The sequence below is a fragment of the Vibrio sp. Y42_MX_L11 genome (assembly GCF_024181785.1).
Taxonomy (GTDB): domain Bacteria; phylum Pseudomonadota; class Gammaproteobacteria; order Enterobacterales; family Vibrionaceae; genus Vibrio; species Vibrio diabolicus.
Map to the genome: position 1 here is coordinate 230,687 of NZ_JAMZAP010000004.1, position 57,223 is coordinate 287,909.

The window sequence follows — 57,223 nt, forward strand, 5'->3', positions numbered from 1 at the left end:
CCTGCGGTCGCAGGCGAGCTCAACGAAGCGAATGGTCACTATGTACTAAAAACGCTAGAAAGAGCTGCTTTAGGCTGTATGAATGATGAATTTGATGCTATTGTCACCGGCCCTGTTCATAAGGGGGTGATTAATCGCGCAGGTGTTGCATTCAGTGGTCATACTGAGTTTTTCGCCGAGAAGTCAAAAACGCCGCTAGTCGTCATGATGCTAGCAACGGAAGGACTACGCGTGGCGCTAGTCACAACACATATTCCTTTAGCGTATGTGTCCAAAGCGGTCACCGAAGAGCGATTAGAAAAAATCATCGATATTCTTCATAAAGACCTTGTAGAAAAGTTTGCTATCGCACAACCAAACATCTACGTTTGCGGGCTTAACCCTCATGCTGGCGAAGATGGCTGCTTAGGTCATGAAGAGATCGAAACCATCACTCCGACACTGGAAAAGATTCGACAAGAAAAAGGTATCAACCTGATCGGCCCCTTGCCGGCAGATACCATTTTCAATGAAAAATATTTAAATGATGCTGATGCTGTTTTAGGCATGTACCACGACCAAGTGTTGCCAGTATTAAAATACAAAGGCTTTGGTCGTTCAGTAAACATTACTCTTGGTCTACCTTTTATTAGAACATCGGTGGATCACGGTACTGCATTAGATCTGGCAGGGACAGGTCAAGCGGATACAGGGAGTTTCCGAACAGCGCTCACGCATGCGATAGATTTGGTAGAGAAGAAACAATGAGAAATGATGTCCATTTAGGACACAAAGCGCGTAAACGTTTTGGTCAAAACTTCCTGAACGATCCATACATTATTGATGGAATCGTATCAGCGATTAACCCAAAACCAGGTCAAAACCTGGTTGAAATCGGTCCTGGTCTTGGTGCAATCACTGAGCCGGTAGGTCGTGAAGTGGATAAGTTCACAGTTATCGAATTAGACCGCGATCTGGCAGAACGCCTACGTACTCACCCTGACCTGGCGGATAAGTTGACCATCCATGAGGGTGACGCTATGCGTTTTGACTTCACTCAATTAGTGAAGCCAAACAACAAGCTACGCATTTTCGGTAACTTGCCGTACAACATCTCTACACCATTGATGTTCCACCTTTTTGAATTCCATAAAGACATTCAAGACATGCACTTTATGCTGCAAAAAGAAGTGGTAAACCGCCTAGCCGCCGGCCCTGGCAGCAAAGCTTACGGCCGTTTAACGGTAATGGCTCAGTACTACTGTAAAGTGGTACCAGTACTGGAAGTACCGCCAACGGCATTCGTTCCACCACCGAAAGTGGACTCTGCCGTTGTTCGTTTAGTGCCATATGAAGAGCTGCCATGCCCTGCGAAAGATCTGCGTTTGCTGGATCGCGTTTGTCGTGAAGGCTTTAACCAACGTCGTAAAACAGTTCGTAACTGCTACAAATCGTTGTTAAGCACAGAAGTACTAGAAGAGCTAGGTGTTAATCCAAGCATGCGTCCAGAGAACCTGACGCTAGAACAATTCGTCGCGATGGCGAACTGGCTTGCGGATAACCCGCAGCACTAAGAACTCAAACGATAAGCCAAACCCTTGCCGGTTTGGCTTATCATTATTGGGATATTACGTTTCTGAGGAGTGCACATGGACGTCATTCAACCTTGCATCAAAATTCAAGTTCACACCAAATACATCGAAGAACAGTCCAATCCTGAGCTACAACGCTACGTTTTCGCCTATATCATCACCATCAAAAACCTTAGCCAACAAACCGTGCAGTTAGTGAGCCGTCGCTGGTTAATCACAGACTCGAATGGCAAGCAAATGACGGTTGAAGGTGATGGTGTGGTGGGTCAACAACCTTTTATTCCAAGCAATGATGAATACACGTACAGTAGCGGAACCGCGTTAGAAACCCCTGTCGGCGTTATGCAAGGGCACTACAAAATGCTGGATGAAAAAGGACAGGAGTTCATCACCGAAATTGAACCATTTCGTCTTGCTGTTCCAAATGTTTTAAATTAGTAAATTGGAGATTCAGTGGCTACTTATATTGTTGGTGATATTCAAGGCTGTTTTGATGAATTGCAGCGACTACTAGAACAAGTCTCTTTCTCTGCGAAAAAAGACCAACTTTGGCTCGCTGGTGATTTGGTCGCCAGAGGGCCTAAATCACTAGAAACGTTACGCTTTGTGAAGTCGCTTGGCAAAAGCGCAACCGTGGTGCTTGGTAATCACGACCTTCACCTGCTCGCCGTTGCTCACGGGATAAAAAAGGTCAAAGACAAAGATAAAACCGCACCTATTTTCACGGCACCCGATAAAGAAGATCTATTGGCATGGCTAGCTCAGCAACCTCTTATGGCCGAGCATGACGAGTTCGTGATGTGTCACGCTGGGATATCACCGCAGTGGAATCTAAAAACCGCAAGAAAATGTGCCCGCGAAGTTGAACGCATCATCCAAAGTGAAGAGCTGCCTTGGCTCTTAAAAAACATGTACAGTAATCAACCTGATTCCTGGCATGACTCTCTACAGGGTTTGGACCGATACCGTTATATTATCAATGCTTTTACGCGGATGCGCTTTTGCTTCCCCGATGGTCGTTTGGATATGGATTGTAAACTACCACCACAACAAGTTTCCGGTAACGAACTTATTCCATGGTTTGATGTACCTCAGCGCGTTCACCTCAATAAAACGGTGTTATTTGGTCACTGGGCTGCACTACAAGGCCATGTAGACGAAGAGATCATCGGTCTGGATACTGGCTGTGTTTGGGGCGGAAGCCTAACCATGATCCGTTGGGACGATAAGAAAATCTTTACTCAGGATGCGTTAAGTTAAACACTGAATAATAGTCGATAGTCCATCGTAGGGAGAATGCCTGTCACCTAACATCTCCTGTAGAGTCATTCCAGCGAGTCTTAGCGAGACTAGGAATCTAATATCCGTACGCTGCGGGTAGATAGAGATACCTTTGACAACAAAGTACTCGTATAGAAGATCCTGAATCACGCTCCTCCGTCGCTTTCAGGATGATGGCAGGCCGGGATGGCCGCTCGCTGTTATACGAACGGCATTACCGTATTAACTACGCTGTTTTAATCTCGAATTACTTTTCTAACACAGTAAAGCGCATGTTGTAGGCGTTCTTCTCATCCGCTTGATACGTTTCTGAGTAGGTTTCCTTAAATTGATCTCCCCAGTCTGGGAACTGAGTATCACCATCAATCGCGGCTTCAATGTGTGTTACATACAGTTTATTGGCCATCGGCAGACAAGCTGCGTAAATCGCACCACCACCAATGATCATCACTTCTTCCGCGTCACCAGTCACGTCCAAAGCTTGCTCAATCGATGTTACGGTAGTGACGCCTTCGATCTTTAGTGTCTCATCACGGCTGATAACAATATTCAAGCGACCAGGTAAAGGGCGACCAATAGACTCATAGGTTTTGCGTCCCATCACAACAGGCTTGCCCATAGTGCAGCGCTTAAACCAAGCGAAATCGGCGGGAAGATGCCAAGGCATTTGATTGTCTTTGCCAATGATGCGATTGTCGGCCATCGCGGCAATCATACTAATGATCATGTTAGGTCCTTATACAATTGGTCTGCGGCGATAGAATAACAGCCCTGGAACAGCAAGACCAACAGCTAAGCCTGCAATAATAAACATGGCCTTAAGAAAGTTCTCCATACAAGTTGCAACGAGCTCAGGTGAATAACCAATATGGTTGATCTCAACCATGGCTATCATTGCTTTGTAAGCAAACACGCCAGGTACCATCGGGATCAAAGCTGCCACAGTGAACACTTTTGGGTGCGCGAGAAAGCGGCGAGACCAGTATACCCCGATCATCCCAACTAGCGTCGCGGCAAAAAAGGTCGCCCATTCAATGGGAATACCAAACTGCATCATCAAATAACGGCTGCCGTGTCCAATCGCGCCGCCAACAGCGCAATACACTAAAGCTCTTTGTGGCACGTTAAAAACCAGTGCAAATCCAACTGCGGGAATCGCAGCGAAAAACATGTCATTCAGCAGTCCAAGCATCAAATCAAACAAACTCATTAGATTGCCCACCCCCAAATTCCAGTAACGCTCATCGCAGCAACGATGCCCAAACACGTCGCCAACGTCAGTAAGCTGGCCATCACAAACCGGGCAATACCCATGTTAATGTGCCCTTTCAGCATGTCTGCCACCGAGTTAATCAACGGGAAACCCGGTACGAGCATTAATACCGACGATGCCATTGCAACAGTGGGCAGATTGCCGATTTGGTAAATTTCCGCTTGCGCAGAAATTAAGGTCGTGACAAAGGCGGTCGCTGCAAAGTTCAGTAAAGGATTAAAGTGACGATGACCAATTTCTTGGCGAACGATCATGCCACCAGCTGATGCTAAAAAGGTCATAACAAATACCCCCCAATCGCCACCAGCCAGATGACTGAATGCCGCACATGACAAGCCAATCATAAACACCACCAGCCAGCGGTTATAACGCTCTGGACTGATGGCGTTCAGCTTTTTCTGCGCCATGGCTGCATCGAGCAGCCCACGCTCCATCATGATGCAGATACGTTGAATTTGCGTAATAACGCGCATATTAATGCCACGATCGGCACAACTTCGGGTGGTGGTGATGCAGTGTCCATCCATTACCGTCGTTACAACCAGTGCATTGGCAGATAGGGCAACCGCAACTTCATTAACCCCACAAGCAAGGCCAATACGGCGCATAATATCGCTCACCAGAGTACTTTCAGCACCATGAGCGAGTAGCATTTGCCCGGCTTGGGCAACAAGGCGAGAAATAGATCGTTGAGTGGATACCGCCAACTCTCCAGACGGTATGGTTTCTAGAGTCATAAATAAGTCTAATTCCTTTTAGGGTGTTGCTCATTCATACGTGAGAGGTCCAAACTAGCCCTCAAAAATCACGACGTATCGGCTATTGTGCCGTAAATCACACCATCTAAATATGATTTAGATACAAAAAAAGCCGCAATAAATAATTGCGGCTTAATGAATTATAGGCAAACAGGCATTGTTTGACGGTTCTGATTAGTCACGAACGTAGACAACGTGACCGTCATCTTCTTCATCGTCCCAGTCATCCCAATCGTCGTCATCATCTTCAGTGATAACGTCTTTACCCGCCATCGCATCTTTATGGTAGTCATCCCACATGAAGTTAACTTTATCTTCTTCAGCCACTTCTTCCTCTTCGCGAGGTAGATTATCCATAAAGTCAGCCAGTTTGTAACAAAGCTCTTTAGTGCCGTTGCGGTTGATCGCCGAGATCTTAAAGTACTCGTCTTCCCAGCCTAGTGCGTCTAAGATTTCTTGGATCTTCTCATTCGCTTCTTCTTCAGGCATTAAATCAACTTTGTTGAATACTAACCAGCGTGGCTTGCTTGCCAGTTTTTCACTGTATTGCTCTAGCTCATCAATGATCGTTAGTGCATTTTGCACCGGATCAGACTGATCAATTGGCATAATATCGATCATGTGCAGCAACACTCGGCAACGTTCTAAGTGCTTCAAGAATCGAATACCAAGACCAGCGCCATCTGCTGCACCTTCGATAAGACCTGGAATGTCTGCAACAACAAAGCTTTTCTCTGGTACGACACTCACTACGCCCAAGCTTGGGATCAACGTCGTGAATGGGTAATCAGCGACTTTTGGTTTTGCTGCTGAGACTGCGCGGATAAAGGTTGATTTACCTGCATTAGGTAGACCAAGCATACCAACGTCAGCAAGAAGCAATAGCTCAAGGCGAATTTCACGTACTTCACCTTTTGTGCCTAATGTTCTTTGACGAGGCGCGCGGTTTACTGAAGATTTGAAACGCGTGTTACCTAGACCGTGCCAACCGCCTTTTGCGATCATCACTTTCTTACCGTGTTCAGCAACTTCTGCCACGATTTCATTTGTATGGATATCCACTGCGCGCGTACCTACAGGTACACGAAGAACAATGTCTTTACCACGTTTACCAGTACAGTTACCGCCGCGGCCATTCTCACCACGCTCCGCTTCGTAGAAGCGCTGGAAACGATAATCAATCAGAGTGTTAAGGTTTTCATCGGCTTGGATATAAACATCACCACCGTCGCCACCATCACCGCCATCAGGGCCACCTTTAGTGATGAACTTTTCACGCCAGAAACTCACAACGCCGCTACCGCCGTCGCCAGCCTGAACTTTTACTACCGCTTCATCTACGAACTTCATCTTTTACTCCGACTACTTCGTGCGTGGATTAAATCTACTTTGTCATCTGACAATTTTAGCAGATGACAGATCTAAGCTCCCAGCCCACAAATAAGGTGGAAACGAGAAACTTCGATATGTCGACTGCCATAAATAAAAAACCCCGCCGATTCGGCAGGGCTTTTGAATTCAGCTTAAAGCTATTAAGTAACTTGGTAAAAACCTAATTACTCAGCTTCGATGCTTACAAACTTACGGTTCTTAGGACCTTTCACTTCGAACTTCACTTTACCTTCAGTAAGAGCGAATAGAGTGTGGTCTTTACCGATACCTACGTTGTTACCAGCGTGGAACTTAGTACCACGTTGACGAACGATGATGTTACCTGCAAGTACAGATTCACCACCGAAACGCTTAACACCTAGACGTTTGCTTTCTGAATCGCGGCCGTTACGAGTAGAACCACCAGCTTTTTTGTGTGCCATTGTTAAACTCTCCTAATAGATTAAGCGTTGATACCAGTGATCTTCACTTCAGTGAACCACTGACGGTGACCCTGTTGCTTACGAGAGTGCTTACGACGACGGAACTTAACGATTTTAACTTTATCGCCACGACCGTGTTGTACAACTTCAGCAACAATTTTGCCGCCCTCTACAAGAGGAGCACCAACTTTGATGTCTTCGCCGTTAGCAACAAGAAGAACTTTATCAAATTCTACAGTTGCACCAGTTTCAACGTCTAATTTCTCTAAACGAAGAGTTTGACCTTCGCTTACACGGTGTTGTTTACCACCAGATTGGAAAACAGCGTACATATTTTACTCCGCTTTTTCCGCACAGCCTTTCTTGAGGGTGTGCGCTAAACTAATCATCAATAGGGCGCAGATTCTACAGAATAGATGCTCCTATGACAAGCCATATTTTGAAAAAATTGGCGAAAAGCTAATCGCCAAAGAAAAGTGCGGCAATCATGCCCTTTAGTAATGTATTAATCAACGTTTTTTAGTGTATTATTCGACAATTATATAAATCGAATAAGCCTTGCAGGGTCTAACTTCAGCCGGATATACGATGGATTTTAAAACTATCCAAGCGCTTACTGCCGATGACATGGCAAAAGTGAATGAAACAATTCAAGCCCAACTTAATTCTGATGTCTCTTTAATCAACCAGCTCGGTTTTTATATCGTGAGTGGTGGAGGCAAACGTCTGAGACCGCTTTTAGCGATACTGTCAGCCCGCGCACTTGGTTACCAAGGCAACGGTCATACAATGGCAGCTGCGTTTATTGAGTTCATCCATACAGCGACTTTGCTGCATGATGACGTGGTCGACGAATCAGACATGCGCCGCGGTAAAGCAACTGCGAATGCTGCATTTGGCAATGCTGCTAGCGTGTTAGTTGGGGACTTTATCTATACTCGCTCATTCCAAATGATGACGGAGCTAGGATCCATGAAGATCCTTAAGCTAATGAGCAACGCCGTAAACGTGATCGCCGAAGGTGAAGTTCAGCAGTTGATGAACTGTAACGATCCTGACACGACAGAAGAAAGCTACATGCAAGTCATCTACTCTAAGACGGCACGCTTATTTGAGTCTGCAACTCAAATTGGCGCAATCTTAAACGATGCTCCTGAGCATGTTGAAATCGCAATGCAAAATTACGGTAAGTATTTGGGTACTGCGTTTCAGCTTATTGATGACGTCATGGATTACACCTCTGATGGCGAAGACATGGGTAAAAATGTGGGGGATGATTTGGCTGAAGGCAAGCCAACTTTGCCTCTACTTCACGCTATGCGTAATACCACGCCAGACAATGCCCTCATGATTCGCGAAGCAATTGAGAAGGCCAATGGCATGGATCGCTTAGAAGAAATTCTCGCGGTGATGAAAGAGGCCGGATCTCTGGAATACACGACGCAAAAAGCACTAGAAGAAGCAGACAAAGCAATCGAAGAACTATCAGTATTGCCGGAATCTGAATACAAGCAAGCGCTTATTACTCTGGCTCATGTCGCGGTACAACGCACGAAGTAATCATAGCAACCCATAACGCAAGACTTACAACAAAAAGGAAGAGCGTGCTCTTCCTTTTTTGTATCTGATACCTAATGCCGTGATAGGCGCTAGTAATATCTGTCACTACCGCCATGCAGTTGTGGGTCATCTTCTATTTCATCAAAGCTAACCGCAATCTGCTGATCAGAGCCTTGTTTCGACAACAGTACCGTCTCTGCTTCACGGTCGACCACCAATATCGTACCTACGCCCTGCTGGCATTCAACAACCATGCCTTTACGGATTCGACTTGCTTCCATCATCTTCTCCTTCACCACGTTGTTTTGATCAAGTAGTATTACGAAGCAGAGAAGCCAAAGATCAAAAAAGCCGATCATTTTGATCGGCTTTCTTCTTATTCGAGCTTTCTAGATTACTTTGCGAATTCAACACCAATGTTGATGTCGCCATTTAGTGTTTCTAGCATACCGTCTAGTGCAGACTTTTCGTAGTCGCTGAGTTTGCCGTAGCTTAGTACTTCTTCTACGCCTTCTTTACCCAGTTTCACAGGCTGTGCGAAGTAAGTCGCGTGCTCACCGTCGCCTTCAACGTATGCACATTCAACTACGCCTTCTTCACCTTGAAGAGCACGAACTAGAGACAGACCAAAGCGACATGCAGCTTGGCCCATTGATAGTGTTGCACTACCACCACCCGCTTTCGCTTCTACAACTTCGGTACCTGCGTTTTGAATACGTTTCGTTAATGCTTCTACTTCTTCAGCTGTAAACTCAACGCCTTCCACTTGAGACAGTAGAGGTAAGATCGTTACGCCAGAGTGACCACCGATAACAGGTACGCGAATGTCACCTGGATCTTTGTCTTTTAGCTCTGCAACGAATGTTTCTGAACGGATAACATCCAGTGTTGTTACACCGAACAAGCGACGCTTATCGTAAACACCCGCTTTTTTAAGTACTTCAGCGGCAATTGGCACTGTTGTATTTACCGGGTTTGTGATAATACCAACACAAGCTTTCGGACAAACAACCGCAATCTTCTCCGCTAGCGACTTAACGATACCAGCATTTACATTGAATAGATCCGCGCGATCCATACCAGGCTTACGAGCAACACCTGCAGAAATCAGCACAACATCCGCACCTTCTAGTGCTGGAGTAGGATCTTCACCCGCGTAACCTTTGATAGAAACTGGCGTCGGGATGTGGCTAAGATCAGCAGCCACACCAGGAGTTACTGGAGCAATATCGTATAGGGCTAAATCAGAACCAGCAGGAAGACGGTTCTTAAGTAGAAGGGCCAGGGCTTGACCGATGCCACCAGCGGCACCAATAACGGCTACTTTCATGTAGTTCTCCTTGAGAGTATTTCTCTTATAAACGTATTCGTAGGGTAGTTTGTAACCAACTTAAATAAAGCTATCGGAATCACAACTTGATTACAATCAATTAACGCTAGCTTTGCGACCTCGCGCAACTCGCTGTTACCGTGCTACAAATGGGGCTTGGATTATTCTTTTATTCTGTTGAAATGACAAGGAATTCAAGAAAACAAAAACAGCCCTACTTCATATAGTTAAAGAATTCCATGTGGTATATAGTTTACAGTGACGTAACTAACATAATACTGGGACTCTTTGGCACCGCATGAATATATATGCGAGAATATGCAAAATTGCTGACCCGTAATAAGAGATTCGTAATGACTATGCGCAATTCAGAAAAACAAGACAACTTAGTCCGCGCCTTTAAAGCCCTATTAAAAGAAGAGAGCTTTGGCTCACAGGGTGAGATTGTTGATGCACTCAAACAACAAGGATTTGAAAGCATTAACCAATCGAAAGTATCACGCATGCTGACTAAATTTGGCGCCGTCCGCACACGCAATGCAAAAATGGAAATGGTTTACTGCCTTCCTGCTGAGCTAGGCGTACCGACTGTAAGCAGCTCTTTGCGTGAACTGGTGCTAGACATTGACCATAACGCGGCATTAGTTGTTATCCATACTGGCCCTGGTGCTGCGCAGTTGATTGCTCGCTTGCTTGACTCACTGGGTAAATCCGAAGGTATTCTTGGTGTTGTTGCAGGTGATGACACTATCTTTATCACTCCAACGATGGCGATTACGACTGAACAGTTGTTCAAATCAGTGTGTGAACTGTTCGAATACACTGGCTAAGTTCTTTCACATTTAGATCAGCTAACTCTTTGTGGGCTATAAAAGAAATCTCATTTTGTAGCCCATGATTTATGTAAATTTTTTGCTTATCCAGACCATTATTTGACCACCTATTTTGTGATTAACATCACGCAATTGATCTTTTTAACTTCATTCACTTAATACTTATTAAGTGTTTGTTATAAAAAGAATTAAATCACAAATCTAACACTATCCTCCTGCACAAGATTCAGACTTATCAACTATAACATTTAACAATTGGATAATTTTCTGCCAATTTTTTGTTATGATTCGCTCGCTTTTTCAAACGATTGGATTGGAAAAGATGCCGTTTCCAAATAGGAAACTCCAGAAGTGATTTATGGTTATTTCCGGGTAAATAATGAATATAAGGAAGGGAAATTCATGGCATTTAACAAACTTCTCAAAGTAGGCGCTATCGCTGCAGCAGTAATGGGTGCAGGCGCAGTTAACGCTCAAGAGTTTATTACTATCGGTACTGGCTCTGTTACAGGTGTTTACTACCCTACTGGTGGTGCTATCTGTAAATTGGTCAATAAAGGTCGTAAAGAACACAACATTCGTTGTTCAGTAGAATCGACTGGCGGCTCTATTTACAACGTTAACACTATCCGTGCTGGCGAGTTAGATTTTGGTATCGTGCAATCGGATTGGCAGTACCACGGCTACAATGGTACGAGTAAGTTTGCGGAACAAGGCCCGTACAAAAAGCTACGTGCAATGTTCTCTCTTCATACAGAACCTTTCAACATCATTGCTCGTGCAGATTCAGGTATTGAAAACGTTGAAGACCTGAAAGGTAAGCGAGTAAACATCGGTAACCCAGGCTCTGGTGACCGTGCAACGATGGGCGTTGTCATGGAAGCGATGGGCTGGACAAACGACAGCTTCAAATTGGCGTCTGAGCTAAAAGGCTCTGAACGCTCTCAGGCACTTTGTGATAACAAAATTGACGCCTTCATTTACATGGTCGGCCACCCGAACGGTTCAATCAAAGAAGCAACAACATCATGTGATGCTAAGCTAGTTTCAGCAACAGGCCCTAAAATCGATAAAATTGTTGCCGACAACCCATACTACGCCTTTAGCTCAGTACCGGCTGGTATGTACCGCGGTACAGACAAAGACGTAAACAGCTTTGGTGTTGCAGCAACAATGGTAACGACCTCTGACGTTTCAGACGATGTCGCTTACAACGTGGCAAAAGCTGTGTTTGAAAACTTTGATACCTTCAAACGTCTACACCCTGCATTCGCAAACTTGAAGAAAGAAGATATGGTGAAAGCTGGTCTTTCTATTCCTCTTCACCCAGGTGCAGAAAAATACTACAAAGAAATGGGTCTAATTAAGTAATTTCCTCAGACTCCAAACTCACAGGCAGGAAAAGATGGTTTTCTGCCTGTTTGAGCATGCAGGTTGTAGCACGTGCTAACTGCATGCTTCATTCGCCAGTTTTCTTCCGAAAATTGCGAGTTCATACCCAAGAAAAACTTAAACGCCGCCTAGCAGAGTCTCCAAAATTCAACACTTTGAGTTCAGGCAGCAAAATACTCGAAAGCAAACTTCGCTCCATTCGCTACACTGATAAAGGCGAAGTGTGGTTCTCGAAAAAATCCGACAGGACCATCAATAATAAGGAAAAAGTACATGGCGACGAATCAAGCTCCGTCACAAGATGTGCAAGAAATGGTGGCTCAGGCAGACACAGGTGCACGTAGCCCCTCGGGAATGCAAGGACGAATCCTTTGGTTTGTTCCTCTGTGTTGGTCACTATTTCAATTATGGTACGCATCTCCGCTACCATTTATTTTTAATTTCGGCGTACTGAACGACACGGAAGCGCGATCAATCCACCTCACCTTCGCGATCTTCTTGGCTTTCACTGCTTATCCAGCGATGAAAAATTCCCCTCGCGATCATATCCCTCTTGTCGATTGGATATTGGCGCTAGCAGGTAGTTTTTCTGCGGCATATATTTACCTTTTTTATACCGAGCTAGCTGGACGTTCCGGTGCACCAACAACGGTAGATATCGTCGTTGCTGTCATCGGTATGGTTCTCCTTTTAGAAGCAACACGCCGAGCGCTCGGTCCACCACTGATGGTGGTTGCTGCTGTCTTCCTTACTTACACCTTTGCTGGCCCTTACATGCCCGATGTCATCGCGCATAAAGGAGCGAGCTTAAACAAGGCCATGTCTCACTTATGGCTAACAACGGAAGGTGTATTCGGTGTCGCATTAGGCGTTTCAACCTCTTTTGTGTTCTTGTTTGTATTGTTTGGCGCCATGCTGGAACGCGCTGGTGCAGGTGCTTACTTCATTAAAGTCGCCTTTTCTTTGCTGGGTCATATGAAAGGTGGTCCTGCAAAAGCGGCCGTTGTTGCATCTGGTTTATCCGGGCTTGTTTCTGGCTCTTCAATCGCAAACGTGGTAACCACTGGTACCTTTACCATTCCATTGATGAAACGTGTCGGTTTTCCGGGCACCAAAGCGGGAGCCGTTGAAGTTGCTGCCTCAACCAATGGTCAGTTAACGCCACCAATCATGGGCGCGGCGGCATTCTTGATGGTGGAATATGTCGGTATCTCCTACGTTGAAGTGATTAAGGCTGCCCTACTTCCGGCACTTATCTCTTACATCGCTTTGATTTACATCGTTCACCTTGAGGCGTGTAAAGCGGGTATGACAGGTCTTCCTCGTCGCCACAACCCAACGTTAGTACAAAGTTTGCTTTCCTTTACTGGCACAATCTTAGGACTGTGTGTGATCAGCGCATTGGTTTACTACGGAGTGGGTTGGACGAAAGATGTCTTTGGTGATGCCGCGACGCCAATTGTTACGGTTGCCCTGTTAATTGCGTACGTTGGCTTGGTGAAGATCTCAGCAAATCACGTGCAAGATGGCGCAATTGAGATTGATGCAGAGTTAACAGAAGTACCTGATCCTGGCCCAACGGTTAAATCTGGTTTGCACTATCTACTGCCTATCGTTGTATTGGTTTGGTGTCTGACTGTAGAGCGCTTCTCGCCAGGTCTTTCAGCATTCTGGGCAACGGTGTTCATGATTTTCATTTTGCTGACTCAGCGTCCATTGATTGCTCTGTTATCAAAGCAAGGTGACATGATGCAGCAAACCAAAGATGGCTTCGTCGATCTGGCTGAGAGCTTAGTTGCTGGCGCTCGTAACATGATTGGTATCGGCGTTGCAACGGCAGCGGCAGGTACCGTGGTTGGTGTTGTCACGCTGACGGGTATCGGCCTAGTGATGACCGACTTCGTCGAGTTTATCTCTGGCGGTAGCATCATTCTTATGCTGCTGTTTACTGCAATAATCAGCTTGGTTCTTGGGATGGGTCTACCGACAACGGCGAACTACATCGTCGTCTCTACGTTGATGGCACCGGTTATTGTCACGCTAGGTGCGGCACATGGCTTGATCATCCCACTCATTGCGGTGCACTTGTTCGTGTTCTACTTTGGTATTTTGGCCGACGACACCCCACCCGTAGGTCTTGCGGCATTTGCGGCGGCTGCGATTGCTAAATCAGACCCAATTCGTACAGGTATCCAAGGCTTTACTTACGATATTCGAACCGCCATTTTGCCATTCATGTTTGTGTTCAATACCCAGCTACTGTTGATGGGGATAGACTCTTGGTGGCATTTAGCACTCACTGTCATCTCATCGATCATTGCGATGCTGATCTTCTCCGCCGCAACACAAGGATGGTGGTTCACGCGTAACAAGTGGTGGGAAACCGTTCTATTATTAGTACTGACATTTTCGTTTTTCCGTCCTGGTTTTTGGTGGGACATGCTGTATCCAGCGAAAGTTCTTTCTCCTGGCGTTGAGGTAGCTCAAATCACGGAAACGCTAAATGTAGGAGAATCATTGGAGCTACGTGTTGCCGGCGAAAACCTTGAGGGCGACTACATCGAGAAAACGGTTCGTCTTCCATTCGAAGACAGTGCGACAACAGCGGAAGCACGCATTTCGTCTATGGGTCTGATGCTGACCGAAAGCGACAACAAAATGATTGTCGATATGGTCGAGTTTGGTAGCCCGGCAGAGTCTGCAGGTATCGACTTTGATTGGGAGATCAAGTGGGTTATCCAAGATGCAGAACGTCCGATGAAAGAATGGGTATTTGTGCCATGCTTAATGATTTTGCTGGTGCTTGCCATGAACCAAAAACGTCGTGCTCGTAAGGAACAATTGAGCGCATAACCGATTTGGCCCCGAGGACAAGGGGCCTTAGTGAGAGACATTGAATGTACAAACAAATTCTTGTTCCGGTTGATCTAAATGACCAAGGCTTTTCAGACCGAGCGGTTGAACTAGCGGTTTGGCAGGCAAAGCAAGCGAATGCGCAAATCCACCTTCTAACAGTATTACCTGGAATTCACATGTCGATGGTTGCTACATACTTCCCAAAAGATGCAGCAGCCAAAATGAAGCAAGACGTGAAGCAGCAATTAAAAGCTTTCGCCAATAAGCATATTGCTGAAGATGTTGTGTACCAAGTGCATGTTGCTGAGGGCAAAGCCTACGCGACGATTCTTGATTATGCAGAGCGCTTGGGCGCTGATCTCATCATTATGCCAAGTCACAAGCGTTCTAAAATCAATAAAGTAATGCTTGGCTCTGTCGCAAGTAAGGTCGTGGAATATTCTCCAATCAATGTGATGGTCGTGAAACCGCAAGGTTAAACAACTAAAGAAACGAAAAAGGACGCTAACATTAGCGTCCTTTTTATATTGAACAAGTAAGGATTATGCCATTACTGGGTAATCGGTATAACCTTCTGCTCCACCTAAATAAAAGTGCTCAGGTTTTGCCTCATTAAGAGGTGCATTTTTCTTAAATCGTTCAACTAAATCAGGGTTGGCGATAAATGGAACGCCAAATGCGACCACATCAACTTGATTTTCTGCAATTGCCGTTGTCGCTTCTTGTGCACTGTAGCCCACGTTCGCCATTAAGTGACCTTGATAGTTTTCGCGTGCTGGCTTGAGAACATCTGCTTTTTGTACGCCCTTTAGATCCGCACGCATCACGTGCCAATAAGCAAGATCGAAAGCATTAAGTTGCTTAGCTAAGTAACGAACCAAGCCAACCGGATCGCTGTCTTTCATATCATTAAACCCATTTAATGGTGATGTGCGCAGCCCTACTCTTCCAGATCCCCATACCTCGACCACTTCTTTAACTATCTCAAGTAAGAAACGAGCACGATTTTCGACCGAGCCACCGTACTCATCAGTACGTAAATTCGATCCATCACGAAGAAAGTTATCGATAAGATAACCATTGGCGCCATGTATCTCCACACCATCAAAGCCTGCTCTCTTGGCGTTTTCCGCACCTTGCTTAAACGCTGCCACAATGGAAGCTATCTCATCCACTTCGAGTGCTCGTGGTACCGTATATGCTTGCTTACCTGAAGGGGTATGGACTAACTCATCACGAATGGCTAGTGCGCTCGCTGCAACAGGCGTTTTCCCGTCATTCAGTTCAGGATGACAAGCGCGTCCCGCATGCCAAATTTGCAAGACGATCTTCCCGCCTCTTTCATGAACCGCATCCGTTACCTTTTTCCAAGCTGCAATTTGTTCTTCGCTGTAAATGCCCGGCTCTGCCATAAAAGCAGACGTTCCTTCCATCACCATGGTGCATTCAGCAATGATAAGTCCAGCACTCGCGCGTTGAGCATAGTACTCAACCATAAGGTCATTCGGGATATGATCTGCGCTGGCACGAGCGCGCGTTAAAGGGGCCATAATGGCACGGTTATTTAATGCTAATTGACCGAGTTCGATAGGAGAAAATAAGTCTACAGAGTTGGACATGTTGTTTACCTCAAATGACAATAACTTGATGGCTAAGGATGAAGAGCCAGACTATAATCAGATCAATATTGAAACAATATGGATAATTGAAAGTGATTGTTCGAAATTTAGAAACAATTGACTTTAGGACGCTCTCTATCTTTGTCACAAGCTGTCGACTACTGAGCTTAACCAAGTGCGCGCTGGAGTTAAACCTACCAAAATCTACTGTTAGTAAAGCCATAACCAAACTCGAACAACACTTTGAAGCCAAGCTCCTAGAGCGCACGACCCGAAAGTTGGTGATTACCGAAGCTGGTCAAATGGTTTTAGAGCGTGCTGCAAGCTTAGTTGAGGAATTTCACTCGATTGGTCAAGACGTTCAGGAAATGGAACAGCAGATCCAAGGTCGGCTTCGCATTGCTGCGCCACCAGCCTTGGACGCGTATATGGCTGAGCACATCTTTTTACCATTTTTAAAACAATGCCCAAAAGTACAAATTGCGTTAGAAGCATCGAACGATTTTGTTGATCTGTTTTCACACGGTTTTGATATGGCAATTCGAGTCGGCCAGATCGTCGATGATCGACTGATTGCTAAAAAATTGGGCTACACCACCCGAGTATTGGCCGCCAGTCCTGAGTATTTAGCTGAGTGTGGCGTACCTAAAACGCCAGAAGATCTGACAAAACACAACTGTTTGAGGTATCAATATGTTTCAGAAATAGGGCCTTGGACGCTGATCTCACACGATAATACCGTCAATGTTTCAATAACCAGTAACTTCTCAAGTACAACTGTAGAAGCAATATTGAAAGGTGCACTTAAAGGACTAGGCATCGCTAACTTACCTGTGCAAAACATGACGCAAGAGCTAGAAAGTGGCACCTTAGTCAGAGTGTTGCCGCAATGGCACACGGTACCAATGCCTATTTATCTAGTCTATCGTCCTGGAGCAAACCGCCCACGGCGCGTACAAGCAATGATTGACCATATCATGAGCTTAAGATCTCAATTTGAATTTGGCCCTCGGCATGGTTTGTGTTGCGGAGAAGCATAACCTAGCAACTATCAGGCACTAGCATGCTGCTCGGATAAATGCCGCAAGCTTCTCACTAGCATGCTGTTCACTCAATGCAGACATATCACCCGCGGCTTCCACTTTACCATCTGCCACAAACACAAAGTGGCTGGCAATCGCTTTGGCATCGCTTAAATGGTGCGTGACCATCAATACGGTTATTCCCCGCTCTGCTGCCAGTTTTTTTACCAAGCCTAGCATCTCTTCACGCAACACCGGATCAAGCGCCGAGAACGGCTCATCCAACAGCCACATAGGATGAGGCTGAACAAAACAACGCGCCAAGGCAACACGTTGACGCTGCCCACCAGAAAGGTGCTCAGGCAAACGGTCGAGGTACTCTGCAACGCCAACTTGCTGCGCGGCTTGTTCAACCTGACGCTTTTGGTCTACCGTGAGCTTCAGCCCTGGGTGTAAACCTAAGCCAATGTTGTCACGCACCGACAAGTGAGAAAACAAGTTATGCTCTTGGAACAGCATGGAGAAAGGACGCTGATAAGGCTCTTTACGCACAATAGACTCACCATCAACCCGAATGTCACCTTGGTCAGGATGGATAAATCCAGCCACCAACGCCAGCAACGTCGATTTTCCAGCCCCACTTGGTCCCATCAGCGACACAATCTGACCTTGCTCAATCGTTAAGTCAAAACGAAACAGCTCACGTTGGTAGGTGTACTGCACATCATCCAACACTAACATTACGCTCTCTCCTTCGTTTTCAATACTTTCTCAATCAAGGCAAAACAGCCCACACTCAACAACAACAAGGTCACCGATACCACCGCAGCCGCGTCCATCTGATAGCTGCCAAGCAGCTGGAATAAATACAGAGGTAAAGTGCGGAACTCTTGTCCGCCAAACAACGCGATAGCACTTAAATCGCCAATCGCAAACATAAAGCTGATCGCAAACGCATGTGCGAATGGCTTGCGCAGCGCCTGCCACTCCACCACTTTAAAGCGTTGCCAGCCACGCATGCCTAAACTGGCGCACACATACTGGTATTGCTGCTCGATGTGCAGCATTGGCTGTGCCAGCGTTTTGATAACGTAAGGCAAAGCCATCAAACCGTTCACCAGAATCACAACAAAAAACGCCAAGCTAAAAACATCGGTAAATGATCGCAACAGCAAGAATAATCCGGTGCTAATCACCAAACCTGGCGTCACCAAAATAATGGTGCCGATTAGCTCAATCTGATCGGCTCGCGTGTTTTTGTACTGCAACCGCCAACGGCGACTGGTCAACAATATAGACACGCCCGCAACAACCGCAAGCGCACTGGCTGACCCTGCCACTTTGAGTGAGTTAAATAACGCAGACCAAAAACGTTCATCGGTTAACACCGTCCAAACTTGTTGGTTGATGCCACTCAGTAACACCATCAATAACGGTGGTATCACCAGTAAAAAGGCACCTATGATCCAAAAGCTATCCCAAGCTTTTGACCACCCATGATCCTTCGTTAAATATTGCTGTACCGATGTGCTGCCAGCACTGATAGAAACAGGCTTTGTTAACTTCTGCACTCCAATGGCAAGCAGTCCACATAACAGCATCTGCCACAGCGCCAATAACGCCCCAGCTTGTAAATCAAAATCAAACTTAATCGCTTGGTAAATTGCCAATTCAATGGTGGTGGATTTTGGCCCGCCCCCCAATGCCATTACAGTGGCGAAACTGGTGAAGCACAGCATAAATACCAAACCACAAACGTGGGGAAGTTGCTGTCTTAAACGCGGCCATTCCACCCAACGAAACTTATTCCAATGGTTCATACCTAAATGCGCACACAGCTTATGTTGCTCGGCAGGAATAGATTCTAATGCTTGCAACAGCAAGCGCGCCGCGTAAGGTAAATTAAAGAACACATGGGCGAGTAAAATGCCGTTCAAACCGTAAATAGAAAATGGCAGTTTGCTATCGAAACTCTGTAGCCACTGCGCTAACAAACCGCTGTTGCCATAAATCGCTAATAGCCCGAAAACACCAACCAAAACAGGCAAAACTAGCGTCGATGCAAACAGCTTAAGAAGTAATGACTTACCCCAAAATTGGCGACGTGAAAGCGCGTGCGCAACTGGAATGGCAAAGCCAACACTGAGCAATGTGGAAAGAAAAGCTTGGTAGAAGCTGAACTTGGTGACATGTTGATAATACGGGTCGTCCCATACCACAGACACATCAAGTGAAGGGGCTTGAACAATCAAAGCACCTAGGGCAGAAACAACAAAGGTCGCGATGATCATCGCGACCCCTAAACCTATTTTTGGAACAGAATTCAAAGGTAAAACCTATCTCATTCAGATGAGGGGTGGAACGTCAGCTAAAACGTCAGTGCGCTTTGCCATTCGCGAATCCAAGACTTACGCATTTTTGCCACTTCATCAGCACTAAAGCTCAACGACTTGTTTGGAACGCTCAAGGTTTCAAAACCTTTAGGTAACTCAACGTCAGTAACAGGGTACATCCAGTTACCCGTTGGCATCGCTGACTGGAACTCATCACTTAAAATGAAATTCATAAATTGATCAGCAAGTTCTGAATTTTTTGCCCCTTTCACTTTAGCGGCGACTTCAACTTGCATGTAGTGACCTTCAGCAAAATTCGCCGTCGCAAACTTTGAATCGTTTTCCGCAATTAAGTGGTACGCAGGTGACGTAGTGTAAGAAAGCACTAAGTCCGACTCGCCGTTAAGGAACATGGAATACGCTTCTGACCAACCTTTCGTGACCGTTACGGTTTTGCTCGCTAGCTTCTGCCACGCTTGCGTCACATCGTCGCCATAAATGGATTTCATCCACAGCATCAAGCCTTGGCCCGGCGTTGACGTACGCGGATCTTGATAAATCACTTTCAAATCGTCGCGCGTTTCCACCAGCTCTTTCATGCTTTTCGGCGGATTAGCCAGTTTCTCTTTGTTGTACACAAACGCGAAGTAGCCGTAATCGTACGGTACAAACGTCGTATCGCTCCAACCGTTTGGTAACACTGTGTTGGCCGTATCCACATTGTGCTCGGTAAGCAGACCGGTTTTCTTCGCTTCAGCCATCAGGTTGTTATCCAAACCTAACACGATGTCGGCTTTGCTATTACCGCCTTCAAGACGAAGACGATTCAGGATCGACACACCATCGTCCAACGCCACGAAGTTAACGTCACAGCCACATTTTGCTTCAAAAGCTTGCTCGATTTTAGGACCCGGCCCCCAATCTGCGGCAAAAGAATCGTAGGTATAAATAGTTAATGGGTTTTCAGCAGCAAACGCTGAAGTAGAGGTAATTGCAGCTAAGGCAATCAGACTTGAAGTGGTTTTCACTGCTCGCTCTCCATGGGTATTTCAGAGAAATAAGTTGAGCGGCACAGGGTTTGAGGCGGCTATTAAGGACTTCCAATATCCAGACTCAATTCCTACGCCAGCATTATCTGGTTCAGGTAATACGGGTCCCTAGTTAAGAACTTAGGTCTCAGCGCCCAAATGCATTGATTGACTCAATGCTAAATGGGTTTGCTCCCCGATGAGTTGGATGGATTGTAAAGGTATTTGAGTGGTTACACAATCAGCTCACGAACGCTGGTCATAACCCCAACGAGGCACTAAACCTTGCTCAATACCTAAGTGGTCGAGAATTCTCGCCACCATAAAATCCACTAAGTCTTCAATGCTCTTTGGCTGATGGTAGAAACCCGGAGCCGCTGGCATGATGGTGACGCCCATTTGCGATAGCTTGTGCATGTTCTCCAGATGCAGCGTTGAAAATGGTGTTTCGCGAACGACGAGCAACAACTGCCCACGCTCTTTCATTACTACATCAGCGGCCCGTTCGATCAAGTTGTCCGACATACCGTGTGCTATGGCCGCAACGCTTCCCGCAGAGCATGGGCAAACCACCATTTGCTTGGGTGCAGCAGAACCAGACGCAACCGGCGAGAACCAGTCATCTTTACCGCAAACGGTGATGTTATTTGGGTCACAGTTGAGGTGTTCCACCAACGCTTGCTTTGCGGCTTCTGGCCCACTTGGCAACTTAAGGTTGTGTTCGGTTGCCATAACGACACGAGCCGCCGAAGAGATCAGAACGTAGACATGATAATCCGCCGCGACCAAACATTCTAAAAGGCGCAGACCATAAGGCGCACCAGATGCTCCAGTTAACGCTAAAGTGATGGCTTTTTCTGCTTGCTGCTGTTTGTTTTGCATAAAATCAGACTTTTTGTTTAAGTTGCTCGAGAATCTTGCCGTGAATACCGCCAAAGCCACCATTACTCATCACGAGGATTTGGTCACCGGGCTGCGCACGTTCAACGATTTTCGCTACAAAGTTATCGATGTCAGCGTCAACAAAAGCAGGTTGCTGACATTGTTCCGCGATATCTTGCACCGACCATTCGATGTTGTCTGGTTGGAATAAGAACACTTCATCTGCGCTGTGTAGCGAATCCGCGAGTGTGTTTTTGTGCACGCCGCGCTTCATAGTGGCAGAACGAGGTTCCAACACGGCAAGAATGCGTTTTTCGCCTACCTTGTTACGCAAACCACCGACGGTGAGTTCAATTGCCGTTGGGTGATGCGCAAAATCATCGTAAACCGTGATGCCTTGTTCTTCACCTTTGAGCTCTAAACGACGCTTAGTGTTGATGAAACGGCCCAGAGCCTGACAAGCAAGTTCCGGCGTTACGCCAACGTGTCGCGCCGCGGCAATCGCCATTAACGCATTATCAACGTTATGATCACCCACCAAATCCCATTCGACGGTACCGACCTTCTCGCCTTGTAGAGCAACTTCAAATTTTGAGCCATCGACCACTAATTTGTGCGCCTGCCAGTCGCCATCAACACCTGAAAACTGCTTTTCTGTCCAGCAACCACGCTCTAATACATCCGCCAAAGCTTGGTCTTGCTTCGGAGCTAAGATTAAGCCATTGCCGGGAACCGTTCGCACTAAATGATGGAATTGGCGCTTGATCGCCTCTAGATCATCGAAGATGTCAGCATGATCAAACTCAAGGTTGTTCATGATTAAGGTTCGAGGATGGTAGTGCACAAACTTAGAACGCTTATCGAAAAAAGCACTGTCATATTCGTCCGCTTCAACGACAAAAAACATGCTTTCACCCAAACGAGCAGAGACTCCAAAGTTACCAAGTACTCCACCAACTAGGAAACCAGGTTGATAACCGCAGTCTTCGAGTATCCAAGCCAGCATGCTCGACGTAGTCGTTTTACCGTGTGTACCCGATACCGCCAATACCCAGCGTTCGTGCAGCAAAAACTCGTTGAGCCACTGCGGACCAGAGGTGTAGCGCATGTTGGTATTGAGCACATGTTCAACACATGGGTTACCACGGCTCATGGCATTACCGATCACCACAAGGTCTGGTTGAGGGTCGAGTTGAGACGGGTCGAAGCCTTCAATAATTTCAATACCTTGAGACTCAAGCAACGTGCTCATCGGTGGGTAAACGTTGGCATCAGAACCAGTGACTTTATGCCCTAATTGGCGCGCTAAAATCGCAGCGCCGCCCATAAATGTGCCACAGATACCCAAGATATGAATGTGCATAAACTAAACCTTGTAATGCGTTCTTTAATGCTTTCATTATCGCGATCACAACCAGAAAAGCGAGAGACTTTAGCCTTCTTCTTGCAGTCCCTTTCACAAATATGACAAGGTTGAACACAGACTGTACAACCTCTTGCTTACTGATGAATCCCTCAAACAAGTCTACAAATAAATTGAGATCTCAAACAGTTACTTCATTACCATTAAAAAGATCTGCGACTTAAACTTACATCCAGCGCAATCGTTTAACATCCATAAAGAGATGCTCACTTGCGCACTACCCCCAATGAAATGAAAATGTAAGGATTAACCATGTCAGGACTGCGCACCCTAGGCGAGTTCATTGTCGAAAAACAAGCGGATTTCCCCCACGCTAGCGGTGATCTATCATCCCTTTTAGCCTCCATTCGTTTAGCTGCAAAAATCGTTAACCGCGAAATCAACGCAGCGGGTCTCGGTGATATCACTGGTGCTGTAGGCACGGAAAATGTCCAAGGTGAAGACCAGCAAAAGCTCGATGTTTACGCAAACGATAAGTTCAAAGCCGCGCTTGAAGCTCGTGACCAAGTGTGTGGTGTTGCCAGTGAGGAAGAAGACGAAGCGGTTGCTTTCAACAAAGAGCTCAACCAAAACGCCAAATATGTGGTACTGATGGACCCACTTGATGGTTCTTCTAACATCGATGTGAACGTCTCTGTTGGTACTATCTTCTCGATTTACCGTCGTGTTTCTCCAATCGGTACTCCACCAACTGAAGAAGACTTCCTACAACCTGGTCACAAGCAAGTGGCTGCGGGCTACGTGATTTACGGCTCCTCCACCATGTTGGTATACACAACTGGTAACGGCGTAAACGGCTTTACTTACGACCCATCTATCGGCAGCTTCTGTCTTTCTCATGAAAACATGATGATTCCTGATGATGGTAAGATCTACTCCATCAACGAAGGTAATTACATTCGTTTCCCTCAAGGGGTGAAGAAGTACATCAAGTACTGCCAAGAAAACGTGCCAGAAGACGGTCGCCCATACACTTCTCGCTACATTGGCTCGCTGGTTGCTGATTTCCACCGCAACCTACTGAAAGGTGGTATCTACCTTTACCCAAGCACACAAAGCCACCCACAAGGCAAGCTACGCCTGCTTTACGAATGTAACCCTATGGCATTCCTCATTGAGCAAGCTGGGGGCATTGCATCGGACGGCGTGAATCGCATTATGGACATCAAGCCTACTGAGTTGCACCAGCGTGTACCTTTCTTTGTGGGTTCGAAGAACATGGTTCGCAAAGTTGAAGAGTTCCTTGAACTGCACCGCGACGAAGAATAATTTCAGACCTTTGTCCAACGCGGCAGGTGTTTACCTGTCGCGTTTTTGTCGCTAAAGTGAAACGCGAATTTATCATCAGATGAAGCCGCTTTTGTGTGACTCATCGTTAATGAAAAGGAATATTCTAATGAGCTTAAACCATGTACCAGCAGGCAAGTCGCTGCCTGAAGATATCTATGTCGTTATCGAAATTCCTGCAAATGCAGATCCAATCAAGTACGAAGTAGATAAAGACTCTGGTGCTGTATTTGTCGACCGTTTCATGTCTGCACCAATGTTCTACCCATGCAACTATGGCTACGTGAACAATACCCTGTCTCTTGATGGCGACCCAGTCGACGTATTGGTACCAACACCATACCCACTCATGCCAGGTTCAGTCATTCGCTGCCGTCCTGTTGGCGTTTTGAAGATGACAGATGAATCGGGTGAAGATGCAAAAGTGTTTGCGGTTCCCCACTCAAAAATCTCGAAAGAGTACGAGCACATCCAAGATGTGGACGATATCCCAGAACTACTGAAAGCGCAGATCACGCAATTCTTTGAGCGTTACAAAGAGCTTGAAGCAGGCAAATGGGTGAAAGTGGATGGTTGGGCAGATGTTGCTGCCGCCAAAGCTGAAATCCTAGAATCTTACGAACGAGCTCAGAAAAAATAAGCATCACTGCTGATACAAAATTAAAAAGAGCTGCTCTAGGGCAGCTCTTTTGCTTTCATCTTACCTGTGTCAACTAGATAGGTGCGCCTGCTGAAGACATTCGTCCAGCGTCGTAGTCATGTTGAAAGAAGGGGTCAACATCATCACAAATGCCAAAATACGGCCGCCCGATAACACCGAGCATATAAGCACTTTGCTCACAATACTCTTGTTTGCCTTGCTGGTAACCCGCTTGATAAGCCATTATCAGTTCTGGCGTCGCATGGTTAACATCATCCAGCTTCGCAATTCGCTCCTCAGATAACTCCCGTAATCCATCTAAAGCTGACTGCTTACCAAACACTTGCCAATCGGTCACATTATTCGAAGTCGGTAGTGTTGTTTGTGCGCATGCAGCAAGAAGCAACGCCATTACTCCAATTACGAATGCTTTCATCGTGACTCCTTAGTGTTTAGCTCGTTGCTATTGATAATGTCAGTATAGCTCACACCTTTTGACACCAATCTCCGGAAGCGATTTCTTCGGTTAGCTGCTCAGTATCTTGATATAAGTAGATCCAAGCTTGGCCAAAAGGCGTAACGATGCTCTCTCGGCGATATTCCACTGGCACATCTTCTAACCTATCTAGCTCAGATAAGGTTTCACTGTCAATCAGGTACACTTCACCTTGAATCGAGCGTTGCCCATCAGACAACGCTGGATAAGGGCCTAAGTCATACATTGCAAATTGAGCATCCGTTTCATGTAAACCAAGAAACTGCGCCGAGCGCAAATACTGATGGTTGTACTCTCCCTTGCGTAACGTGCCGTAGACAAAAATCAAATGCTGCATAACCACTCCTTAGTCATGACTGTGTATGCTTAGGTTAAAGCACTTTAATCGAACTCAAACTGATAGAGTAGGTCAACGGCGCTATCTACACCAGATACCGCTTCTAAATACAAGTCTTGCATCAATCGGTAACGCACAGTGAACTCACCTAGGGAGTTAAAGATGCCGACACCATATTTCACCTGCAAACCTGGCAGAATATAACCACTCACCGTCACTTGCGAATCATCGCCCGACCCAGCAGTGTCCAACTGTAAATCCTGTACGCCAAAGGCTTCACCGATTTCACCAACCACACGACCACTCTTCGCCAAGCTTAAACCAATTAAGGTAGTCGTCATTGCATTACCACCGGCTTCACCATCAATATCTTGACCACGAAGTAGATAAGAAAGTGCATTGGCTTGGTTCATCGCGGGCTCTGAGAAAATTTCTATACTCGGATCAGATGCTGGGCCTGACACTTGTACCCCCGCAATGACATCATCTTGGGTATTGTCTGGATTACGAATCGCTTTGATAGACAAGTAAGGTTGATCTGGTGGACCATTCATCAGAATCTTACCTTCTTTAATCAATAAGTCCTGACCAAACGAACGATAAGAACCGTCGACAACATTCACTTCACCAACGATGAAAGGACCTTTGTCTTTTTGTGTCACGTTTAGGTTCCCTTTCAACCCACCTTTTAAACCAAAAGCGGCAAGTTGGAAGTCATCACCAATTTTAATGTTGATGTTCGTTTCCACATCAAACGGCATCGCAGCCACATCGTCCACTGGCTGCAAGTTTTTATCGAGAATAACGGTATCACTCGATACGCCTACCGCACTTGGTGGAAGCTCTTCGACGACAATTCTGCCCCATGGCAAATTAATATCACCCTCAATTTTCGCAAGCTGAGGAGTCACATCTATTGTCATGTCAGGCTCAACTTTGATTTTTACCATTGGGGGCAAATCAACATTGAGCTCTTTAGCAAATACACGCGCTTTAGTGCGCCAGTTCTGTAAGTCCTGCCAATCGGCATCACCGATAACGTTCAACTCACCATCCGGGGTTAAAATTCCGGCATCCAAGTCCGCTTGATGGCCTTTAAAGTTGATGACGACCTGCCCTGAGTTTATATCTATCGGTGTGACTTCACCCTGTAGCTTCATTTGGTCAATCAAGAACTGACCATTAACCTTCGGATGCATGACGTCACCTGATATCGCTAGGTCAGTATTCATGTTTGCTTTAAACAAGCTGTACTCACCAATCAACGGTGCCAAGAAATCCAAGTGGAACGTAGAGAGTGAAACCTTACCATCAATAGTGGGCTTTTCAGTCGAGACATTCAGTAAAGAAACCTTACCAGACAAGTCACCGTTATCTTTCACATCAAATAGCCACTCGGCATCAAGCTTGTCTTTCGCTAATGCTGCTTTAAAGTTGAAGCTTTCCCAACCGACTTTAATTGGCTGTTCAAGCGCTTGTTCAACTTGGCCTTTTGGCATATTGACACTTAAGGTTACTTCAGGCTTTTTCTCTGGTGCCCATTTAGCAAAAGCCTGTGCATTAACCGAGCCTTGCAGCTTGGTTTCTGGCGGCAGGAATTGTTTGATTTGGTCAAAATCAAAATCATTGATGGCTAACTTCGCCTGGCCACTCTTACCGACACTAATGTCTTCGGTTAGACATACGCTCGACTCCGCTTGCAACCAACAATGCGCTTGAACGTTCGCGATCTGTTTGTCGATATTGACCTTCACCGCGGTCGATTTTTGCAACGCCCACGGGCCTTGTTGCGAGCTCAGCGTCAAGCGGCGCAGCGCCCCATCCCAAATCATTTCTGGTTTCTGCTGGAATGTCCCTTCAATTTCTAAACTGGTCGACACCAGGTCAGACACTACATCGAGCGTAAGTTGATGCAGTTTTTCATCCCCAGAGACTTCAAGGTCAGCACTATCAACTTTTATGTCGTCATAGGTAATGTTGTTCGCAATTAGGCTTATGTTCGCTTTTGGTGCTGGCAGAGGCTTCACATCACCCTTTAAGGTGATCGTTTCTACGTTCGCCTGTTGCTGCCAGTTTATCTGATTTAAAGCGAGATCAAGATTGATGTCTGGTTCTTTCAAGCTACCACGTAGTGCGACTTTACCTTGCATTTTACCTGCAAGATCCGGAACACTTTTCGCAAAATCAGGGAAGTTAACCTCAACATCCATCAGAATTTGCTTATCGATCTTACCCTTTGCACTCAGTTGGTTCGGGCCATGAGAAAGCGCTAAACCCTGAGTGGTAAGTTGGATGTCTTCGCCTTTGCCGTTCTTATCAGACGCTTCAAGTTGCCCTTCAACATTCAGCGGATAACCTCGCAAAATGCCGTCAATGTCTAACTTAGGCAAACTGACTTGCCAACCGCCTTGTTCTGTTAACGACCCCGAAGTCGAAAGATTACCGCTAATATCCCCTTCGGCTTCTTTCCACTGCAATCCTGGTTGAATGTTCTTCAGGTTTAAGTCAGCTTGCCAGTTGATTGGCGCGGCCCAATTGGCCATGACTTTCCCAGAGAGTTCGCCCCCTAAGGTTTTCACTACAAGGCTTTCGAGGTCAATTTGCTCTAACGTACCTTTGCCGTTTAGTGCGACATCAACGGCGGGAATATCTTTGCCTGACGCTTTGGTTTCTAATGCGACTTCGTAGCCATCAAGTGAGCCTTTTGCCGCCAAGCTTGGTACAGAAACCTGGTAATCGCTTTGTCCAAATAGCGGCCATTGCGCCTGTACATTTTTAATCGCGACATCAAACGGTAACTGCGTTTTAAGCGGTTGAATATCACCTTTGATCTCCGCTTGTACAAGCTCAGAAAGCGTAGCATTTAGTGACAAATCACCAACCGAACCCGAGACCGAAAGCGACAGTTTTTGTCCCTTCGCATCCGCTTGCTTCACTAACGCGTCCAGTTGCGCTTTGATAGGGTAATCAGAAGAAAGCGTCACTTGTGTGCTCAACTTGCCTTCCACTTCTGGCATGTCGAGCTCTAACGTTTTGACATCAACACGTTCACCGCCTGCTCTTGCAACCAAACCAAGATGATTGACGATCACTGGCGTTTCACCTGCCAGTTTAAAGTTGTGAATATCCAGACGGCGCGCTTCCACCGTCAGTGGAATCCATACTTCGGGTAACACAATATCTTGCGGCGTAGCATCGGCTTCTTTCGGCTCTTCAACAACCGCTTCTGGGGTCGCTTCACTTGGTGCGAGCGCAACATTAATGTCTTTCAACGCAGTTGGTGCGATCACCAAACGATCGCCTTGCATCGACAAAGCGGTCGAGAACGTTTGCCAATCAATTTGATTGCCCAGCACATTGACATTGATGTCATTAAAGCTGACTTTATTAACAAAAATTGGCACTGGCGTACTGATAGAACGCAGTGGTTGTGTTTCCTCTTGCTCCTCGCTTGCTGGCGGTAGCTCTGGCATCTTAAAGTCAAGCCCCTGCAGTCTTAACTCATCGACACAGACCTTAGGGTCAAAGAAACAGCGGAAGTTCACTGCCAAAGCTAAACGCTCAACTTTGGCGTCGATATTCAAAGACTCATCGACAAAACTGACGTTATGCAGTTCGAAGCGAGGAAACAATGAACCCTGCACTTTTTCAATCTGCAATTGTGGTAATGCTTTTTCAGCTCCCCACAAGGCAAATTTGAGGCCTGGGTGGGTAAACAAAACTGTCGCGACAATAATGATGAGCAACAGCAATAGACCAATCAAACTGAGCGACAGCCATTTGGTCCACTTAAACATCATTTTGATCATAGCTCAGGCCCCAATGAGAAGTGGATACGAAACTCTCGTTCTGGTTTTGCATCCAACCCCCATGCAAAATCAAAACTAACAGGGCCCACCGGAGACGCCCAGCGGATACCAACACCAGCACCTGATTTCCAATCTGGTGTTTCATTAAACGCATCACCAATATCGTAAAACGTTGCAGCCCACCAGTTTCCATAAACACGATATTGGTATTCTAATGTACTGCTAACAATGTATTTACCACCCGTCAAAGCACCACTCTCATCCACAGGTGAAATAGATTCATAGCCGTAACCACGAATATTATTGTCACCACCAGCGAAGAAACGCAGCGACGGTGATAGCTTTTCAAGTTCATCGGTAATATTCGCACCACCTTCTAGGCGGAACAAACCACGATGATTCTCTCCAATACCACGAATCCAAGAAGTCGAGCCAATTAAGCGGAGCACTCTAGTTTCAGAAAGCATAGCGGTATCACCATACTCAATAGTGATGCTTTGCTTGTCTCCCCACATTGGCATATTGCCCCCTCGAACCCTAGTCCGAGAAAATGTCGCACCTGGAAGTACGAAGTTGAATTCATCATCTTGTAAACCTTGCGTAAAGCTCTCGTACAAATGACGAACATAAACGGTATTATGCCAACCACCGTCTGCTAACCAATGACGTTCCACTGCAAGGTTAGACTCGATACTCTGTGTGTCACGGTTGTCTAGGTTTTTAAGCCCATATTGAACTTGATAATAATCGTTAGCGACATCTTCTAAAGGAATTTTGTAAGAAGCAGTCACGGTTTGCTCTGGCTTAGATAGGGATAAAGCAGTGTTGAAACTGTGTCCTCGGGAGCTCACCCAAGGTTTCTTCCACTTCAACGTTCCTCGAACGCCGACATCCGTTGAGTAACCAATACCCGTCTCGATCTGATTCTTCGAAGCAGGAGATAAAGACACTTTAATTGGCAAGTCTCGGCCATCATCAAGCCTATCCAATTCAGGCTCAACAAAAACTGAGGAAAACCACTCCGTATTTGATAGCTTCTGGTTAAACTCGCCCAGCTTCGAAACGTTGTATGGGTCCCCTTCTTTAAAAGGTTGTAATGATGCGACACGATCTTCCCAGATGTGGTTGCCAATAAAAGAAACGTCGCCAAAATTGAAACGTATTCCACTGCTGTAGTGCAAACGGACATTAGCTTCGTTCAGATCAGGGATAACCTCTAATCGACTTAGCGTAAACTCACCATTGAAGTAACCACGCTGAAGCGCCAAGTTACGAATGCCTGACTTAAGGGTGTCGTATTGGCCTTGATTCAAAACTTGGCCAACTTTGAGCGGAGAGCGCTCAATAAGTTTTGCAAACTCTTCATCGTCCTTGGCCTCTCCAGTGATGACCACATCCATGACTTTCACTTTCACTGGCAAGCCCGGCTTGATGAGCACAATTAACTCATCATTCGCTTCAGGAATAGAGTATGAAATTTTTGCATGATAATACCCAAGCGCGTTAAGCGCTTCAGTGATACTTTGATCTAATCTCGCTTGAAAACGCAGAGAAGTGGAGTAATCCTTCTCTGGAATAGATGATAGATACGCACTGACATTCTCTTCTAAAGCGCCATCAATGCCTTTCAAAGTCAAAGAAACATCGGCATAGGCACCATGAGAAAAGGCAAACAGGCCAACAATGGTGGGGAGAGCTTTTTTTATCATGCTTTTATGGCTGAATGAGGTTAAGTAAACGTAAATAATGATAACGCCAATTAGATTCTAAGTCTGTAATATTAATAGGTTTAACGCGGTCTATGTCATCACAGCATCAGATACAGACGAAATGAAAAAGTTCGCAAATTTAAGACACGTATTGAAGGACAAATACCATGCTCAACAAACAAACATTGATCAGTATAGAAGATGCCTTGCCAGGTAGAGATCAACCAATGCAGATTGACGATCATCATTTTGTAAATAAATCTAACCTAAAGGCGCCTCTGGCGTCACACCAACAGCAGATTTTGCTCGGAATGGGCTGTTTTTGGGGCGCTGAGCGCGTATTTTGGCAACTCGACGGCGTTGTATCTACTTCGGTCGGTTACGCTGGGGGGTACACACCCAATCCCACCTATGAAGAGGTCTGTACAGGTAAAACGGGTCATACAGAAGTCGTACGAGTCGTTTTCGATGAACGCGTCATCTCATTAGAAAAGCTACTGGCTGTTTTTTGGGAAAAACACGACCCAACTCAGGGAATGCGTCAAGGTAACGACTTAGGTACTCAATATCGTTCAGCAATTTACACTTATTCGACGGAGCAGCTCGAGAGCGCAGAGAAATCGAAACTCTTGTATCAACAAGCACTGCAAGAAGAGCAACGCGCGAACATCACCACCGAAATACAACCAGCAGGTCCGTATTACTTTGCGGAAACCTACCACCAGCAATATTTGGCGAAAAACCCTGATGGTTACTGTGGCATCGGAGGAACGGGAGTTTGCTTCCCACCAAGCCTCCAAGGATAAACCTAACCAGCAACAAAAAGAGCGACCGATATGGTCGCTCTTTTCTAAATCTAAGTGGGTACCAAGCTAACTAAGCCGATAATGATGCTATCACTTGGTTGACTTCTTTAAAGATGGTGAGCCTTTTATGATCGTTGACGTCAGGTAGTAACACTTTGCCATTGTCGAACTGAAAACAGCCAACCCCAACAATAAAAAATTGACCTTTGAACAACGTTTTAACAAAACGGGCCACTTGTAATGGTCGATATACAGCAAACTCACGTAGCATAACTCACCTCAATTCCTTTGAGAAAACACGGATTGCTTATTTTTCCTCTGCAATCTTAATGCGCAATTTGCGACGGAACTCATTTTAGCAAATTCTAAATATAACGCAAGATTACACCACTCCATACGTTAAATAAATGTTATCAACGGTCCTACAAATTTCTAGGATCTGGATATATACTGGAAGCTTCCAAACCTCGTACGGAATATAACAATATGAAAACTAAGACTCTCCTACCTCTATTACTGGCCTTAACGCCAAGCTTGACCTTTGCACACAACTTGTCAGTGGGAAAAAGCGTTCCTCCTGTCAATGTTGCCGCTTACGGCGAGATTGTTTTACAAGGCGAAGGCGTTGCATACCAACCCTGGGCAACTCAACATATGCAAGGCAAAGTTCGTGTCATTCAAGCCATTGCAGGCCGTAGCAGTTCAAAAGAGATGAATGCCCCTTTAATGTCAGCAATAACAGCGGCAAATTTTCCACAAGAAAGCTACCAGACGACGACTATCATCAACCAAGATGATGCAATTTGGGGGACAGGCTCTTTCGTGAAGTCTTCAGCTCAAGACAGTAAAAAAGAGTTTCCTTGGTCATCCATGGTTCTTGATGAAAATGGCGTAGTTGCTAATACTTGGGACCTGAAAGAAGAAAGTTCGGCCATTATTGTTCAAGACAAAACGGGCAAAATTCTGTTCGTCAAAGAGGGCGCACTTGAGCAAGATGAGATAACAAAAGTCATTGAGCTTATTAAACAGAACATCTAGCTTCATTGAATGGCTCCTTGCTCTTGTTGTAAGGAGCTATATGAATTTGATTAGAAGCATGGGCAGTGATAACTCTGCTCTTTATAAGTGCGACACTTCCATCAGAGAGTATTACCAATATTTTTCGGCACGTATGTGTGGAGTTAAATTTTTCTGCTAGCCAACAAAAGAGTGAACTTTTATTCATTATGGGTGTTATATTATAACAGTCGGTAAGAGGAGCTCAGATGTACCACCACCAGCAAAAAACACTAAGATATTGGTATCGCACTGCTTTATTTTTCAGTGTTGCGTTGCTGATCGCTTGGAACTTTGCGGTTGTACTTCATCAAGTCGATCTGACGCCCGACCATCATACCCATCATCATTGCCAATTATTTTCTGGTGTTCAGCACGGTATAGCAAAGGTACAACCTACCCTCTCTACACCGACTTTTACGCGCGCCCAGCATCATCATGTTTTTTTGCATCTCGTGTACGGCGAAGAAGTTCTTGGCGCTGCTCGTGCCCCTCCTTATTTTGCTTAATTTCCAAACTATTCCACACTCAAAATTATTGAGTTCATTTCCGCACCTAGTGTGTCAGGGAACAATAACTTAGTGAAACTCGAATCTGAGCAATACCGCCTTTGGTTAATGCCAGTAAAATTAGGAAAAATACAATGTCATCAAAACACGTTTTAGCCCTTGCTATTGGCCTCACTTTATCGACAGCAGCGAATGCAAACGAATACCGCCAGCATGGTGCTCATGTGCATGGTCACGTCGAGTTTAATATCGCCCAAGATGGCAAAGATCTGTTAGTAGAGATCACAGCTCCTGGAGCTGATGTTGTGGGTTTCGAACATGCTCCAGAAAACGCACAACAAGAGCAAGCGCTTAAACAAGCCGTCGCTACACTCGAAGACAGCAACGCATTGTTCGCTATTAACTCACAAGCTGATTGTAATATTGAAGAAGCTTACGTGAGCCACAACCTAAGCGAAACTCATGAGGAACATGATCATAGTGAGCACGACCATGATGACCATGCACATCACGATCATGAAGGACACGAACACCATGATCATAATGAACATCATGATAAACATGACCACCATGACGATCATGATGAGGCGCACGATCATGGCGGTCACGGTGAATTTTCGGTGCAATATCGCTTCAATTGCGAACAAGTTAATCAGCTTAGCCAAATCCAAACCGATTGGTTTAACCAATTCCCAACTACAGAGTCCATCAGCGTCAATATATTCACTGATACCATGCAATCAGCAATTAAATTAAGCAAAGATAACACCCAAATCGTAATCAAATAACACGAGTGGCGTGTAAGTACCCACTTACACGCCACAGCTTTGGTGATTTAATATGACTGAAACCACACCAAATGTTGTCGAGCTAGAGGATGCCCAATTTTTCTGGCCCGGTTCAACCAACGCGACCATCCACATCCCCAAATTACACATTACACAAGGCGAACATGTGTTTATCAAAGGTCCAAGTGGCTGCGGTAAATCGACCTTGCTCGCTTTGTTGACGGGGATTAACACATTAACTTCAGGCTCTCTATCTGTACTCGATACTGACCTTGCTAGTTTAAGTGCCAGTCAGAGAGACCGCTTTCGCGCCAATCATATTGGCTACATCTTTCAACAGTTCAATTTATTGCCGTACCTTAACGTACTTGAAAACGTATTATTGCCATGTCAGTTCAGTAAAATACGACGTGACCGTGCCCATTTAGGTGCCTCATCTCAAACGTTAAATGAACAGGCTCAGGCCCTACTAGAACGACTGCACTTGCCAAACGAGCTTCATACACGCCCTGTCTCTGAATTGAGTATTGGTCAACAACAACGTGTGGCTGCGGCTCGAGCTCTAATAGGACATCCAGAGTTAGTGATCGCTGACGAACCAACCTCAGCTTTAGACTATGACAATCGTAAGGCATTTATTGAGCTCCTCATGGAGCAAGCGAATCAAGCCAATGCCACACTGGTATTCGTTAGCCACGACCCAACACTCGAACCCTTATTCGATCGCACGCTCAATCTACCCGACATTAATCAAGTATCTAGCCTAGGAGCCATATCATGAGTGCTGTTGTAAAGCTCGCCTGGAAGAGCTTGATGAACCGCAAAGCGACGGCAATTCTAACCATCATGACCGTTGCGATTTCAGTGGTACTCCTCTTGGGCGTCGAGCGTATCCGAACTCAAGCCAAGGATAGCTTCGCCAATACAATTTCAGGCACAGACCTCATTATTGGTGGACGCTCTGGGCAAGTGAACCTATTGCTCTATTCTGTGTTTCGTATTGGTAATGCGACCAACAACATCGATTGGAAAAGCTACCAAGAGTTTGCCAATCATCGTTCAGTCGATTGGGCTATTCCAATCTCGCTTGGCGACTCGCATAAAGGCTTCCGAGTTATGGGAACCAATCACAGTTACTTTGAGCATTACAAGTTTGGAAGTAAGCAACCACTAACATTCAGCAAGGGTAGAGAATTCAATGGTTTATTTGAAACCGTACTAGGTTCTGATGTCGCTAAACAACTTGGTTATGATATCGGTAGCGAAATCATCATTGCCCACGGCATTAGCGACGTTGGCTTTAGCCGTCATGACAATCTGCCATTTAAAGTTGTCGGTATCCTTGCACCTACAGGAACACCAGTCGACAAAACTGTCCATGTATCATTGGAAGCCATCGAAGCCATTCACGTTGGGTGGGAAAGTGGTGCGCGTTTGGGCCCGACACCCAAGGCACAAGATCTCAAAAACAGAGACTTTCAGCCCAAACAAATTACCGCTATGCTCGTTGGTTTGAAATCTCGTATTCAAACTTTCGCCCTGCAAAGACAAATTAACACCTACCCCAAAGAGCCGCTTAGCGCCATTATGCCCGGCGTTGCGTTGCATGAGTTATGGGGAATGATGTCGGTTGCAGAGCAAGCCCTAATGGCAGTATCTGGTTTTGTCGTGATTGCAGGGTTGTTAGGTATGTTAAGCAGTCTATTAACTAGCCTACAGGAACGCCGCCGTGAAATGGCGATTTTGCGTGCCATGGGAGCAAGGCCTCGTCATGTTTTCTCACTCTTAATTAGTGAAGCTAGCTTGCTTACTGCTGCTGGTATTATTACTGGCGTTACTGGGCTGTATGCCATTCTTGCTATCGCGCAGCCGATCATCCAACAGCACTATGGAATACATCTCACCTTAAGCATCTTATCTACTTATGAGTGGATGCTATTAGGTTTCGTACAATGCGCTGGTATTGTGATTGGTTTCATTCCCGCACTCCGCGCCTACCGACAGTCACTGAGTGACGGAATGACAATAAGGATTTAATAAAATGTGGAAAAAAATACTCGCAAGTTGCTTGCTGGTCGTCGCATTCACAGCGCCTGTTATGGCCAGCGAAGAACCATTAAAGCTTGACTGGATTGACCTTGTTCCAGAAAAAGAGCGTAAATTGTTCGACAGTATAGGCATGCCCGCATCTGATCACAGTGGTGGCGCAGCCCAGCAGTCCAAGATTGGTAACGTTCGACCAGAACTGAACGGAAGCCAAGTTAAAATTCCGGGGTTTGTTATCCCACTTGAAGGTGATGCCGATACCGTCACCGAATTTTTATTGGTGCCATATTTTGGAGCTTGTATTCACGTGCCACCACCGCCTCCAAACCAGATCATTTACGTGAAGTTTCCGAAAGGCGCGCCTGTTCAAGAGTTGTGGGATGTTATATATGTGGTTGGAACGTTGAAAACCGAGACGATAAACCACGAACTGGCAGAAACGGCTTACGTTATTGAGGGATCAGAAATAGAAGCCTACGACGATATGTAATTTAAGTCGTCGATAAGCCTCGCTACACCTAAGGCGTCACACTGGCGCCTTTTTTAGCTTTGTGCTACACGATATAACGAGATAAATACGCTAACACGCCCACATAAATAACCAAAAGAAACGCTATCGACAGGTGCTTTTTGAGTTTACCTGCTTCTGAGAACTTCATAGCCCCTCCAAAATAACGATAACAATTTTAACAACTCATTATCATTTTGAATAGCCCTATTCGTTCAAAAACTGAGAACTCCTGTCTGGTCGCTTGGTCAGATAAGGTGTAAATTTAAACGTGCGAACCGCGCAGTTCTTGGTAGGAAAACGAATGGCAGACCCGACAAAGCAACCTGTTGTCATCGAACATCAGTCAGACACAAAAAAAAATACGCAACAAGAAAAGAAACAAGGCTACATAAAAGACAGTGCTAGTAAGGTAAAAACCATTGCCCAAATACACGGTCTTGACGCCTTACTGCAAACCGAACCGCCAGCCAAATCTGCGTTTGAAAGAGCCCAATTGCGAGAGCAAAGACGCCAAGAACAGCGACAAAAAAACTTAGAACAGATTTTAAAATTAGCGCACAGTTCATGCCGAGATGAGACAGCGGGAGAGCCAGACCAAGATTGGTTGCATCGATTTTTTGAGATGGCTCAAGACATCCATAACAGCGCGATGCAAAAGCTATGGGCTCAAGTGATGAAGCGTGAAGTGACCAATCCGGGTTCAACGTCCATGAAAGCGTTGAAAACCCTCAAAGATATGTCACCAAAGGAAGCACAAACTCTGCAAAGAGCCGCCTCTTTAGCGTGCAGTTTTGGAGGGGATCACAGCAGAAAACTGCTGATTGGTTACAAAGCGCAAGGAGGAATATTTAGCTTCGGCAAGCGAGACGTCGCCAACAGCCTAAATATGGGAAGTTTTCAACTGCCGTATTCAAGCTTGTTGCTCTTATTTGAATTAGGGCTGCTGCACAGTGCCGAACTTGAATCTGGCGAAATTAGTATCGAGACACCGTTGGTCCTCACCTACCAAGGTAAAAACTTGTCACTGAACGTAAACAGTAAAGGTGTCCGCCTTTTATATTACCGCTTCACACCCACAGGCAATGAGCTCTGTACCTTGCTCGGAAACAAACCACATGCCGAATACTACGATCAAATGCTTGCGCTTTTAAATCATAGATTTAGTGTCCATAGTGACGCTAAAAGTACGGTTCATCATACCGTGTAGGCAGTTCGAGAAGCATTTGACCACCCATGATCTAAATGCTTCTTAAGCCGCTCAAAGAGCTTGAGGTCACCAATGATCCAAATGCTTATTTATCGGATCACTGCACGCGACTTAAGCGCTTCCAAGCACAAGTCCACCAGCTCATCGACGCTTTTTTCGCCCGCTGGTAAATCGACTTCCGGATTCTTCGGTGCTTGATATTCAGAATCAATACCAGTGAAGTTAGGAATTTCTCCCGCACGTGCTTTGCGGTACAAACCTTTAGGATCGCGACCTTCGCAGACTTCTAGAGATGCATTGACGAACACTTCGATAAACTCACCTTCTGGCAATAAGTCGCGCACTAGCTGTCGCTCTGCACGATGCGGTGAAATGAACGCCGACAACACAATTAAGCCTGCATCCGCCATCAGTTTAGCCAGTTCACCAATACGACGAATGTTCTCGCGACGATCCTGTTCAGAAAAGCCCAAATCGCTACACAGGCCATGTCGCACATTGTCACCATCCAATAAATAGGTGTGGTAACCCAATGTTGCAAGGCGATTTTCCAACGCCCCTGCTATGGTTGATTTACCCGCTCCAGATAAGCCAGTAAACCACAATACGGCAGGTTTTTGCTTCTTTAATTCAGCACGAAACTGTTTATCGACCGAATGCTGGTGCCAAACAATATTTTCATCTTTTACCGTCGTTTCGGCAGTCATAACGTATCCTTGTAAATATCGGAATTAAAACGGGAAGAAGACCGGAATCAAAGTAAGTACTAATACAGAGTACACAATCGAAATCGGCACACCAATTCTCACATAGTCGGTCAATTTATAATTTCCTACGCTGTACACCAGTAAGTTGGTTTGATAACCGTAGGGAGAAATAAAGCTCGCACTGGCGCCAAACAAGACCGCCATAATGAATGGCATCGGATCAACGCCATAACCGACCGCCATGCTATAGCCAATAGGAAAAGAAAGCGCAGCCGCGGCATTGTTTGTCACCAATTCAGTGAGTACCAATGTCATGATATAAGTCGCCACCAAGGCACCAAATACTCCCCAGCCATTAAACGCTTCAATAAACATCACTCCCATTCTTTCTGACAATCCAGAAGAGATCATCAGTTGAGCAATAGACAAAGCGGAACCGACAATCACGACGATATCGATCGGAAAACGGCGGCGCAGTTCTGAAACCTGCACAATACCAAACGCAATAAGCGCGATAAGGTACGCAGCTAGACCTTTAATAATCGGTACTAACTCTAATAGAGCGCATCCAATTACGGCTGCAAAGCCCAGTAATACAATAGAAGACTTATTCGTATCAAGCCGAGCGCTAGAGTCCAAGTCATGCACTAAAACAAACTCTTTACGATGAGCTCGGCGTTCAGACTCAAAACGCTTTCCTGGAACCAGAACTAACGTGTCTCCTGGCGCTAAGGTAATACTACCCAAGCCACCTTCTAGGCGTTCGTGGCCTCGGCGAATCGCCACAACAACGGCATCGAATCGGTCGCGGAATCGGCTCTCTTTGAGGGTTTTGTAGCAAAATGTCGCCGACGAGCTCACCACAACTTCGATAAAGTTTTGCCCATTTAAGTGCTGCTGACCAAACAACTTGAGGCCCGGAATTTCTTGCAGGGTCGCGACGCTCTCAACATCGCCACAAAATAACAGGCGGTCTTTTGCATTGAGCACAAAATCCGGTCCCACAGAAGAAACAGTAACACCATCGCGCACCACTTCTGCAAGAAACAGTTTGCGCAGCGCACGTAAATTATTCTCGCTGATCGTACGCCCAACTAGCGGTGAGCCTGGCTCAACGCGAGACTCAAGAAAGTAAGGTAAATCTTCTTGACTTTGATCATCATAATTCGGTAGCAAGTAGCTCAGTGGGATAAGAATCAGCATCCCTCCCACCAGCACAGCCAAACCTATCATCGTAGGTGTAAAAAAGCTCAGGCTCGGTAAGCCTGCGTCTTCGACAAAGCTGTTGATGATTAAGTTAGTCGACGTACCAATCAAAGTTAACGTGCCACCAAAAATGGCGGCATAAGACAAGGGAATAAGTAATTTCGAAGGTGCATGCTGCTGATTACGCTTAATCGCCCCAATCAATGAGACAACCACAGCGGTATTATTCGTAAATGAAGAAAGCAAGGCGGTCGACACACCGAGCTTAGCAATCACGCTGCCTAACTGACCCTCAGAGATACTTCGGCTCACCCAACTGATCAGCAGTGTTTTTTCTAGAGCACAGGATGCAAGAATCAATAGAACCAGGGTTAACAATGAAGAGTTGGTAAAATTGGATGCGATAGTGGCTGAATCCATCATCCCAGCCATGAATGCAATAAAAGCGGCACCCGCAAAGACGTAACTAGGCTTAATTTTCGTGACAAGCAAGCAAGTGATAATGCCAAGCAAAATCGCTAACACAAACCCTTGTTCCCACATAGCCTTTCCTTACCAAATAGCCCCAAAGGGCACAACAACGACTCATTTATCCATGAAACACCGACAAACGAGTAAACAGACAAAAATCAGCGCAAGCGAAAAGAACATCAGAATGCTCGGTTTTCTTGGGCTCCACCGAAGCATTCTGGTATTAGGAGAATACCTAACGACATTTCGCAATTCAGTTAGGTAGCGACGCCCCAAGTACAACAGCAGACAGAGCCTGAAATTATCGTACTTGGGTAAGCCAGTTACTTTTTCAGAAACTGGCTGACGTCTTTTGCTTCCCAGTGTGGGAAGTGTTTACGGACAAGCGCATTAAGCTCAACTTCAAACGCAGAGATGCCCGTCAAATCGCGCTCAACCACGGCGAGGCTCTCTTTAACCATGCCAGCACCAACCGTCACGTTTGTCAGACGATCGATAATGATAAAGCCACCGGTATCTGCACAGTCTTGATAATTGTCCAGCGCGACTGACTCATTAAGAGACCATTCACACAAACCAATACCATTCAATGGCAGCTCTGCCGAGCTATGAGTCGAGAGATTATTAATGTCATATTGATGACGAATCGCTTCAACATGACCTACGGTTTTCTTACCTGCGATTTTGATGTCATAGTCACGACCCGGTTGCAGGGGGTGCTCTGTCATCCATACCACATCGGCAAGCAAATGGTTTGTGGTTTCCACTTGAGCATTATCTAGAACAATCAAATCGCCACGGCTAATATCGATCTCATCGCTTAGCGTCAGAGTGACAGCTAATCCGGCACGAGCTTCTTCGATATCACCATCAAAGGTCACAATACGAGCCACAGTTGACGTTTTACCCGATGGCAATGCTTTAATGGCATCACCGACTTTGATCGAACCAGAAGAAATGGTCCCCGCAAAACCACGGAAATCGAGGTTAGGACGATTAACGTATTGCACAGGGAAGCGGAATTCACCCGCGCCTTTTTCTTGATCCACATCGACCGTTTCAAGAAGCTCAAGCAATGATGGGCCTTTAAACCAAGTCAGGTTTTGGCCTTTATCCACCACATTGTCCCCTTCAAGCGCTGAGATCGGGATGATTTGAATATCAATATCCCCTGTCAGATTCTCAGAGAACTTCAGATACTCATCGCGGATCTCTTCAAAGCGCTCTTGGGAGTAATCCACTAAGTCCATCTTGTTGATCGCGACAACAAAGTGCTTCAAGCCCAACAGGTTGGAAATGAAAGAGTGACGACGAGTTTGATCGAGAATGCCCTTACGTGCATCAACCAGAATCACAGCTAAGTCACATGTCGATGCACCTGTAGCCATGTTACGTGTGTACTGCTCGTGTCCAGGAGTATCTGCAATGATGAATTTACGTTTCTGCGTCGAGAAATAGCGGTAAGCTACATCAATCGTGATCCCCTGCTCGCGCTCAGCTTGTAAGCCATCGACCAACAACGCAAGGTCAGGTTTTTCACCCGTGGTGCCCACACGTTGGCTGTCTGAATGCACTGCCGCTAGCTGATCTTCATAAATTTGTTTTGAGTCATGGAGTAAGCGACCGATTAATGTACTTTTACCGTCATCCACCGAGCCACAAGTCAAGAATCTAAGTAACGACTTGTACTGGTGTTGTGTTAAATAGCCTTCGATACCAAGCTCGGCTAATTGAGCTTCAACTGCACTGTTCATTATCTTTCCTTAGATCCTTTAGAAGTAACCTTGACGTTTCTTAAGCTCCATCGATCCTGACTGATCGTGGTCGATCGCTCGGCCTTGGCGCTCACTCGACGTTGCCACTAGCATCTCTTCAATAATGCCAGTTAAAGTGTTTGCTTCAGACTCGATGGCCCCGGTCAATGGATAACAACCAAGGGTACGGAAGCGCACACTCTTCTCTTCAATCACTTCACCCGGTTGAAGCTCCATACGATCATCATCAACCATGATCAGCATGCCATCGCGTTCAACAACTGGGCGTTTGTCCGCGAGGTAAAGCGGCACGATCTCGATGTTTTCTAAATAGATGTATTGCCAGATATCAAGCTCAGTCCAGTTAGACAGCGGGAATACACGAATGCTCTCACCCTTATTGACCTGGCCGTTGTACGTCTTCCATAGCTCAGGACGTTGGTTTTTAGGATCCCATGTATGGTTCTTATCGCGGAATGAATACACGCGCTCTTTCGCCCGTGATTTCTCTTCGTCGCGGCGCGCACCACCAAAGGCCGCATCAAAACCGTACTTGTTCAGCGCTTGTTTTAAGCCTTGAGTCTTCATGATGTCAGTGTGCTTAGAAGAACCATGAACAAACGGACTACAGCCCATGGCTAGACCTTCTGGATTCTTATGTACCAAAAGCTCAAAACCGTATTTGGCCGCGGTGCGATCACGAAATTCAATCATCTCGCGGAACTTCCAATCGGTGTCGACATGCAGCAATGGAAATGGAATCTTACCTGGGTAAAAAGCTTTACGCGCTAGGTGCAGCATCACTGATGAGTCTTTACCAATCGAATACATCATGACTGGGTTATCAAACTCAGCCGCAACTTCGCGGATAATATGGATACTCTCCGCTTCGAGTTGTTTAAGGTGAGTTAAACGTTGTTGGTCCATGTTTTGTATTTCCTTTTTAAGCTTGAAGGCGCATTACGTCTCTAATCTTTGGTCTGAAATTATATGGAGTTGGCAATAGCACTTTTGTTGAATTCAGTACTAGACAAAAACCAGTCTAACTTTTGAGACAGTCGCACTACCTCTCCGACAACAATCAAAGATGGCGATTGTGCTTCCTTCGATAAATCAGAGAGTTGGGAGAGTTCTCCCGTAAATACTTTTTGTTGAATCTGCGTGCCACGCTCAATAATGGCAATCGGAGTCGACGCTGAACGGCCATGCTTAATGAGTTGATTCTGAATATAGTGTGATTTCATCAGCCCCATGTAGATCACTAAAGTCTGATTCCCACGCGCCAACGTGGACCAATCCATCTCATCACTTTCTTCTTTCAAGTGGCCAGTCACAAAGATGGCCGATTGCGCATAATCACGATGAGTCAGTGGAATACCAGCATAAGCGGTTGCGCCAGCTGCTGCGGTAATGCCAGGGACAACTTGAAAACGAACGCCGGCATCAGCAAGCACTTCTAACTCTTCACCACCACGACCAAATACAAACGGATCCCCACCTTTAATGCGCACTACTTTGTAGCCCTGCTTGGCAAAATCCACCAAAAGCTGATTCGTCTTCTCCTGCGGCACACTGTGATGCCCAGCTCGCTTCCCAACGCACACCAAAATCGTATCGCTTGGAATCAATGCCATGATTTCTTCAGACACCAAGTAGTCGTACAAAACCACGTCAGCTTGCTGCAAGCAGTTCAGTGCTTTCACCGTCAGAAGTTCAGGATCGCCTGGTCCTGCACCTACTAAGGCGACTTCACCAGGCTGTAGCGATTGCTTTGCAAAACGAGTAACACCAGCGACTGGGTTGTCAGAAACTAACCGGGGCTTTGGTTTAGGAAAAGAAGTGACTGAATCGTTCGTTGCCATGTGCTTGCTCATCGTCCATTGATATCGTCATGCAAGCATTATGGCGGGGCGTTTATATTACCTGAAATTCTAAAATTTCATTTTTTATTCAAAAATCTGCTAAGAAGTTTTTGTTTGGTCTCATTCAAAAGCGTGAAAAAGTCGGCGGTTAATATGAATAAGGTTCAGTAAACTGATTAATGTTCACAGTTTTCTGTATCTTTATCATCGAGTTGCATCTGTGTTTGATACATTACGCAGTGCGATTTCCCCTTATCATTGAATTGGAGCACCAAATGAAAGTGGCAGTTCATCCTATTTCCCTCGCAGTATTAAGTGGCATGCTAACGCTTGCTGGCCCAACAATGGCCGATACCATCAAGCTTCGTATTATCGAAACCACCGACATTCACACCAACGTGATGGATTACGATTACTACAAAGACCAACCATCACAGCAAATCGGTTTAAGTCGCGCAGCGACAATAGTGAAACAAGCTAAGTCCGAGACAGAAAACACGGTACTAGTAGATAACGGTGATTTAATTCAGGGCAGCCCAATGGGCGATTACATGGCGGCGAAAGGGATTAACGCTGGCGAAATCCACCCGGTATACAAAGCGATGAACCAGTTGGATTACGATGTGGGTAACATTGGTAACCACGAATTCAACTACGGCCTTGAGTTCCTGAAAAACTCTATCGACGGTGCGAACTTCCCTTATGTTAGTGCTAACGTTTTCGACAAGAAGACAGGCGAGCACTACTTCAAACCTTATCTAATTAAAACGCACACGTTCAAAGACACTGATGGTCAAAGCCACGAAATCAAAGTGGGTTACATCGGCTTCGTCCCGCCACAAATCATGGTATGGGATAAGAAGAATCTAGAAGGAAAAGTCTTCGCTGAAGACATCACTGAGACAGCGAAAAAGCTGGTTCCTCAGATGAAGAAAGAAGGCGCAGACGTTATTGTGGCGATTCCACACTCAGGCATTTCTACTGATCCATACAAACTAGGCGCTGAAAACTCTGTTTACTACCTCACAGAAGTTGAAGGTATTGATGCGATTGCTTTTGGCCACTCTCACGCCGTCTTCCCAGGGAAAGACTTCGCAAACCTACCTGGTGTTGATATAGATAAAGGGACCATCAATGGTGTAACGTCCGTGATGCCGGGCCGCTGGGGAAGTCACGTAGGTGTGATGGATTTGATGCTGAAAGAGAAAGACGGCAGATGGCAAGTCGTCGAAGGCCAAGCAGAAGCACGCCCTATCTTCGATAAAGTAAATAAGAAGTCATTAGCTAAAGCCGATGCAGATATTGTGAAAGCGTTAGAAGAAGATCACAAAGGCACTCGTGAATTTGTAAACCAACCAATCGGCAAAGCAAATGATGTCATGTACAGCTTCTTGGCATTAGTGCAGGACGACCCCACCATTCAAATCGTTAACCTTGCTCAGAAAGACTACGTAGAACGCTTTATTCAAGGCGACCCAGACCTTTCTGACATTCCAGTACTGAGTGCGGCAGCACCATTTAAAGTCGGCGGTCGTAAGAACGATCCGAATAACTTTACAGAAGTAGAATCCGGTCAGCTCACCTTCCGTAATGCGGCCGATCTTTACTTATATCCAAACACCTTGGTTGCGATGAAAGTGAAAGGTAAAGAAGTTCGCGAATGGCTAGAGTGCAGTGCGGGTCAATTCAACCACATCGACATCAACAATCCTAAACCGCAATCTTTGATTGATTGGGATAATTTCCGTACGTACAACTTCGATGTTATTGATGGGGTTAACTACCAAATCGACGTTACCCAACCGCCGAAGTACGATGCGGATTGTAAAGTGATTAATCCAGATTCTCAGCGCATTGTGAATCTGACGTTCAATGGTAAGCCTGTCAATCCGAAGCAAGATTTCATCATCGCAACCAATAACTACCGTGCTTATAGCAATACTTTCCCTGGTACAGGCCCAGATTTCATTGCATTTGACGCACCAGATGAAAACCGCTCTGTCGTCGCCACTTATATTTCTCGCGTGAGTGAAGAAAAAGGAGAAGTGACACCAAGCGCTGACAACAACTGGTCTTTCGCACCGATTAAGTCCGATAACAAGCTAGATATTCGTTTCGAAACCTCCCCTAGCGATAAAGCGGCGCAGTTCATCAAAGAGAAAGGACAATACCCAATGAAACGCGTGTCAACAGACGACATTGGTTTCGCAATTTATCAAATCGATCTGAATAAATAAGGTTGATTTGACAGCAACACTAAGCGGCTCTCATGAGCCGCTTTTTTGTTATCAATAAAACCCGTTAAAATAAAGAAAACCGTTTCCGAGTTATCACATGCACATCGATCTTTTTTCAGACTTAGTCAATCATGGCTTTTTAGAGACAGAAGCAAACCAACTTATTGAAAATGGTGAGTTGCTCGAACTGCCTACACGCCACATTCTTAATCACCAAGGGGAGTTGAGCTCACACCTTTACTTCATCATTGAGGGGTTATGCCACGCAAGCTATCTCACGGAGCACGGCAAAGAATTCAGTAAAGAATTTTATTGGGAGAAGGACTGGGTTATCGGGTTTGAGAGCATAATAAAGGACCAACCTTCGCCTTACTTATTGGAAACGCTGAGCGCTTGTCAGCTATTTTGCTTGCCAATTGAAACGTTGCATCACTGGCGAGCAGAAAAGCACGCCATTTACTTAAAGCTACTCGAAAACCAACTGGTTAATAAAGAGAATAAAGAACGCTTTATGTTGCTCTACTCTCCAGAGGAACGATATCAATTATTTTGCGCTCATTACCCAGATTTAAAGCAACGTATTACCGATAGTCAAATTGCGGCCTACCTGGGCATTACGCCAATCAGTTTGAGTCGAATCAAAGCACGCTTAACCAAAGATCACACTCTCAAATAAACTCAAAAAAGAAAAAAGCTCTTCAAACGAAGAGCTTTTTCTCTGCTATTTGAGCTATTTAAGAATTCGCGCCCGGAACTGGCGCCCTTTCATCTTGCCGTTACTAATGGTTTGTAGAGCCTTTTTAGCCACAGACTTTTCGACGGCAACATAAGCGCGCACAGGGAATAGGTGAATCTTTCCGACTTGAGAGCCTGGAATACCATTTTTTCCTGTCAAACAACCTAAAATATCACCCGGTCGTACTTTCTGTTTCTTACCGCCATCAATGTTAATCGTCACCATTTTCGCTTGGTATGGCTGCTGATTTGATTTGGCAGGCAATGTTGCTGGTACCACGTCCATCTCTAGGTATTCTTCAATACGAGCTACACGTAAACCGTCTTTCTCACCAAAAAAGCTAAACGCTAAACCTTTACTACCCGCACGACCTGTACGACCAATACGGTGCACATGAACCTCAGGATCGCGTGATAGCTCAAAGTTAAAGACAGCATCAAGATTATCAACGTCTAAGCCACGCGCCGCAACGTCTGTTGCAACAAGGATAGACACACTCTTGTTAGCAAACTGCACCAATGCTTGGTCGCGTTCACGCTGCTCTAAGTCCCCATGGATATCGATAACGCTGAATCCTTTGTGATGCAACTCATCTGCGACACTTTGCACTTCTTTTTTGGTATTACAAAAAACCACCGCGGACTCTGGCTGGTGAGTCAGCAGCAAATTCGCCAACGCTTCATCACGTGCTTCCGAGCCTTCAACTTTATAGAAGTACTGCGCAATGCTTGAGGTATCATGCGTCGATTCCACCTTAATCACTTCCGGTGTCTGCATTATACGCTGCGCAATTTGCTCAATTTTCTCTGGAAAAGTAGCACTGAAAAGTAGAGTTTGGCGCTGCTTTGGCGCTGCATCGATGATTGCATCTAATGCGTCTTGGAAACCCATGTCCAACATGCGATCAGCTTCATCTAGCACCAAGGTATTCAGTTCGCTAAGATCAATTCGGCCTTTCTCAAGGTGATCCAAAATACGACCAGGAGTACCAACTAGGATATGCGCACCATGCTCTAACGAACCAATTTGTGGCCCCATTGGCATCCCACCGCAGAGAGTAAGCACTTTAATATTATGAATGCCGCGACCTAAAGTACGAATTTCCTTCGCTACTTGATCTGCAAGCTCACGTGTTGGACACAATACTAATGACTGGACACGAAAGCGTTTGACGTTGAGGTTCGATAAAACCCCTAAACCAAATGCAGCGGTTTTACCTGAGCCCGTTTTACCCTGCCCGATGACATCACGATGTTTTAGGATTGCAGGCAAGCTCAAAGCTTGAATTGGCGTCATGTGGGTATAGTTCAGGGAATCAAGTGTGGCGAGTAACGCTGGGTTAAGCCCAACTTGATCGAATGTTTGTTTGCTCACGGGGATATCCTCAGGTGAGATGGAAAGAGGGCACATTATCACCAGATTTGGTGGGAAAACCAGTGCTAATTAACCTTTGTTAATGAGTATGAGCTCAAAACAAAGTAAAGTCAGTCACTCTATTCTCATTACGGATAACAACATGCTCACTTGGATTACTTTGCCCTTTGCTCAGCTAACAACCACGCAGCTGTATGAAATGATGAAATTGCGTGTGGATGTATTCGTTGTTGAACAAACCTGCCCTTACCCTGAACTTGATGGTAAGGACACGCTGGAAGGCGTTTATCATCTAATAGGCTATCACGGTGATGAACTGGTTGCTTGCGCAAGATTACTGCCCGCAGGCACTACGTATGACAATGTGAGTATTGGTCGAGTGGTGACAAAGCAGACCGCGCGAGGCGGTGGCTTAGGTCATAAATTATTGGACAAGGCCTTGGCACAATGCGAAACATTATGGCCAGGACAGACAATAGATATAGGTGCTCAAGAACACCTCATCCAGTTTTATGCTAGTCATGGATTCAAGGTTATCTCAGAGTGCTATCTTGAAGATGGTATCCCTCATGTGGATATGCGGAAAGAATCCGTAGCGCTATAAGCTTCAACTCGATTGGTTACTATGAAAACTAATCGCTATGAAAAACTAACTAAAAAGACGCTATATCTTCGCGTCTTTTCATTTGAAGCGTTTACTTGTTACGTCCAAAGGTCCCATCCGATAAACGGAAAAACATAACGGACCGCCCGCTTTTTTCCAGCTGTAGCATATCTAACTCGCCTTCGTCACTAAGCTTAAAGCGAATCAACTGTCCCTGCTTTATTTGGCTTAGCGGCTTATCACTGCCTTCTATTTTGACTAGAGCGCTAAGATCCGCCATAGAGAGCTGATTACTTCTGAAAACCTGCGCTAATGTATCACCATTTTTAACCGTGTACTCTTTCCAGTCTTCAGATTTCGGTCCAGAGTTCTGAGAGGTTCTCTGCTGGCTTAAACTCTGCGCGTTCAGCTCAATCGCTACGCGTTGATGATCGACCTCAGTCTGCTCAACTGGTTGATCTGTTTTATTTGGCAAAGGAATAACAAGGAGTACCAGAATCAATGGCACTAAGACCATCAAAGCACGCTGATGAAATTTAGGCAGACGCAACCAAAACTGCTTAACAGGCTGTATACGCTCCAACCATTGCTCTTTGTTGAACGGCTGCTTCCAGTCGATAGCAGCGAATTTTTGTTTAACCAATTCGACATAGTCGACTTGCTGCTTTTTCTTTCTGCGACGATTCATTGTAATGAGTCCCTTAATACTTCTACGGTCAGTATAAAAATACCGACGCGGAGAGTATATGTTTTTCACCAAACTAAAATGGAATTGGGATTAAATTAGCAGAAATTTCACTTGGAGTAAGAGATAAGTCACAACCTGGCCGCCTCAATTAAGCATTCAGTCGCAATCATTTAAACCTAAGCTCGAAACTGATATCCTGTTACCTTTATCACTCCTAATAAGAGCGACATTCATGTCTGAAATTAAATTTGAAACTGCAGAACAAAAAGCAAGCTACGGCATTGGTCTGCAAATGGGTCAGCAACTTGCAGGCTCTGGTCTTGAAGGTCTTAGCGTTGATGCTATCGCAGCGGGTATTGCAACAGCACTAACTGGTGACATGCCATCAATCGAAATTGATGAAATCAACAAAGCACTACAAGAACTTCACACTCGTGCAGAAACAGCTCGCCAAGAAGCAGCAAAAATTGCGGCAGCAGAAGGCGAAGCGTTCCTAAAAGACAACGCTCTACGACCTGAAGTTAACGTTCTAGACTCTGGTCTTCAGTACGAAATCATTTCTGAAGGTACTGGTGCAGTTCCTACATCAGAAAGCTCAGTTCGCGTTCACTACCACGGTGAGCTAACTGACGGTACTGTATTCGATAGCTCTGTATCTCGCGGTCAACCTGCTGAATTCCCTGTTACAGGTGTAATCAAAGGTTGGGTAGAGGCACTACAACTAATGCCTGTTGGCTCTAAGTGGAAGCTATACGTACCACAAGATCTTGCGTACGGTGAGCGTGGCGCTGGTGCGGCTATCCCTCCATTTGCAGCTTTAGTTTTCGAAGTAGAACTATTAGATATTATCTAATTGAAACCATTTTCAATTATGATTAAATAAAACGGCGCACTAGCGCCGTTTTTTTGTCTAAACTGAATAGACTTTCTCACCTCTGAACCTTTCACTCTGATAGCCTTTAAAAATAAAATCACTTTTAAAAAACGCTCAACCTTTGGAGGTACTATGCGTAAAACACTCCTAACTCTAGCACTCCTATCAATCAACATTGGTAGTGCGCACGCATTCTTAGATTCAGTCACTCAAAAAAGTAAAGAAAGTGGCCTGATGGACATGGTCGGCAGCAGCTTGAACACCGAGTCATCTCCATTAACAGACATGCTAACTAGCCAATTACCAGTATCCACTGAGCAAGCAGCCGGAGGCAGTGGTGCGCTACTCGCTTTGGCTCAAAGCCAGCTTTCGCAAGAAAATAGTAGTGAATTACAGTCTTTGATTCCTGGACTTTCAAACTTGCAAGGAGCACAAAGCTTACTAGGAAATATTGAGAATATCAGTGCAGTCAAAAGTGCATTCGATACGTTAGGTTTAGACCCATCTATGATCAGTCAGTTTGCTCCAGTCATCTTGGATTACTTGAACAAGCAAGGCGCTAGCGAAGGGCTTCTAAGTTCGTTGGGCGGATTGTGGAATACTAGTAAATAAGCGTAAGTGATAATCACTTTTTAAATTGCCAGTCTGCATGGGTTGAAATAAATGCAGGCTGGATATAAAGGTTTACTGAATTACAGATACAAAAAAGCCGAGCTAATGCTCGGCTTTCTCGTTCTTACGAACTGATTACTCAGCAGCTTCTTCAGCAGCTGGGCGATCTACAAGCTCAATGTAAGCCATTGGAGCTTTATCACCAGCACGGAAGCCAGCTTTTAGGATACGAGTGTAACCGCCCTGACGAGCAGCAAAACGTGGACCTAGTTCGTTAAATAGTTTTGCAACTACTTCGTTGTCACGAGTACGTGCAAATGCTAGACGACGGTTAGCAACACTGTCAGTCTTAGCTAGTGTAATCAAAGGCTCAACTACGCGACGTAGCTCTTTTGCTTTTGGCAAAGTAGTCTTGATAACTTCATGACGTACTAGAGAGCTAGCCATGTTGCTGAACATCGCTTTGCGATGTGAGCTGTTGCGGTTGAGTTGACGACCACTCTTACGATGGCGCATGACCTAATCCTTCTAACTAGTATCGATTAATCTTCAGCGATTGATGCAGGTGGCCAGTTTTCTAGGCGCATGCCCAGAGACAGACCACGTGACGCAAGTACGTCTTTAATCTCAGTAAGAGATTTTTTACCAAGGTTAGGCGTTTTAAGTAGCTCAACCTCAGTACGTTGTACTAGATCACCGATGTAGTGAATCGCTTCTGCTTTCAGACAGTTAGCAGAGCGAACTGTTAGTTCAAGATCGTCTACAGGACGCAGTAGGATCGGATCGAATTCTGGCTTCTCTTCCTTCTCCTCAGGAACTCGTACATCACGAAGATCTACGAATGCATCCAATTGTTCAGCTAGGATAGTAGCTGCACGACGGATTGCTTCCTCAGGTTCTAGAGTACCGTTTGTTTCCATATCGATAACAAGCTTGTCTAGATCAGTACGCTGTTCTACACGAGCTGCTTCTACAGCGTAGGCAATTTTGTCTACTGGGCTGTAAGTAGCATCTACTAGTAGGCGACCGATAGGACGCTCGTCTTCTTCGTTATGGATACGCGCAGAAGCTGGAACATAACCACGACCACGTTCAACTTTGATACGCATTGCGATCTCAGCGTTGTCATCCGTTAGGTGACAAATTACGTGTTCAGGGTTAGCGATCTCTACATCACCATCATGGGTGATGTCACCTGCAACCACAGGGCCCGAGCCTGATTTGTTCAAAGTAATGAACACTTCATCTTTGCCTTCGGCAACGCGCACAGCCAAACCTTTAAGGTTTAGAAGAATTTCAAGAATATCTTCTTGAACGCCTTCTTTCGTGCTGTACTCATGAAGTACGCCTTCGATTTCTACTTCTGTTACAGCACAACCTGGCATAGAAGATAGAAGGATGCGGCGAAGTGCATTACCCAGAGTATGACCAAAGCCACGCTCTAATGGCTCAAGAGTTACTTTTGCGTGAGTCGAGCTGATTTGTTCGATGTCAACTAGACGTGGCTTAAGAAATTCTGTTACAGAACCCTGCATTGTGTCCTCTCTTTAGTTTAAACCTTACTTAGAGTAAAGCTCGACGATCAATTGTTCGTTGATGTCAGCTGATAGATCAGAACGCTCAGGCATACGCTTGAATGTACCTTCCATCTTGCCACCATCTACTTCAATCCAAGTTGGTTTTTCACGTTGTTCAGCAACTTCTAGAGCTGCTTTGATACGAGCTTGCTGTTTAGCTTTCTCGCGAATAGAAACAACGTCATTAGCCGCTACTTTGAAAGAAGGAACGTTTACAACTTTACCGTTTACTAGGATAGCTTTGTGGCTAACTAGCTGACGTGCTTCTGCGCGAGTTGCGCCAAAGCCCATGCGGTAAACTACGTTATCAAGACGACCTTCAAGAAGCTGAAGTAGGTTTTCACCAGTGTTGCCTTTTAGGCGAGCAGCTTCTTTGTAGTAGTTACGGAATTGTTTTTCTAAAACGCCGTACATACGACGTACTTTTTGCTTCTCACGAAGCTGAACGCCATACTCAGATAGACGACCGCGACGAGCGCCGTGTACACCTGGTGCGTTATCAATTTTACACTTGGTATCGATCGCGCGAACACCAGACTTAAGGAATAAGTCAGTGCCTTCACGACGGCTAAGCTTCAGCTTAGGACCCAAATATCTTGCCATGATTCTTCTCCAATTGTCCTAGAAACGTTATACGCGACGTTTCTTAGGTGGACGACAACCGTTATGAGGGATTGGTGTAGCATCAACGATGTTTGTGATGCGGAAACCAGCGGCGTTTAGTGCACGAACAGTAGATTCGCGACCTGGACCAGGACCCTTAACCATAACTTCCAAGTTCTTTAGGCCGTATTCTTTAGCCATTTCAGCACAACGCTCAGCAGCAACCTGTGCAGCGAACGGAGTAGACTTACGAGAACCACGGAAACCAGAACCACCTGCAGTAGCCCATGCAAGAGCGTTACCTTGACGGTCAGTAATGGTTACGATTGTGTTATTGAAAGAAGCATGGATGTGCGCAACGCCATCTGCAACTTGCTTGCGTACGCGCTTACGAGCGCGAGTTGGTTGTTTAGCCATTGTACTCTACCTTCCCGATTATTTCTTGATCGGCTTACGCGGACCCTTACGGGTGCGAGCGTTGGTTTTAGTACGCTGTCCACGTAGTGGTAGACTGCGACGATGACGAAGACCACGGTAACAGCCAAGGTCCATAAGACGCTTGATGTTCATAGATACTTCACGACGTAGATCACCTTCTACAGTGTACTTAGCTACACCATCACGCAGTTGATCGATCTGCTCTTCAGTTAGTTCACTGATCTTAACATTTTCAGCAATGCCCACTTCAGCTAGGATAGCTTGAGAGCGAGTTTTACCGATGCCGTAGATCGCTGTTAGAGCGATTACTGCATGTTTCTGATCAGGAATGTTAATGCCTGCTATACGGGCCATTATTCACTCCTAAGTGTTTCTATAAAAGAATTAGCCGCAGCAAAGCCCGTTATGGATACGCTGCGGAATACTACTTCTTTTGCACGCAAAAGGTAGGCCGAGGAATATACTCGACCCAACCTTCATTTTCAAGTAAAAATTTCTGCTAATTAGCCTTGGCGCTGTTTGTGCTTTGGCTCACTGCAAATCACGCGAACGACACCGTTACGCTTGATTACTTTACAGTTACGGCAGATTTTTTTAACGGAAGCACGAACTTTCATTGCTAAACTCCGTAAATGAAACTGAGTCTACCGCCGGATTAACGGCCGTAGCCTTTCAGATTCGCTTTCTTCAACACAGAATCATACTGTTGAGACATCAGATGAGTCTGTACCTGTGCCATAAAGTCCATAATTACAACAACTACGATTAGTAGCGATGTACCGCCGAAGTAGAAACGTACGTTCCACGCGACCATCATGAACTCGGGAATCAGACAGATAAAGGTAATGTACAGTGCACCAGCAAGGGTTAGACGTGTCATTACTTTATCAATGTATTTCGCTGTCTGCTCACCTGGGCGGATACCGGGTACGAATGCACCAGACTTCTTCAAGTTATCTGCTGTTTCACGTGGGTTGAAAACCAACGCCGTGTAGAAGAAACAGAAGAAGATAATTGCTGCTGCATAAAGCATTACATACAACGGTTGACCTGGGCTAAGAGCCAAAGACACGTCAGTTAACCAACCGAACGCGCTGCTCTCACCGTTTTGACCAAACCACTGAGCCAATGTTCCTGGGAACAAGATAATACTTGATGCAAAAATCGCTGGAATTACACCTGCCATGTTAATTTTAAGAGGCAAGTGCGAGCTTTGCGCAGCAAATACTTTACGACCTTGTTGACGTTTCGCATAGTTAACGACGATTCGGCGTTGACCACGTTCCATGAAAACAACGAAGTAAATTACTGCAAAAGCTAATACCGCGATTAGCAACAGAAGAAGTACATGCAATTCACCTTGACGCGCTTGCTCGATTGTTTGACCGATTGCAGAAGGCAATCCAGCAACAATACCTGCAAAAATTAGTATCGAAATACCATTACCAATTCCGCGCTCTGTAATTTGTTCACCTAACCACATCAAGAACATGGTACCGGTTACTAAACTTACGGTAGCAATTAGCGTAAACATGGTTTGGTTGATAACAACCAGATTGTCGACCATGTTTGGTAGGCCAGTTGCAATACCTATAGCTTGGAAGGTTGCAAGTACAAGCGTGCCGTAGCGTGTGTATTGGCTTATCTTACGACGGCCTGCTTCACCCTCTTTTTTGAGTTCAGCTAACGCTGGATGAACTACAGTTAGCAATTGGACAACAATAGATGCCGAAATATACGGCATGATGCCCAATGCTAATATAGATGCACGCTCAAGAGCACCACCGGAGAACATGTTAAACATTTCAACGATGGTACCTTTTTGCTGTTCGAACAAATCGGCAAGTACAGCAGCGTCAATACCAGGAATCGGCACAAAAGAGCCGGCTCGGAATACTAAAAGTGCACCAATTACGAATAACAAGCGCGACTTTAGTTCACTTAAGCCGCTCTGAGCACTACGAAAATCTTGTCCTGGTTTCTTAGCCATCTGTACCTCGTTCCTCGAGATTATTCCTCGATTTTACCGCCTGCAGCTTCGATTGCAGCTTTAGCGCCTTTAGTCACACGTAGACCTTTAACAGTCACTGCTTTGTTGATTTCACCAGAAAGAACAACTTTTACAAATTCGATGTTCTTAGTGATGATGTTAGCAGCTTTAAGACTGTTTAGATCAACTACGTCACCAGAAACTTTCGCTAGCTCAGCTAGACGAACTTCAGCAGACACTAGGCTCTTACGAGAAGTGAAACCGAATTTTGGTAGACGTTGTTTCAGAGGCATCTGACCGCCTTCGAAACCTGGACGAACACTGCCGCCAGAACGTGATTTTTGACCTTTGTGACCACGGCCACCAGTTTTACCTAGGCCTGAACCGATACCACGACCTACTCGCTTCGCAGAAGTTTTCGCGCCAGCAGCCGGTGCTAGAGTATTCAAACGCATTCTGATTACTCCTCAACTTTAACCATGTAGTAAACCTTGTTGATCATACCGCGAATACACGGAGTATCTTCAAGTTCTACTGTGTGGTTCATTTTACGAAGACCTAGACCGCGCAAAGTAGCTTTGTGCTTTGGCAGACGACCAATTGAGCTTTTAGTTTGAGTTACTTTAATAGTTGCCATGGTGTTCTTACTCCGAAATAGATTCAACAGTTAGACCACGTTTAGCAGCAACCATTTCTGGTGACTTCATGCTACCTAGTGCATCGATCGTTGCACGAACGATGTTGATAGGGTTCGTAGAACCGTACGCTTTAGATAGTACGTTGTGTACACCAGCAACTTCTAGTACTGCACGCATCGCACCACCTGCGATAACACCAGTACCTTCTGCAGCAGGCTGCATGTAAACTTTAGAGCCCGAATGGCGACCTTTCACTGGGTGGTGAAGAGTGCCTTCGTTTAGAGCGATCGTAGTCATGTTACGACGCGCTTTTTCCATTGCTTTTTGAATCGCTGCAGGTACTTCACGAGCTTTGCCGTAACCGAAACCTACACGACCGTTACCGTCACCAACTACTGTTAGTGCAGTGAAGCTCATGATTCGACCACCTTTAACCGTTTTAGAAACACGGTTAACTGCGATTAGCTTTTCTTGCAAATCATTCGCTTGAACTTGTTGTTCTTTAGCCATCTTCCAACCCTACCTTAGAATTTCAGACCAGCTTCGCGAGCAGATTCTGCTAGCGCCGCTACTCGACCGTGGTATTGGAAACCAGAACGATCAAATGCAACTGCAGTTACGCCCTTCTCTAGAGCGCGCTCAGCAATAGCTTTACCCACTGCTTTAGCTGCATCAA

The 57,223-nt window shown here is 45.6% G+C and carries 62 protein-coding genes and 1 riboswitch (2 of these 63 cut by a window edge); of the genes, 25 read left to right on the plus strand and 37 right to left on the minus strand.

Annotated features, from left to right (window positions below):
- From pdxA to NL643_RS06290, 4 genes are all read left to right on the plus strand, one after another.
- On the plus strand, positions 1-747 hold the 3' portion of the coding sequence (gene pdxA / locus NL643_RS06275; protein WP_182036206.1) for a 4-hydroxythreonine-4-phosphate dehydrogenase PdxA. It extends 252 nt beyond the left edge of the window; the window shows 747 of its 999 coding nt (coding positions 253-999); its start codon lies beyond the left edge, outside the window; the stop codon is at positions 745-747.
- Positions 744-1,553, plus strand: coding sequence for a 16S rRNA (adenine(1518)-N(6)/adenine(1519)-N(6))-dimethyltransferase RsmA (gene rsmA, locus NL643_RS06280; RefSeq protein ID WP_170892325.1), 810 nt, complete (start codon positions 744-746; stop codon positions 1,551-1,553). Before pdxA ends, rsmA begins: the two co-directional genes overlap by 4 nt.
- A 75-nt stretch (positions 1,554-1,628) precedes the next feature.
- Complete coding sequence (gene apaG / locus NL643_RS06285) at positions 1,629-2,009, plus strand: Co2+/Mg2+ efflux protein ApaG (RefSeq protein WP_005379668.1); 381 nt, start codon at positions 1,629-1,631, stop codon at positions 2,007-2,009.
- 15 nt (positions 2,010-2,024) lie between these two features.
- The gene (locus NL643_RS06290) at positions 2,025-2,831 is read left to right on the plus strand and encodes a symmetrical bis(5'-nucleosyl)-tetraphosphatase (protein ID WP_253644106.1); all 807 of its coding nucleotides are present in this window, start codon (positions 2,025-2,027) and stop codon (positions 2,829-2,831) included.
- 268 nt (positions 2,832-3,099) lie between these two features.
- On the opposite strand, the gene folA is transcribed toward NL643_RS06290, so the two are convergent.
- The 6 genes from folA to rplU form a co-directional block, all read right to left on the minus strand.
- Positions 3,100-3,579 carry a type 3 dihydrofolate reductase gene (gene folA / locus NL643_RS06295; protein WP_253644107.1) on the minus strand — a complete coding sequence of 160 codons (480 nt, stop codon included), beginning with the start codon at positions 3,577-3,579 and terminating at the stop codon, positions 3,100-3,102.
- A 9-nt stretch (positions 3,580-3,588) separates the two neighbouring features.
- On the minus strand, positions 3,589-4,062 hold the full coding sequence (locus tag NL643_RS06300) for a threonine/serine exporter family protein (RefSeq protein WP_005392295.1): 474 nt from the start codon (positions 4,060-4,062) through the stop codon (positions 3,589-3,591).
- Positions 4,062-4,862, minus strand: a complete 801-nt coding sequence (locus tag NL643_RS06305; protein ID WP_150916207.1) for a threonine/serine exporter family protein — start codon at positions 4,860-4,862, stop codon at positions 4,062-4,064. The genes NL643_RS06300 and NL643_RS06305 overlap by 1 nt, the downstream gene beginning before the upstream one ends.
- A 195-nt stretch (positions 4,863-5,057) precedes the next feature.
- Positions 5,058-6,233: an Obg family GTPase CgtA gene (gene cgtA / locus NL643_RS06310; RefSeq protein ID WP_005383091.1), complete on the minus strand. Its 1,176-nt coding sequence runs from the start codon at positions 6,231-6,233 to the stop codon at positions 5,058-5,060.
- A gap of 206 nt (positions 6,234-6,439) precedes the next feature.
- Positions 6,440-6,697 (minus strand): 50S ribosomal protein L27, encoded by a 258-nt coding sequence (rpmA, locus tag NL643_RS06315; RefSeq protein WP_005383095.1) that lies wholly within the window; start codon positions 6,695-6,697, stop codon positions 6,440-6,442.
- Positions 6,698-6,717: 20 nt separating this feature from the next.
- Entirely contained in the window at positions 6,718-7,029 is a 312-nt protein-coding gene (rplU, locus tag NL643_RS06320) for a 50S ribosomal protein L21 (RefSeq protein ID WP_005383096.1), read from the minus strand.
- A gap of 256 nt (positions 7,030-7,285) precedes the next feature.
- Between rplU and ispB the strand changes: the two genes are divergently transcribed.
- Entirely contained in the window at positions 7,286-8,257 is a 972-nt protein-coding gene (ispB, locus tag NL643_RS06325) for an octaprenyl diphosphate synthase (RefSeq protein WP_005392297.1), read from the plus strand.
- An 89-nt stretch (positions 8,258-8,346) separates the two neighbouring features.
- Here the strand turns inward: ispB and NL643_RS06330 are convergent, their stop codons facing one another.
- Together NL643_RS06330 and mdh are read right to left on the minus strand one after the other, a co-directional pair.
- Positions 8,347-8,538 carry a hypothetical protein gene (locus tag NL643_RS06330; RefSeq protein ID WP_005392299.1) on the minus strand — a complete coding sequence of 64 codons (192 nt, stop codon included), beginning with the start codon at positions 8,536-8,538 and terminating at the stop codon, positions 8,347-8,349.
- 113 nt (positions 8,539-8,651) lie between these two features.
- A complete protein-coding gene (gene mdh, locus NL643_RS06335; RefSeq protein ID WP_005392300.1) occupies positions 8,652-9,587 on the minus strand; it encodes a malate dehydrogenase in 936 nt (311 codons plus the stop codon).
- 359 nt (positions 9,588-9,946) lie between these two features.
- Between mdh and argR the strand changes: the two genes are divergently transcribed.
- The 4 genes from argR to NL643_RS06355 all read left to right on the plus strand — a co-directional run bounded on the left by argR (position 9,947) and on the right by NL643_RS06355 (position 15,147).
- Positions 9,947-10,417, plus strand: a complete 471-nt coding sequence (gene argR, locus NL643_RS06340; RefSeq protein ID WP_031780246.1) for a transcriptional regulator ArgR — start codon at positions 9,947-9,949, stop codon at positions 10,415-10,417.
- A gap of 405 nt (positions 10,418-10,822) precedes the next feature.
- A complete protein-coding gene (locus NL643_RS06345) occupies positions 10,823-11,791 on the plus strand; it encodes a TAXI family TRAP transporter solute-binding subunit (RefSeq protein ID WP_253644108.1) in 969 nt (322 codons plus the stop codon).
- Between the two features lie 294 nt (positions 11,792-12,085).
- The gene (locus NL643_RS06350) at positions 12,086-14,665 is read left to right on the plus strand and encodes a TRAP transporter permease (protein ID WP_065644958.1); all 2,580 of its coding nucleotides are present in this window, start codon (positions 12,086-12,088) and stop codon (positions 14,663-14,665) included.
- A gap of 44 nt (positions 14,666-14,709) precedes the next feature.
- Complete coding sequence (locus NL643_RS06355) at positions 14,710-15,147, plus strand: universal stress protein (RefSeq protein WP_005392306.1); 438 nt, start codon at positions 14,710-14,712, stop codon at positions 15,145-15,147.
- A gap of 63 nt (positions 15,148-15,210) precedes the next feature.
- On the opposite strand, the gene NL643_RS06360 is transcribed toward NL643_RS06355, so the two are convergent.
- The gene (locus tag NL643_RS06360; protein WP_253644109.1) at positions 15,211-16,287 is read right to left on the minus strand and encodes an alkene reductase; all 1,077 of its coding nucleotides are present in this window, start codon (positions 16,285-16,287) and stop codon (positions 15,211-15,213) included.
- 92 nt (positions 16,288-16,379) lie between these two features.
- Here NL643_RS06360 and NL643_RS06365 point away from each other — a divergent pair, with 92 nt between their 5' ends.
- Positions 16,380-17,327, plus strand: coding sequence for a LysR family transcriptional regulator (locus NL643_RS06365; protein ID WP_253644110.1), 948 nt, complete (start codon positions 16,380-16,382; stop codon positions 17,325-17,327).
- Positions 17,328-17,345: 18 nt separating this feature from the next.
- Here the strand turns inward: NL643_RS06365 and thiQ are convergent, their stop codons facing one another.
- The 5 genes from thiQ to mpl form a co-directional block, all read right to left on the minus strand.
- Positions 17,346-18,050 (minus strand): thiamine ABC transporter ATP-binding protein, encoded by a 705-nt coding sequence (gene thiQ / locus NL643_RS06370; protein WP_253644111.1) that lies wholly within the window; start codon positions 18,048-18,050, stop codon positions 17,346-17,348.
- The gene (thiP, locus tag NL643_RS06375; protein WP_253644112.1) at positions 18,050-19,636 is read right to left on the minus strand and encodes a thiamine/thiamine pyrophosphate ABC transporter permease ThiP; all 1,587 of its coding nucleotides are present in this window, start codon (positions 19,634-19,636) and stop codon (positions 18,050-18,052) included. The genes thiQ and thiP overlap by 1 nt, the downstream gene beginning before the upstream one ends.
- Before the next feature lie 41 nt (positions 19,637-19,677).
- Positions 19,678-20,670 (minus strand): thiamine ABC transporter substrate binding subunit, encoded by a 993-nt coding sequence (thiB, locus tag NL643_RS06380; RefSeq protein WP_253644113.1) that lies wholly within the window; start codon positions 20,668-20,670, stop codon positions 19,678-19,680.
- Between the two features lie 72 nt (positions 20,671-20,742).
- Positions 20,743-20,879, minus strand: a riboswitch (TPP riboswitch).
- A gap of 37 nt (positions 20,880-20,916) precedes the next feature.
- A complete protein-coding gene (locus NL643_RS06385) occupies positions 20,917-21,552 on the minus strand; it encodes a flavin prenyltransferase UbiX (protein ID WP_006742964.1) in 636 nt (211 codons plus the stop codon).
- 4 nt (positions 21,553-21,556) lie between these two features.
- On the minus strand, positions 21,557-22,915 hold the full coding sequence (gene mpl / locus NL643_RS06390; protein WP_253644114.1) for a UDP-N-acetylmuramate:L-alanyl-gamma-D-glutamyl-meso-diaminopimelate ligase: 1,359 nt from the start codon (positions 22,913-22,915) through the stop codon (positions 21,557-21,559).
- Positions 22,916-23,227: 312 nt separating this feature from the next.
- On the opposite strand from mpl, the gene fbp reads away from it, so the two are divergent.
- Together fbp and ppa are read left to right on the plus strand one after the other, a co-directional pair.
- Positions 23,228-24,244, plus strand: a complete 1,017-nt coding sequence (gene fbp, locus NL643_RS06395; protein ID WP_005383114.1) for a class 1 fructose-bisphosphatase — start codon at positions 23,228-23,230, stop codon at positions 24,242-24,244.
- A gap of 127 nt (positions 24,245-24,371) precedes the next feature.
- Complete coding sequence (ppa, locus tag NL643_RS06400) at positions 24,372-24,902, plus strand: inorganic diphosphatase (protein ID WP_005379635.1); 531 nt, start codon at positions 24,372-24,374, stop codon at positions 24,900-24,902.
- A gap of 73 nt (positions 24,903-24,975) precedes the next feature.
- On the opposite strand, the gene NL643_RS06405 is transcribed toward ppa, so the two are convergent.
- The 4 genes from NL643_RS06405 to NL643_RS06420 are packed head-to-tail and all read right to left on the minus strand — an operon-like array spanning position 24,976 to position 31,253.
- Positions 24,976-25,338, minus strand: a complete 363-nt coding sequence (locus tag NL643_RS06405; protein ID WP_017633454.1) for a DUF2799 domain-containing protein — start codon at positions 25,336-25,338, stop codon at positions 24,976-24,978.
- A 49-nt stretch (positions 25,339-25,387) separates the two neighbouring features.
- Complete coding sequence (locus tag NL643_RS06410; protein WP_005379626.1) at positions 25,388-25,735, minus strand: gamma-glutamylcyclotransferase; 348 nt, start codon at positions 25,733-25,735, stop codon at positions 25,388-25,390.
- Between the two features lie 44 nt (positions 25,736-25,779).
- The gene (locus tag NL643_RS06415; protein WP_172563393.1) at positions 25,780-29,544 is read right to left on the minus strand and encodes a translocation/assembly module TamB domain-containing protein; all 3,765 of its coding nucleotides are present in this window, start codon (positions 29,542-29,544) and stop codon (positions 25,780-25,782) included.
- Positions 29,541-31,253, minus strand: coding sequence for an autotransporter assembly complex family protein (locus NL643_RS06420; RefSeq protein ID WP_005379622.1), 1,713 nt, complete (start codon positions 31,251-31,253; stop codon positions 29,541-29,543). The genes NL643_RS06415 and NL643_RS06420 overlap by 4 nt, the downstream gene beginning before the upstream one ends.
- Before the next feature lie 167 nt (positions 31,254-31,420).
- Between NL643_RS06420 and msrA the strand changes: the two genes are divergently transcribed.
- Positions 31,421-32,059, plus strand: a complete 639-nt coding sequence (gene msrA / locus NL643_RS06425) for a peptide-methionine (S)-S-oxide reductase MsrA (protein WP_005379620.1) — start codon at positions 31,421-31,423, stop codon at positions 32,057-32,059.
- A 70-nt stretch (positions 32,060-32,129) separates the two neighbouring features.
- Here msrA and NL643_RS06430 read toward each other — a convergent pair whose 3' ends face one another.
- Entirely contained in the window at positions 32,130-32,330 is a 201-nt protein-coding gene (locus tag NL643_RS06430) for a DUF1107 domain-containing protein (RefSeq protein WP_005379612.1), read from the minus strand.
- Between the two features lie 215 nt (positions 32,331-32,545).
- Between NL643_RS06430 and NL643_RS06435 the strand changes: the two genes are divergently transcribed.
- The 7 genes from NL643_RS06435 to NL643_RS06465 all read left to right on the plus strand — a co-directional run bounded on the left by NL643_RS06435 (position 32,546) and on the right by NL643_RS06465 (position 38,176).
- A complete protein-coding gene (locus NL643_RS06435) occupies positions 32,546-33,097 on the plus strand; it encodes a YtfJ family protein (RefSeq protein WP_005379610.1) in 552 nt (183 codons plus the stop codon).
- Positions 33,098-33,324: 227 nt separating this feature from the next.
- Entirely contained in the window at positions 33,325-33,624 is a 300-nt protein-coding gene (locus tag NL643_RS06440) for a DUF2607 family protein (protein WP_005379608.1), read from the plus strand.
- A 134-nt stretch (positions 33,625-33,758) separates the two neighbouring features.
- Positions 33,759-34,412: a DUF2796 domain-containing protein gene (locus NL643_RS06445; RefSeq protein WP_085569684.1), complete on the plus strand. Its 654-nt coding sequence runs from the start codon at positions 33,759-33,761 to the stop codon at positions 34,410-34,412.
- Between the two features lie 52 nt (positions 34,413-34,464).
- Entirely contained in the window at positions 34,465-35,193 is a 729-nt protein-coding gene (locus NL643_RS06450; protein ID WP_042522447.1) for an ABC transporter ATP-binding protein, read from the plus strand.
- Positions 35,190-36,449, plus strand: a complete 1,260-nt coding sequence (locus tag NL643_RS06455) for an ABC transporter permease (RefSeq protein WP_005379602.1) — start codon at positions 35,190-35,192, stop codon at positions 36,447-36,449. Before NL643_RS06450 ends, NL643_RS06455 begins: the two co-directional genes overlap by 4 nt.
- Before the next feature lie 4 nt (positions 36,450-36,453).
- On the plus strand, positions 36,454-36,948 hold the full coding sequence (locus tag NL643_RS06460; protein WP_005379600.1) for a DUF3299 domain-containing protein: 495 nt from the start codon (positions 36,454-36,456) through the stop codon (positions 36,946-36,948).
- A gap of 322 nt (positions 36,949-37,270) precedes the next feature.
- Positions 37,271-38,176: a TIGR03899 family protein gene (locus NL643_RS06465; RefSeq protein ID WP_253644115.1), complete on the plus strand. Its 906-nt coding sequence runs from the start codon at positions 37,271-37,273 to the stop codon at positions 38,174-38,176.
- A gap of 89 nt (positions 38,177-38,265) precedes the next feature.
- Here the strand turns inward: NL643_RS06465 and cysC are convergent, their stop codons facing one another.
- The 5 genes from cysC to cobA form a co-directional block, all read right to left on the minus strand.
- Entirely contained in the window at positions 38,266-38,883 is a 618-nt protein-coding gene (gene cysC, locus NL643_RS06470; RefSeq protein WP_139060150.1) for an adenylyl-sulfate kinase, read from the minus strand.
- A gap of 24 nt (positions 38,884-38,907) precedes the next feature.
- A complete protein-coding gene (locus NL643_RS06475) occupies positions 38,908-40,632 on the minus strand; it encodes an SLC13 family permease (protein WP_253644116.1) in 1,725 nt (574 codons plus the stop codon).
- A 251-nt stretch (positions 40,633-40,883) separates the two neighbouring features.
- Positions 40,884-42,314: a sulfate adenylyltransferase subunit CysN gene (cysN, locus tag NL643_RS06480; protein ID WP_047101905.1), complete on the minus strand. Its 1,431-nt coding sequence runs from the start codon at positions 42,312-42,314 to the stop codon at positions 40,884-40,886.
- Positions 42,315-42,332: 18 nt separating this feature from the next.
- Positions 42,333-43,241 (minus strand): sulfate adenylyltransferase subunit CysD, encoded by a 909-nt coding sequence (cysD, locus tag NL643_RS06485; protein WP_005379592.1) that lies wholly within the window; start codon positions 43,239-43,241, stop codon positions 42,333-42,335.
- A gap of 59 nt (positions 43,242-43,300) precedes the next feature.
- The gene (cobA, locus tag NL643_RS06490; RefSeq protein WP_031780800.1) at positions 43,301-44,176 is read right to left on the minus strand and encodes a uroporphyrinogen-III C-methyltransferase; all 876 of its coding nucleotides are present in this window, start codon (positions 44,174-44,176) and stop codon (positions 43,301-43,303) included.
- 275 nt (positions 44,177-44,451) lie between these two features.
- Here cobA and cpdB point away from each other — a divergent pair, with 275 nt between their 5' ends.
- Entirely contained in the window at positions 44,452-46,413 is a 1,962-nt protein-coding gene (gene cpdB / locus NL643_RS06495; RefSeq protein WP_047101902.1) for a 2',3'-cyclic-nucleotide 2'-phosphodiesterase, read from the plus strand.
- 97 nt (positions 46,414-46,510) lie between these two features.
- On the plus strand, positions 46,511-47,089 hold the full coding sequence (locus NL643_RS06500; RefSeq protein WP_005379584.1) for a Crp/Fnr family transcriptional regulator: 579 nt from the start codon (positions 46,511-46,513) through the stop codon (positions 47,087-47,089).
- Between the two features lie 54 nt (positions 47,090-47,143).
- Here the strand turns inward: NL643_RS06500 and dbpA are convergent, their stop codons facing one another.
- Positions 47,144-48,523: an ATP-dependent RNA helicase DbpA gene (dbpA, locus tag NL643_RS06505; RefSeq protein WP_005379583.1), complete on the minus strand. Its 1,380-nt coding sequence runs from the start codon at positions 48,521-48,523 to the stop codon at positions 47,144-47,146.
- 142 nt (positions 48,524-48,665) lie between these two features.
- Here dbpA and NL643_RS06510 point away from each other — a divergent pair, with 142 nt between their 5' ends.
- A complete protein-coding gene (locus NL643_RS06510) occupies positions 48,666-49,127 on the plus strand; it encodes a GNAT family N-acetyltransferase (protein WP_017820295.1) in 462 nt (153 codons plus the stop codon).
- Positions 49,128-49,218: 91 nt separating this feature from the next.
- Here NL643_RS06510 and NL643_RS06515 read toward each other — a convergent pair whose 3' ends face one another.
- Positions 49,219-49,815 carry a LysM-like peptidoglycan-binding domain-containing protein gene (locus NL643_RS06515; RefSeq protein WP_017820296.1) on the minus strand — a complete coding sequence of 199 codons (597 nt, stop codon included), beginning with the start codon at positions 49,813-49,815 and terminating at the stop codon, positions 49,219-49,221.
- A gap of 232 nt (positions 49,816-50,047) precedes the next feature.
- Between NL643_RS06515 and NL643_RS06520 the strand changes: the two genes are divergently transcribed.
- Together NL643_RS06520 and NL643_RS06525 are read left to right on the plus strand one after the other, a co-directional pair.
- A complete protein-coding gene (locus tag NL643_RS06520; protein ID WP_253644117.1) occupies positions 50,048-50,668 on the plus strand; it encodes an FKBP-type peptidyl-prolyl cis-trans isomerase in 621 nt (206 codons plus the stop codon).
- Positions 50,669-50,821: 153 nt separating this feature from the next.
- Positions 50,822-51,301 carry a DUF2780 domain-containing protein gene (locus tag NL643_RS06525; protein WP_017820297.1) on the plus strand — a complete coding sequence of 160 codons (480 nt, stop codon included), beginning with the start codon at positions 50,822-50,824 and terminating at the stop codon, positions 51,299-51,301.
- Positions 51,302-51,436: 135 nt separating this feature from the next.
- Here the strand turns inward: NL643_RS06525 and rplQ are convergent, their stop codons facing one another.
- From rplQ to rplR, 11 genes are all read right to left on the minus strand, one after another.
- Positions 51,437-51,817, minus strand: coding sequence for a 50S ribosomal protein L17 (rplQ, locus tag NL643_RS06530; RefSeq protein WP_005383141.1), 381 nt, complete (start codon positions 51,815-51,817; stop codon positions 51,437-51,439).
- Positions 51,818-51,843: 26 nt separating this feature from the next.
- Positions 51,844-52,836: a DNA-directed RNA polymerase subunit alpha gene (rpoA, locus tag NL643_RS06535; RefSeq protein ID WP_005383143.1), complete on the minus strand. Its 993-nt coding sequence runs from the start codon at positions 52,834-52,836 to the stop codon at positions 51,844-51,846.
- 24 nt (positions 52,837-52,860) lie between these two features.
- Positions 52,861-53,481 (minus strand): 30S ribosomal protein S4, encoded by a 621-nt coding sequence (gene rpsD, locus NL643_RS06540; RefSeq protein WP_005383146.1) that lies wholly within the window; start codon positions 53,479-53,481, stop codon positions 52,861-52,863.
- A 27-nt stretch (positions 53,482-53,508) separates the two neighbouring features.
- Entirely contained in the window at positions 53,509-53,898 is a 390-nt protein-coding gene (gene rpsK, locus NL643_RS06545) for a 30S ribosomal protein S11 (protein WP_001118870.1), read from the minus strand.
- Positions 53,899-53,916: 18 nt separating this feature from the next.
- On the minus strand, positions 53,917-54,273 hold the full coding sequence (gene rpsM / locus NL643_RS06550) for a 30S ribosomal protein S13 (RefSeq protein ID WP_005383154.1): 357 nt from the start codon (positions 54,271-54,273) through the stop codon (positions 53,917-53,919).
- Between the two features lie 149 nt (positions 54,274-54,422).
- The gene (gene rpmJ / locus NL643_RS06555; protein WP_000868186.1) at positions 54,423-54,536 is read right to left on the minus strand and encodes a 50S ribosomal protein L36; all 114 of its coding nucleotides are present in this window, start codon (positions 54,534-54,536) and stop codon (positions 54,423-54,425) included.
- Positions 54,537-54,574: 38 nt separating this feature from the next.
- Complete coding sequence (gene secY / locus NL643_RS06560; RefSeq protein WP_005379562.1) at positions 54,575-55,909, minus strand: preprotein translocase subunit SecY; 1,335 nt, start codon at positions 55,907-55,909, stop codon at positions 54,575-54,577.
- Positions 55,910-55,929: 20 nt separating this feature from the next.
- The gene (rplO, locus tag NL643_RS06565) at positions 55,930-56,364 is read right to left on the minus strand and encodes a 50S ribosomal protein L15 (RefSeq protein WP_005383155.1); all 435 of its coding nucleotides are present in this window, start codon (positions 56,362-56,364) and stop codon (positions 55,930-55,932) included.
- A gap of 5 nt (positions 56,365-56,369) precedes the next feature.
- Positions 56,370-56,546 carry a 50S ribosomal protein L30 gene (gene rpmD, locus NL643_RS06570; RefSeq protein WP_253644118.1) on the minus strand — a complete coding sequence of 59 codons (177 nt, stop codon included), beginning with the start codon at positions 56,544-56,546 and terminating at the stop codon, positions 56,370-56,372.
- 7 nt (positions 56,547-56,553) lie between these two features.
- Positions 56,554-57,057 (minus strand): 30S ribosomal protein S5, encoded by a 504-nt coding sequence (rpsE, locus tag NL643_RS06575; protein ID WP_004745894.1) that lies wholly within the window; start codon positions 57,055-57,057, stop codon positions 56,554-56,556.
- Positions 57,058-57,071: 14 nt separating this feature from the next.
- Positions 57,072-57,223: the end of a 50S ribosomal protein L18 gene (gene rplR, locus NL643_RS06580; RefSeq protein ID WP_005379568.1), read on the minus strand. Its footprint extends 202 nt past the window's final position; 152 of the gene's 354 nt are visible here — the last part of the coding sequence; the start codon falls outside the window, past its right edge — the gene reads right to left on this strand; it ends in the stop codon at positions 57,072-57,074.

Bases quoted from the DNA above. Each gene is read 5' to 3' on its own strand.
- NL643_RS06460 (WP_005379600.1), top strand. From the start codon at position 36,454: ATGTGGAAAAAAATACTCGCAAGTTGCTTGCTGGTCGTCGCATTCACA.
- rpsD (WP_005383146.1), bottom strand. From the start codon at position 53,481: ATGGCAAGATATTTGGGTCCTAAGCTGAAGCTTAGCCGTCGTGAAGGC.
- NL643_RS06520 (WP_253644117.1), top strand. From the start codon at position 50,048: ATGTCTGAAATTAAATTTGAAACTGCAGAACAAAAAGCAAGCTACGGC.
- NL643_RS06300 (WP_005392295.1), bottom strand. From the start codon at position 4,062: ATGAGTTTGTTTGATTTGATGCTTGGACTGCTGAATGACATGTTTTTC.
- NL643_RS06455 (WP_005379602.1), top strand. From the start codon at position 35,190: ATGAGTGCTGTTGTAAAGCTCGCCTGGAAGAGCTTGATGAACCGCAAA.
- rpsK (WP_001118870.1), bottom strand. From the start codon at position 53,898: ATGGCTAAACAACCAACTCGCGCTCGTAAGCGCGTACGCAAGCAAGTT.
- argR (WP_031780246.1), top strand. From the start codon at position 9,947: ATGCGCAATTCAGAAAAACAAGACAACTTAGTCCGCGCCTTTAAAGCC.
- mpl (WP_253644114.1), bottom strand. From the start codon at position 22,915: ATGCACATTCATATCTTGGGTATCTGTGGCACATTTATGGGCGGCGCT.
- rpmD (WP_253644118.1), bottom strand. From the start codon at position 56,546: ATGGCAACTATTAAAGTAACTCAAACTAAAAGCTCAATTGGTCGTCTG.
- NL643_RS06410 (WP_005379626.1), bottom strand. From the start codon at position 25,735: ATGCAGCATTTGATTTTTGTCTACGGCACGTTACGCAAGGGAGAGTAC.
- NL643_RS06430 (WP_005379612.1), bottom strand. From the start codon at position 32,330: ATGCTACGTGAGTTTGCTGTATATCGACCATTACAAGTGGCCCGTTTT.
- cgtA (WP_005383091.1), bottom strand. From the start codon at position 6,233: ATGAAGTTCGTAGATGAAGCGGTAGTAAAAGTTCAGGCTGGCGACGGC.
- fbp (WP_005383114.1), top strand. From the start codon at position 23,228: ATGTCAGGACTGCGCACCCTAGGCGAGTTCATTGTCGAAAAACAAGCG.
- msrA (WP_005379620.1), top strand. From the start codon at position 31,421: ATGCTCAACAAACAAACATTGATCAGTATAGAAGATGCCTTGCCAGGT.
- rplU (WP_005383096.1), bottom strand. From the start codon at position 7,029: ATGTACGCTGTTTTCCAATCTGGTGGTAAACAACACCGTGTAAGCGAA.
- NL643_RS06465 (WP_253644115.1), top strand. From the start codon at position 37,271: ATGGCAGACCCGACAAAGCAACCTGTTGTCATCGAACATCAGTCAGAC.
- NL643_RS06360 (WP_253644109.1), bottom strand. From the start codon at position 16,287: ATGTCCAACTCTGTAGACTTATTTTCTCCTATCGAACTCGGTCAATTA.
- thiQ (WP_253644111.1), bottom strand. From the start codon at position 18,050: ATGTTAGTGTTGGATGATGTGCAGTACACCTACCAACGTGAGCTGTTT.
- NL643_RS06355 (WP_005392306.1), top strand. From the start codon at position 14,710: ATGTACAAACAAATTCTTGTTCCGGTTGATCTAAATGACCAAGGCTTT.
- cysD (WP_005379592.1), bottom strand. From the start codon at position 43,241: ATGGACCAACAACGTTTAACTCACCTTAAACAACTCGAAGCGGAGAGT.
- rplQ (WP_005383141.1), bottom strand. From the start codon at position 51,817: ATGCGCCATCGTAAGAGTGGTCGTCAACTCAACCGCAACAGCTCACAT.
- rpoA (WP_005383143.1), bottom strand. From the start codon at position 52,836: ATGCAGGGTTCTGTAACAGAATTTCTTAAGCCACGTCTAGTTGACATC.
- NL643_RS06440 (WP_005379608.1), top strand. From the start codon at position 33,325: ATGTACCACCACCAGCAAAAAACACTAAGATATTGGTATCGCACTGCT.
- NL643_RS06405 (WP_017633454.1), bottom strand. From the start codon at position 25,338: ATGAAAGCATTCGTAATTGGAGTAATGGCGTTGCTTCTTGCTGCATGC.
- NL643_RS06435 (WP_005379610.1), top strand. From the start codon at position 32,546: ATGAAAACTAAGACTCTCCTACCTCTATTACTGGCCTTAACGCCAAGC.
- rsmA (WP_170892325.1), top strand. From the start codon at position 744: ATGAGAAATGATGTCCATTTAGGACACAAAGCGCGTAAACGTTTTGGT.
- rpsE (WP_004745894.1), bottom strand. From the start codon at position 57,057: ATGGCTAAAGAACAACAAGTTCAAGCGAATGATTTGCAAGAAAAGCTA.
- cobA (WP_031780800.1), bottom strand. From the start codon at position 44,176: ATGGCAACGAACGATTCAGTCACTTCTTTTCCTAAACCAAAGCCCCGG.
- rplO (WP_005383155.1), bottom strand. From the start codon at position 56,364: ATGCGTTTGAATACTCTAGCACCGGCTGCTGGCGCGAAAACTTCTGCG.
- ppa (WP_005379635.1), top strand. From the start codon at position 24,372: ATGAGCTTAAACCATGTACCAGCAGGCAAGTCGCTGCCTGAAGATATC.
- NL643_RS06500 (WP_005379584.1), top strand. From the start codon at position 46,511: ATGCACATCGATCTTTTTTCAGACTTAGTCAATCATGGCTTTTTAGAG.
- cpdB (WP_047101902.1), top strand. From the start codon at position 44,452: ATGAAAGTGGCAGTTCATCCTATTTCCCTCGCAGTATTAAGTGGCATG.
- NL643_RS06385 (WP_006742964.1), bottom strand. From the start codon at position 21,552: ATGCAAAACAAACAGCAGCAAGCAGAAAAAGCCATCACTTTAGCGTTA.
- NL643_RS06330 (WP_005392299.1), bottom strand. From the start codon at position 8,538: ATGGAAGCAAGTCGAATCCGTAAAGGCATGGTTGTTGAATGCCAGCAG.
- NL643_RS06350 (WP_065644958.1), top strand. From the start codon at position 12,086: ATGGCGACGAATCAAGCTCCGTCACAAGATGTGCAAGAAATGGTGGCT.
- rpsM (WP_005383154.1), bottom strand. From the start codon at position 54,273: ATGGCCCGTATAGCAGGCATTAACATTCCTGATCAGAAACATGCAGTA.
- rpmJ (WP_000868186.1), bottom strand. From the start codon at position 54,536: ATGAAAGTTCGTGCTTCCGTTAAAAAAATCTGCCGTAACTGTAAAGTA.
- NL643_RS06420 (WP_005379622.1), bottom strand. From the start codon at position 31,253: ATGATAAAAAAAGCTCTCCCCACCATTGTTGGCCTGTTTGCCTTTTCT.
- rpmA (WP_005383095.1), bottom strand. From the start codon at position 6,697: ATGGCACACAAAAAAGCTGGTGGTTCTACTCGTAACGGCCGCGATTCA.
- NL643_RS06525 (WP_017820297.1), top strand. From the start codon at position 50,822: ATGCGTAAAACACTCCTAACTCTAGCACTCCTATCAATCAACATTGGT.
- NL643_RS06510 (WP_017820295.1), top strand. From the start codon at position 48,666: ATGCTCACTTGGATTACTTTGCCCTTTGCTCAGCTAACAACCACGCAG.
- mdh (WP_005392300.1), bottom strand. From the start codon at position 9,587: ATGAAAGTAGCCGTTATTGGTGCCGCTGGTGGCATCGGTCAAGCCCTG.
- NL643_RS06445 (WP_085569684.1), top strand. From the start codon at position 33,759: ATGTCATCAAAACACGTTTTAGCCCTTGCTATTGGCCTCACTTTATCG.
- apaG (WP_005379668.1), top strand. From the start codon at position 1,629: ATGGACGTCATTCAACCTTGCATCAAAATTCAAGTTCACACCAAATAC.
- folA (WP_253644107.1), bottom strand. From the start codon at position 3,579: ATGATCATTAGTATGATTGCCGCGATGGCCGACAATCGCATCATTGGC.
- NL643_RS06475 (WP_253644116.1), bottom strand. From the start codon at position 40,632: ATGTGGGAACAAGGGTTTGTGTTAGCGATTTTGCTTGGCATTATCACT.
- NL643_RS06415 (WP_172563393.1), bottom strand. From the start codon at position 29,544: ATGATCAAAATGATGTTTAAGTGGACCAAATGGCTGTCGCTCAGTTTG.
- cysC (WP_139060150.1), bottom strand. From the start codon at position 38,883: ATGACTGCCGAAACGACGGTAAAAGATGAAAATATTGTTTGGCACCAG.
- NL643_RS06450 (WP_042522447.1), top strand. From the start codon at position 34,465: ATGACTGAAACCACACCAAATGTTGTCGAGCTAGAGGATGCCCAATTT.
- NL643_RS06345 (WP_253644108.1), top strand. From the start codon at position 10,823: ATGGCATTTAACAAACTTCTCAAAGTAGGCGCTATCGCTGCAGCAGTA.
- NL643_RS06305 (WP_150916207.1), bottom strand. From the start codon at position 4,862: ATGACTCTAGAAACCATACCGTCTGGAGAGTTGGCGGTATCCACTCAA.
- NL643_RS06515 (WP_017820296.1), bottom strand. From the start codon at position 49,815: ATGAATCGTCGCAGAAAGAAAAAGCAGCAAGTCGACTATGTCGAATTG.
- secY (WP_005379562.1), bottom strand. From the start codon at position 55,909: ATGGCTAAGAAACCAGGACAAGATTTTCGTAGTGCTCAGAGCGGCTTA.
- cysN (WP_047101905.1), bottom strand. From the start codon at position 42,314: ATGAACAGTGCAGTTGAAGCTCAATTAGCCGAGCTTGGTATCGAAGGC.
- ispB (WP_005392297.1), top strand. From the start codon at position 7,286: ATGGATTTTAAAACTATCCAAGCGCTTACTGCCGATGACATGGCAAAA.